The organism is Microbaculum marinisediminis (genome assembly GCF_025397915.1).
In the GTDB taxonomy this organism is placed as follows: domain Bacteria; phylum Pseudomonadota; class Alphaproteobacteria; order Rhizobiales; family Tepidamorphaceae; genus Microbaculum; species Microbaculum marinisediminis.
Window position 1 is genome coordinate 55,524 of record NZ_JALIDZ010000005.1, and the last position, 56,058, is coordinate 111,581.

The window sequence follows — 56,058 nt, forward strand, 5'->3', positions numbered from 1 at the left end:
GCCGGGGTCGCGCGGTTCTTAGTGAGCCGGATATATATCATGCGCTGCTGCGGCGGTTTCCGGCAGGCCGCCCTCCTAGCAGGGCGGATAGGGGTAGTAGCCGCAGCGCGGCGCGTAGGGCGCGGCCGCAGCGCCGGCCGCCGCCGCTCCCGCCGCCGCGCCGGCGTACCAGGCGCCGCGGTATGCGGTGCGCCGCGCCGCCCCGGCGAAGGACAGGGGCGTGCGCGGCAGGCCGATGATGTCGATGAAGACGGACGCCGGGCCGTCGCTGCCCTCCAGGCTGCCTTCGAGGATGTCGACCGCGAAGGTCAGCGTGTCGCCATCGAGCTTCGGCGACTTCAACACGACGACGGCATCCCAGATATTGTTCCCGTCCTTGCTGAAGGCCGAGACGGTCGCGTTCGGCGGATCGTTTGCGAAACCGTCGTCCAGCGACCATTCCTTGACGACATCGGTCGTCAGCGCGTGGCCGGCCGAGCGCACCGGACGGTCGGCGAAGACGATCGAATTCGGCGAGACGCCCGTCAGGGTCAGTGTGCCGCCTGCGAGGCTCGCGCCGCGCGAATTCAGGACGATCAGCGACGGCACGACGTCGGGTCGGGCCTGGCCGATCGTCTTCTCGAGCGGGCGGTGAGGAGGCGGTGCCGCCTGTGCGAGCGCCACCGCCGGTGCGGCGGCGATCAGAAGAGCGACCTGCAGTCGCGCGAGGAGGGCTGTGACTCTCATTTCGCCGCTTCCCTACTTGCCTACTTGCTCTGGAGGATCTGCAGGGCCTCGCTCAGCGGCTCGCTGCAGTCCGTGTCCGCTTGGGAGCTGTGTTCCATTCCCTGATCACGGAGCCGGTATACCTGTTCCTTCTCGGCATCCGTCAGCTCGACGGTCTTCAGCAGTTCGTCAATCTGGGCGACCATCGCGTTGCAGTCCTGCGCGTAGGAAGGAGTGGCGGGATGCGCGAGGACGACGAGAGTGAAGACCAGAAGGCTGGTCTGGCGGAGAATTCTCATGGTGCTCTCCCTTGTGGATCGTGTTGAGCAGCGTGCCCACGTCACGGCGCTTTCAGTTCGATACCGGCGTCTGGTCCGCCCCGATGGTTTGTCGATAGATCTTCGAGAGGGACGGCGGTCGACCCGCACTCGCATCCCTTTCGCCATTTGCTCCTCTCGCGTCAGGCGAAGCAGGCACGCGTGCGCCCCGCCCGGGAGCGAGGCCAGATCATCTTGGACTCTTTTCGATCGAATAAATAATATCAACTGAGAAGCCGCCTTTCTTGCCATTTGGTGCCAATGGACGGTTGATCGATGTCGAACGACGATTTCGCGCACAATCCCATTACCTTGCTGCATATTGCTTCGGAACTTCGAAAGCGGGGTATTTCGCCCGTCGAGATTTTCAGGCGTGCAGGCCTTTCGCCTGCGAGGCTTCTGGACGGGGATCGTTGGATTCCGCGCGCGCTCTGCTTTGCGCTCGGTCAGGAGGTCGCCGCGGTTTCCGGCGATCCGTTCTTCGCTTCCAGGATAGGCAAATCGTTCCAGCTCGCCGAATTCGGTGTCTGGGGGCAGACCATCGAAAGTGCGGAAACCGTCGCGGACGCCTTCTCCGTTGCGATCAAGGGCGTGGGGCTTTTGCACCGGGGCTCCAGCCTTCAAGTGCTAGTGTCTCGTGATGAAGCGCAGCTCAAGTTCGCCTATCGCGGACGCCTCGGGGCCGATCCGCGCCAACACCTGATGGGAACGCTCGCGGTTCTCCGGAAAATCGCGCTACTGGCGAACGTGCCCGAAGCGGTCGGGGTGCATTTCTCGATACCGTACTCGATCGGGGCGGATTGCCTGGAAGAAACGCATGGGGAGCGTCTGACGTTCGGCTGCGACACCGATGCCATCGTCGTCGATCGGGAATTGCTCGGCATGCGCCTCGACGTCCCGGCCGAACCGAATGGTCGGGGGGCGGACGAGCCCCCGGAAACCGCCGAACAGGTGGGGGCGCTCATCCGAAAGCTTCTGCCATACGAGCGCGCCAATCTCCCGACGGTTGCGGCGAAGCTGAATGTCAGCAAGCGGACCCTGCAGAGAAGACTGCGGAACTGGGGGTTTGCTTTCGAGGAAATCCTCGATGACACGCGCCGCACAGAGGCCTTGAAACTCGTCCGCTCTCGTGAACACAGCGCGATCGAGATCGCTTTCCTGCTCGGCTACTCGGATGCGGCGCACTTTACGCGGGCGTTCCGCCGATGGACCGGAATGTCACCGCGAGAGTATTCCCGCGCCGTGACACGATCCCTGTCGTAGCGAAGGGCGGGGCATCCGATCGCTCGGATGCCGCATCGGCCCGTAACGCGCACACGGCCGAGCCGGTGCTTGCCGCCTGTCCTCGGCTCGCAGGCCCGCCGCGCAGATACTTGCCCCGCCTGCGATAATCGTCGAGACTTCGCGCTCCGGGGCCTTCAAGTTCGGTCGCAATGCCGTCGTCCTCACCGCCACTGCGCCTCCCGTTCTTCTATGGCTGGGTGGTCGTCGCCGTCGCCTTCGTGACGATGGCGGTATCGGTCAACGCCCGCACAGCATTCTCGCTGCTCTATCCGCCGATCCTCGACGAGTTCGGCTGGCAGCGCGGCGAGACGGCGGGCGCCTTCACCATCGGCTTTCTGGCCGCGACCGGGTTCGCCCCGCTGTTCGGCGTGTTGATGGACCGGGCCGGACCGCGCGTGGTCATCCCTATGGGGGCGACGATCGTGGCCGCCGGTTTCGTCGCGGCGACGTGGATCGCAACGCCGGTCATGCTCTATCTCAGCCTCGGGCTGATGGTGGTCGGGGCCTCGGTCGGCATGAGCTATATCGGCCACTCGATGTTCCTGCCCAACTGGTTCGTGCGCAGACGGGGCCTTGCGATCGGCATCGCCTTTGCCGGCGTCGGCGTGGGGGCGATCGTGTTGCTGCCGGCGACGCAGGGCTACATCGAAACGGCGGGTTGGCGCGCGGCATGCCTGGCCATCGCCATCGCGATCGCCGTCGTCGTCATTCCGCTGAACGCATTTTTACAGCGCCGTGCCCCGGCCGATGTCGGCCTGGAGCCGGACGGTGGTGCGCAGCGGCTGAAGGACGGGACCACCGCGAAACCGGTCGACACGGTGGTGGACCGGGCCTGGGCCGAGACCGAGTGGACACTGCCCAAGGCGCTCGCCACGGGGCGGTTCTGGTGGATTTCGGCTGGCTATTTCGCCGGCCTGTTCGCCTGGTATTCGGTACAGGTGCACCAGACCCGCTATCTGCTGGACATCGGTTTCGGGGCGACCGAGGCGGCCTTCGCGCTCGGCCTTGTCGGCCTGTTCGGCATCGGCGGACAGATCGGCGTCGGCGCGCTGTCGGACCGGATCGGGCGGGAGTGGGGCTGGACGATCGCCTGTCTCGGCTTCGCCGTGTCCTACCTCGCGCTGATCGCGCTCGGCGACAGCCCGACGCACTGGCTCGTCTATGTGATGGTCGTGGGGCAGGGGCTCGCGGGCTACGGGCTGGCGTCTCTGTTCGGCGCGGTGCCGGCGGAGATCTTCGCCGGCAGGCGGTTCGCCACGATCTTCTCGATGATGACCGTGTGCGGAAACATCGGCGCGGGCGTCGGCCCATGGATCACCGGCGTGATCTACGATGCGACCGGGTCCTACAATCCGGCCTTCCTGCTGTGCCTGGCGATGAGCCTGGTCTCGGCCGCCTGCATCTGGGCGGCCGCCCCGCGCAGGGTTCGCCTCGTCGCCGGCCAGGCGGCAAGGCGTGCGCGGGCCGCCGGATCGGCGGCCTAGCCGCGCTCACCGAGGCCATCTTCGTTCATCGCTAGGGCCTATGGGCGTTTTGTCGCCTTAAGCCGCGGAAGGCTGCGTGGTAGCGTCCGGCCATGCTCACCGTCCTCGCCGATCGCACCTACCGCCACCTCTTCTCCGCCCAGGTCATAGCCCTCATCGGCACCGGCCTGCTCACCGTCGCGCTGGCGCTGCTCGCATACGATCTGGCGGGCGAAGAGGCCGGGGCGGTGCTGGGGACGGCGCTGGCCATCAAGATGATCGCCTATGTCGGCGTCTCGCCGATCGTCGGTGCCTATGCCAGCCGGCTGCCGCGCCGCGCCTTCCTGGTCGTGATGAGCCTGGCGCGCGCCGGCGTGGCGTTGCTGCTGCCCTTCGTTTCCGAGATCTGGCACATCTATGTGCTGATCTTCCTGCTCCAGTCGGCGTCCGCGGCCTTCACACCGACCTTCCAGGCGACGATCCCCGACGTTTTGCCGGCGGAGAAGGACTATACGCGGGCGCTGTCGCTGTCGCGCCTCGCCTATGACCTGGAAAACCTGCTGAGCCCGATGCTCGCGGCCGTACTCCTGACCGTGATCGACTTTCACTGGCTGTTCGGCGGAACGGTCTTCGGGTTCCTCGCGGCGGCGGTGCTGGTGGTCTCGGTGCGGCTGCCGCAGCCGCTTCCGACAGAGAGCGGCAAGGGACTCTACGACAACATCACGCGCGGTATCCGGATCTATCTCGCGACGCCGCGGCTGCGGGGGCTTCTCGCCCTCAACTTGTCGGCGGCGGCCGCCGGCGCCATGGTGATCGTCAACACGGTCGTGCTGGTGCGCGGCTGGCTGGGCCGCACGGACGACGACGTGGCATTGGCGATGGCGTGTTTCGGCGGCGGCTCGATGATCGCGGCCCTGGCCTTGCCGAGGGTTCTCGACCGGACGCCGGACCGGGCCGTGATGGTGCCGGCGGCGGTGCTTCTGGGCGCGCTCCTGCTCGGGTTCGCGTGGATCATGACGACCGTCGATGTCGGCATGTGGCCGGTTCTTCTGGTGGTGTGGGCGCTGGCCGGGCTCGCCTATTCCGCGGTTCTGACGCCGACGGGGCGCCTGTTGCGCCGATCGGCGCAACCCGCCGACAGGCCGGCGGTGTTCGCCGCCCAGTTCGCGCTGTCGCATGCCTGCTGGCTCGTGACCTATCCGATCGCCGGCTGGCTGGGCGTGATTGCCGGCGCGCCCGTCACCCTGACCGTACTCGGCGTCCTGACGCTTCTCGGCGCCGGTCTTTCGGTCGTGCTATGGCCGGCGCACGACCCCGACGAGATCGAGCACACGCATGCCGAGCTCGATCCGGATCATCCGCATCTGCGCGAATATCAGGGAAGCGGGCGCCGCCACGCGCATCCCTACGTGATCGACGATCTGCACACGTCCTGGCCGGTTACGCGCTGACGTCCGGGCGCATGGGGCGTCTTTCTTGCCAAACGCGCTGGCGGTGCGCCGGGCCTCAGCTCGCGACCTTTTCGATCTTCAGAATCCGCCCGGAGGGATCGACGAAGAAGATCTGGATCAGCGGACGATCGCCCGGTCCGCCTACCGTCATGATCCGCGTCACGAGCCGGCTGTCGCCGCAGCCCTTGGGATTCGGGCCGATAACGATGGTGACGGGAATCGTGAACGTCTCGACGGCCTGGCCGGCCGGCGCGCCGCGCCGGGCGGACAGGGCCGCCTGACAGGTGTCGCGTGCCACATAGTTCGCGGTCAGCTGGATGGCCCCGCCGTAGGGACCGGTGCGGCGGGCGTAGCTGCCAGGCCCCTGCGCCAAGGCAAGGTCGGGAAGCACGAGGGCCAGGGCGAGCGCCGCGAGTGCGAAATATTTCATGGATCCTCTCCTCGTAACAACAGCGTGTCAGACAGTTTTCGGTCCGGAATCCGGCTCCCCGTATAGGGCGCGGACAGGGCGACGCAAGTCGACGTATTGGACAGATCCGAACAAATAAAACCCCTTTGCGAGTTGAAGCTGTCCGTCGGTCGATGTCTAATAAGTGTAGTCGGCGAATTTGAAGAAAAACTATTTTGGCGTTGGAGCGACCCCACTAAGGGAGGAGATCACCATGAAGCGCCACGTTGTCTTCAGCACGTTGATCGCATTGGGCTTTGCCGTTCCGGCGACGGCCCAGATCATCCCTTCCGAAGAGTCCCTGTCCGGTCTCTATCCCGGAAAGGCCTATTCTCCTTACGCGGAACGCAGCTTCCCGGATCAGGTTTTCTGGGGCGACACGCACCTGCACACGCGGCTGTCCGCGGATGCGGGGCTGTTCGGCAACATCCTCGGCCTGGACGAGGCCTACCGGTTCGCCCGCGGCGAACAGGTGACGGCCTCCTCCGGCCAGCCGGCGAAACTGTCGCGACCGCTCGACTGGCTGGTGATCGCCGATCATTCCGACGCGATGGGCTTTGCCGAGGACCTCGCCGAGGGCGCGCCGAATATTCTCGCCTACGACAAGGGCAAGGAGTGGTACGAGGCCCTGCAGGTCGGTGGACAGACCGCCGCCGCGGCCGCGGTCGACCTGATCACCAATTTTTCGCAGGGAACCATGCCGGAAGGCATGCTCGATCACTATTCGCCGGGCGCGAAGACCTATGCGTCCGTCTGGGAGCGGGTAGTGGATACCGCCGAACGCTACAACGAGCCGGGCCGGTTCACGACGATCATCGGCTTCGAGTGGACGTCACTGGTGGCCGGCAACAACCTGCACCGCAACGTGCTGCTGCGCGACAATGCCAATCGCGCGCTGCAGGTCGTGCCCATGGTCACGCAGCCGCCGGTCGGCTCGACCGACCCGCTTGATCTCTACAAGTGGCTGGAGACCTACGAGCAGAAGACCGGGGGATCGGCGCTGGCGATCGCGCATAACGGCAACCTGTCGAACGGCCTGATGTTCCCGGTCGACGCCCAGTACACCGGCCGGGCCATCGACGCGGCCTATGTCGAGGCGCGCGGCAAGTGGGAGCCGCTCTACGAATGGACCCAGATCAAGGGCGATGGCGAGGCGCATCCGTTCCTGTCGCCCGACGACTCCTTCGCCGACTACGAGACCTGGGACGTCGGCAACCTAGATCTGACCCAGGCCAAGACCGACGACATGCTGCAGTTCGAGTATGCCCGCGAAGCGCTCAAGAACGGCCTGGCGCTGAAGCAGACGCTCGGCACCAATCCCTACAAGTTCGGGGCGGTCGGCTCGACCGATGCCCATACATCGCTGACCGCGATCGAGGAGGACAACTTCTTCGGCAAGGCGACCAACGTGGAGCCGTCGCCGCAGCGCATGGAGCATGCGTTCATCGAGACCGACCTCGGCGTCTACGAGGACTATCAGCTCGTCGCTTCGGGCTATACCGGTGTGTGGGCGACGGAGAACACGCGTACCGCGATCTGGGACGCGATGGCGCGCAAGGAGGTCTACGCGACGACGGGACCGCGCATGATCGTGCGCTTCTTCGGCGGGTGGGGCTTCGAGGACGCCGACATGAACAGCCGCCAGCCGGCCTTCCGCGGCTACGAGAAGGGCGTGCCGATGGGCGAGGACCTTCGCCCGCGCGACGGCGATGGCGCACCGACCTTCATGGTCTATGCGCTGCGTGATCCCATCGGGGCCAATCTCGACCGTATCCAGATCGTCAAGGGCTGGATCGACGCCGACGGCGAGACCCACGAGCAGGTCTATGACGTCGCCTGGTCGCCGGGGCGCGAGCCCGACGCGAACGGCGTATTGCCGGCGGTAGGCAACACGGTCGATATCGCGGCGGCGAACTGGACCAACACGATTGGTGCCTCAGAATTGGGAACGGTGTGGACCGACCCCGATTTCGATCCGGCGCAATCGGCCTTCTACTACGCGCGGGTTCTCGAGATCCCGACGCCGCGCTGGGTGGTCTACGATGCGTTCCGCTTCGGGGTAGAGATCCCCGAGGGGGCCGAAACGACCGGTCAAGAGCGAGCCTACACCTCGCCGATCTGGTACACTCCGTAGAACCGGCTTCGACGAGGGGACAGTTTCGCGAGGGGGCATGAGCGGTCTCGACATCTTTGCCTGGATCGTGCTGGGCGTGCTGTTGATCGCGGCTCTCGTGATCTGGTTCGTGCTGGCCATGCTGCCCGGGCGGATCGCGCGGGCGCGCCAGCATCCGCAGGCTGATGCGGTGAACGTGGCCGGCTGGCTGGGGGCGTTGTTCGGCGGCATCTTCTGGCCGCTGGCCCTCGTCTGGGCGTTCTACAAGTCCGAAGCGGCGCAGGTTGGCGGCGTGCCGGAAGCCGACAACACGGCGGTGGCCAAGCCACCAGCAAGCAAGACGTCGACAGGCAAGACGGCGGCAGCCAAGACGCCAGCAGGCAAGGCGCCAGCAGGCAAACCCGCGGCGGAAAAGACATCGGCAGGCAAACCATCCGCGGGCAAGACAACGGCACGAAAGAAAGCGGCGGGTAAGCCGCCAACGGGCAAGACGGCGGAGGCCGACCAATGATCGCCTTTCTCACGCTCGTCTATGTCGCGCTGCTTGCCATTCTGGTGAAGCTGAAGGTCCTGCCGAACAAGCCCGGCACCTGGCTTTCGACGATCGTCTGGATCGTTCTGCTGTTCGTCGTCCTGTTCATTCCCATGCAATGGGGGGCGCCGGCCGGCCCGGCGCGGACGATGACCTACTCGGTGCAGATCATCCCGAACGTGAGCGGCGTGGTGACGGAGGTGCCGGTCGAGCCGAACGTGCCGCTCAAGCAAGGGGACGTGCTGTTCCAGCTCGACCCGACGGTCTTTCAGGCCACCACCGACGCAAAACGGGCACAACTGTCGTTCGAGACCTTGCGGCTGCAGCAATACCGCCAGCTCGCCTCCCGCGACGCGGGCACGCGGTTCCAGGTCGAGCAGACCCAGGCCGAGGTCGACCTGCTCAGGGCCGAATTGCAGGCGGCGGAGTGGAACCTCGACGAAACGACGGTCCGCGCGCCGTCCGACGGCTACGTGACCTTCCTGGCGCTGCGCCCGGGACAAAGGGTCACGAGCGCGCCGTTCCAGCCGGCCATGGTGTTCATCGACACCACGACGAAGCGCGTCGTGACGCAGATCAACCAGATCTACCTTCGGCACGTCAAGGTCGGGCAGCCGGTCGAGATCGCGTTCAAGACGCTGCCCGGCGAGATCGTCACCGGCACGGTGGACGCGATCATCGAGGTGGCGTCGCAGGGCCAGGCCGTCATCGGCGGAACGATCCCGACGCCCGCGCAGGTTTCGGCCGAGCCGTTCTATGTCCGTATCGCCTTCGACGATCCCGAGGCGCTGGCGCGGCTGCGTCCCGGCGCGGTCGGGACGGCGGCGATCTACACCAACAGCGCCAACGCCACCCATGTCATCCGCAAGGTGATGCTGCGGATGCAGGCGATCCTGAACTACCTGAACCCGGTGCTTTGAGGGCCGCGCGGTCGGCTCATCCGAACCCGGCGACGCGCTTCGCCGTCTCGGGATCGAGGAAGCCGCGAACCGTCGCCTCCGTCTCCGCCTTCAGGGCCTGACGCAGGCCGGCGCCATCCGGGCGCGCGAGGCTGCGGCGCAGGTCGCGGACGGGCCCGGCGGGCAGGGCCGCGATCCGTCTGGCCAGGTCCACCGCGCGCGGCATCAACTCGTCGTCCGGAACGACGTCGTGCAGCATGCCCCAGGCCTTTGCCTGGGTCGCGTCGAACTTCTCGCCGAACAGGATCATCTCGCGCGCCCTCTGCAGGCCGACCATGCGCGGCAGGATGTCGGTGATGCCGCCGGTAACGAAGACGCCCCAGGAGATCTCCGGGAAGAAGAAGCGCGTGCCCTCCGCGGCAATGGCGAAATCGCAGTTGATGACCCATTCGAGGCCGCCGCCGACGGCCCAGCCGCGGATCGCGCCGACGACCGGTGTGTTTCCCAGAACCATCGCGCGCGTCACGTCCTGGATGCGCTCGATATAGGCGGTCGTGCCGGGCACGTCGGAGACCTGGGCCTCGAAATCCTTGAGGTCGTCGCCGGAGCAGAAGGCACGGCCTTCGCCGGTCAGCACGATGGCGCGGACGGCGTCATCCGCGTCGGCGGCGGTTACGGCCTCGACCAGATCGTCGAGCAAGTCCGGCACGATGGCGTTGAGCCGGTCCGGCCTGTTGAGTGATATCCGGCGAACGCCGTCGCCAATATCCTCGGCAAGCACGGTGCCGTTCGCGGTGGCGAGGCTCATGGCGTGTCCTTTCGAATGACGCGGCGTGTCTTGCCCTCGGTGCGGGGCAGGGCATGGAAGGGGAGAAGGTCGACCCTGGCGGTGATGCCGAGCGACTGCTTGATGCGCTGTTCGAGCGATAAGGCCAGCGCGGCCTCGATCGTGCCGCCGTCCGCGACCTCGGCTTCCACCGGCAGCACGTCGTAGGGACCGGGGCCGTCGAGGACGATCCGGTATTCGCCCGACAGGTCGGCGAACTGGTTGATGACGGCGGCGACCTGGGTGGGGAAGGCGTTGATGCCGCGCACCACCACCATGTCATCCGACCGGCCGACGACGCGGAAGCGCGGCGCGGTGCGCCCGCAGGCGGCCGTGTCCGTTCCCGTCAGCACGACGATGTCGCCGGTGCGGAAGCGCACCAGCGGCTGGCACTGCCGGCTCACGTGGGTGAGCACCAGTTCGCCCCGCGTACCCTCGGCCCAGGGGAGAGGATCGCCGGTCGCTGGCTCCACAAGCTCGGGGTGGAGGATGTCGAGCGCCATGAAATGCAGGTCGGTGTCGCGCTCGGTCTGGCCGGCGAAATTGCAGAACACGTCGGAGACGCCGTAATTGGCGTTGCGTACCTTGAAGCCCCAGGTCTCCTGCAGCCGGGCGCGGAAATCGGCGTTGTCGAGGCCGGCTTCGCCGCCGAACAGGCCGAGCTTGAGCCCGAGGTTGCGGGGGCTGATCTCCGGGAAGTGGTCGGCGATGACCCGTTCGAGCACGGCCGGGTAGGAGGGCGTGCACGAGATCGCGGTGATGCCCAGGTCCCGGATCGTGCGGATCAGCAGCTGCGTCTCGCCGACGCCGAAGGGGACGACGGTGGCGCCGGTCTCCTCCAGCGTGGTGTGGTCGGTGAAGCCACCCATCCAGAGCCGGTAGTTCAGGCAGTGGACGACGCGGTGGCCCGGCCCCAGGCCGCTTGCCGCCTGCGCGCGGCCGCCGACCACGGCGGTTTCGTGCGCGTCGCGCCGGGACAAAGCGAGGTTCATCGCCGTGCCCGTGGTGCCGGAGGTGCGGTGGACGCGGGCGATGGTCGTCTCGTCGCTCGCGAGGTAGTCGCCGAAGGGGGGATGATCGCGTTGGCTGGCGCGCAGCATCTCCTTGGTCGTGAACGGCAGGTCGGCCAGGCCGTCGAGCGATTTCGGCGGGGATGCCTTGCCCCAGGCACGCCGATGCAGCGACGATTTCGTCGCGACGTAATCGCGCTGGGCGTCCCACAACCGCTGGCGGTGAGCGGCGAGATCGGAGAGATCGGCGAAGTCCGCGCGGTCGACCAGCATTGATTTTCGCCTCAATTAGCGATAGTGATATCACTGTCATTTTTTATCGATTGAGGGCTGGAGTCAATGGCGGATATTTCGAGGATTCCGGGATGAAGGCGCCCTCTGCCCCGGCCTATTCCCAGGGGGACACGGACGACGAGGCTGTTCAGGACTTCACCGCGGTCCTGCTGGCCAGGGCGCAGGCCGAGGATCTGCGCAAGCCAGAGCGGACGCGGTTGAAGCTCCTGGCGAGCGTGGCGGCCGAGCTGCAGTCGGGCGTCGCGCGCAGTGCGCTGAAGGTCGCGGTCGTCACCGCCAAGGCCGGCGTCGCGCACGGCACCTTCTATCGCTACTTCGCCGACATACGAGCCGCGACCGAAGCGCTGATCGAGGCCTTCGCCGCGTTCGTGCGAGACCGGCTGGAAGGCGCGCGGGAGGGTGACCCGGGGTCGCGGGAACGGGTGCGCGGGGCGACACTGATCTATACCCGCGTGTTCCGTGCCAACGCCCCGCTGATGCGCTGCCTGTTCGATCTGGGGGGCGAGGAAACCGCGGTCAGCAAATCGCTGCAGGAGTTGAACTGGCAGTGGAACATGCGCATGGCCGCCTCGATCGCCAAGCGCCGGGCGGGCGGCTCCGGCGGAGGCCCGAAGCCCCCGGCGGAGCTGCTGCCCGTCGCCTATGCGTTGGGCGGCATGATCGACGAATTCCTGACCCAGCTGTACCTGCGCAAGGACCCGGCGCTGGACGACCTCGCCGACGACGAGGCGGCCGTCGCCGATCTGCTGACCGAGCTCTGGTGTCTGGGCGCTTACGGGGAGGTCAGGGCGTAGCGGGCGCCGCGGCCCGCGCCCGGTATTCCACAGCGCAGCATTCGAGGAAGGCCTGGAGCAGGGGCTGCTTCTCGTGGCCCTTGCGGCTGATGACGACGATGTTGGCGTCATAGCTCAGCCGTTCCGGGAGCAGGCGCCGCAGGGCGCCACGCTGCTCGAACGGCTCGGCGAGATGATTGGGCAGGAACCCGACGAAGCCGCCGGTCAGGATCAGCGCCAGCGCCGCTTCCATCGTATTCGCCATGGCGCCGAACTCGTGCATCTCCAGCCGCTCCAGGTCGGCAAGCTGCCAGTAGGAGCGGCTGATAACCGGGGCGGCGCGGATCTCCTCGATGGTGACGGCCTCGGGCCTGTCGAAGAACGGATGGCCCTCGCCGCAATAGAATCCCTGCGGTTCGTCATAGAAGGGCTGACGCGTGAGCGAGGCGATCGGGCTGGGGAACACGCCGATCGCGACGTCGAGCCCGTCGCGGGCCACTTCCATCCCCAGGCTCGGCGGATCGGAGATGGTCAGGTACGGCCGGATATCGGGGCCCAGCGCGACGAAGCGCGACAGGGTCCTGACAATCGGCGACGACTGGTCGCCGATCGTGCTGTCGACGATGCCGATGCGGATCTCGCCTGCCAACTCGCCCTTGAGGGCGAGGGCTTCGGTGCGGAACGCCTCGATCGAATGCAGAAGCCGTTCGGCCGCCTCGAAGATCCGGCGCCCCTCGCGGGTCAGCCGGAAGCCGGTGCGGCCGCGGTCGCACAGGCGGACACCGAGACGCGCCTCCAGCGACTTTACGTGGTTGGAAATCGTCGACTGGCTGAGGTTCAGAACCGCCTGGGCCTGCGTAAAGCCGCCGGACCGGACGATGGTCATGAACACGCGCAACAGGCGCAGATCGACATCGGCGATATTCACGCTCGTCTAGTCCAATGTAAGTGAAGTCACATTTGCCTTTTTGAAAGTAACATTTTTCACGCCGCTATGGATAGAGCACAGCCGTCTCAGCAGTCTTTCCGCATAAGGAGAAACGCATGGGCGAAACCACCACTACCAAGCAGCATCATCAGCCGTTGAGCGGCAACGACATGCCGCGTTTCGGCGGCATTACCACGATGATGCGTCTGCCGTTGATCCCCGATCCGTCGGAGTTGGACGCCGGCTTCATCGGCGTGCCGCTCGATATCGGCACGTCGAACCGGTCGGGAACCCGGTTCGGTCCGCGGCAGATCCGCAACGAAAGCGTGATGGTTCGCCCCTATAACCTGGCCACACGGGCGGCACCCTTCGATTCCCTGACGGTCGCGGACCTCGGCGACGTCGCCACCAACCCCTACAGCCTCGAGCGCGCGGTCGACAGCATCGAGGCGCATTTCGACCGCATAGCCCAGGCCGATTGTCGGCCGGTGGCGATGGGCGGCGACCATACGCTGACGCTGCCGATCCTCAGGGCGATGGCGAAACGCTACGGGCCGGTCGCGTTCGTCCATGTGGACGCCCACGCCGACATGAACGACCTGATGTTCGGCGAGCGCATCTCGCATGGCTCGCAGTTCCGCCGCGCCACCGAGGAGGGGCTGTTCGACAACCGCAGCGTCGTGCAGATCGGGCTGCGCGGCAGCGGCTATCACGCCGACGACCTCGACTGGGCGCGCAAGCAGGGCTTTTGGGTGGTTCCAGCCGAGCGCTGCTGGCACCGCTCGCTGGAACCGCTGATGGAGGAAATCCGCAAGCGGCTCGCCGGCAAGCCGGTCTACCTGTCCTTCGATATCGACAGCCTCGACCCCGCGTTCGGTCCCGGTACCGGCGCGGTGGAGCCGGGCGGGCTCAGCCTGATCCAGGCGCTGGAGATTATTCGCGGTCTGCGCGGTCTCGACATCGTCGGGTGCGATCTCGTAGAGGTCGCGCCGATGTACGATACCTCCGGCAACACGGCGCTGATCGCGGCCAACCTCCTGTTCGAGATGCTGTGCGTCCTGCCCGGCGTCGCGTATCGCGAGGCGCCGGCCCCTTCCACATTCCGCTCCGACCTTCCGGAGGAGTGGACCTGACCGTCTCCAAACCGCATCCATAACAACGATCCAGAGGTTGGTAACATGCGCAGGAATGGACTGAATATCCTCACCGGACTTGTGGCACTGTCCGCGTTCGCAATGGCGGCGCCGGCGGAAACGAAGGCGGAAACGGCGCCGAGCTTCGTCTCGGGCGGAAAACTGCTCGTCTGTCTAGATCCGACGTTTCCGCCCATGGAATACATGGAGAACGCCGACGCCAGGCAGCCGATCGGCTTCGACGTCGACGTGATCACCGCGCTCGCCGAGACGTGGAAGGTGGAGCCGCAGATCGTCACCCTGGATTTCTCGGGCCTGCTGCCGGCGCTGGACGCCAAGCGCTGCGACATGATGATCAGCGGCGCGACGCTGAAGCCGGAACGGCTTGAGAGCTTCAACGGCGTGCCGTACCTGAAGACTGGTAGCGTCGTCGTCGGCCGGTCGGACGCGGACGGCACGTACTCCAGCTACGAGGACTTCAGCGGCAAGACGCTGTCCTACCAGTCCGGCTCGATCTACGAGAAGATCGTCGCCGACGTGAACGCGGCGCTGAAAAAGGCCGGCAAGCCGGAGATCGACGTGCAGGCCTATCCCAAGGGCACCGACGTGGTCCAGCAGGTGCTGCTCGGACGCGTGGCGGGCGGCATCACCCTTGACTCCGAGTTCGCCTTCCGCGACCTGCAGAAGCCGGGCGAGCTGAAGGTCATCTTCTCCGATCCCAACAAGGAGCAGTACGCAGCCTATTTCCGCAAGGAGCCGGCGAGCGATCAGGCGGCCGTTGAGGCGGCGGTGGCCGAGCTTGTATCTTCGGGCCGTCTGAAGGCGATCGCGGAGAAGTGGCGGATTCCCGCCGACGCCCTGGACGGTATCGGCCAGTAGCCGGTCCGGACGAGTGTCCCGAAGCGCCGGGAGCGGAATAAATGGCTTTCGATTGGTCCGTCTTCGTCTCGGCGCTTTTTTCGGCCTCGCTGTTCAAGGGGGCGGTCATCGCGCTCGCCCTCACGGTCCTGGCCCATGCGCTCGCCATCGCGCTGTCCCTGCCGATGGCGATCGCGTTGCGCGGCACGAACACGACGCTCAAGGCCGCCATCAAGGTCTATGTGACCCTGTTCCGCGCCGTGCCGATCCTGCTTCTGCTGCTGATCATCTGGAACGGGCTGCCGCAGCTGAGCCCCATCTTCCGCGAACAGTGGTTCACGCCGTTCCTGGCCGCGCTGATCGGCCTCGCGCTCACCGAGGCGGCCTATCAGGTGGAGATCAACCGTGCCGCGCTCGGCGCCATCCACCACGGCCAGGTCGACGCCGGCAACGCACTCGGATTCAACCGGCTGCAGATCTTCTTCCTGATCCAGGTTCCGCAGGCGATGCGCGTCGCCCTGCCTCCGACCGTCAACGAGTTCATCACGCTGCTGAAGGCGACTTCGATCGCTTCGGTGATCTCGCTGCGCGAGCTGATGACGGTGACGCAGCAGGCGGTCGCCTTCACCTACAAGTACGCCGAGTACTACCTCGCCGCGCTGATCTACTATGTCGCGATGGTGCTGTTGCTCATGGTGGTGCAGGCGTTCTACGAGCGCCGGATGTCCTGGATCGGCCGGTAGCCGGACCTATAGCCGCTGCCGTGACCTTCTGCCGCGTTCCCTGACGCGGCGCGCGCCTATCTATGTACGGCAATGCGACGGGGCCCAAGTCAACGGCCCGCAACGAGGCCATCCCGTCGCGACGGCGCAAGAGGAAGGCTACGACGCGATGCTGCTTCGAATGATCTACGCGATTCCGCTTTTGGGCTGGATGCTCCGCGACGCGGTGCAGGGCACCGACGAGTCGCGCGTCTGGTTCATGCTCAACATGATCATGCTGTGGATCTTCGCCGGCGTCATCTTCGGCTATCCGGGCATCATCATCCCGGCCATCGCCGCGGCGTTCATGGTCTTGACCACCCTGGTCTGGATGACGGCGGGCAGCCTGTTCCCGAGGCGCTAGGACGCCAGTGTTATCGGGGCTGCGAAGGCGAGGGCCGCGAGGCCGCACCGCGGCGCCGCGCCACCAGGCCGTCGTCCGGCACGCTCAATCCGCGGATTTGCCATAGCCCCCGCCGCTCGGCGTCTTGATGATGATCGCCTCGCCGGGCTCGCAGACGGTCTGGTCGCAGCCTTCCAGCGTCTCCATCGTGCCGTCGAGGCGGCGCACCAGGTTCTCGCCGCACTCGCCGGGCGCGCCGCCCTCCAGGCCGAAGGGCGGCACCCGGCGGTGGCCGGTTAGGAGCGAGACGTCCATCGTCTCCAGGAAGCGGATCGTGCGCAGGGTGCCGTCGCCGCCGGTCCACTTGCCCCGGCCGCCCGAGCCGCGGCGGACGTGGAAGTCCTCCAGGATCACGGGATAGCGGAACTCGAGGATCTCCGGGTCGGTAAGGCGGGTGTTTGTCATGTGGGTGTGGACGGCCGAGGTGCCGTCGAAGCCGGGGCCGGCGCCCGAGCCGCCGCAGATCGTCTCGTAGTACTGGTACGTCGCGTTGCCGAAGTTGAAGTTGTTCATCGTTCCCTGCGCGGCCGCCTGCGCCCCGAGCGCGCCGAACAGCGTGTCGGTGACGGCCTGGCTCACCTCGACATTGCCGGCGACGACGGCGGCGGGAAACTTCGGCGCCAGCATGCAATCGTCGGGGATGACGATGTTGATCGGCTTGAGGCAGCCCGCGTTCATCGGGATCTCGTCGTCGACCATGCAGCGGAAGACGTAGAGCACCGCGGCGCGCGTCACCGGGTGCGGCGCGTTGAAATTGGTGGGCTGCTGCGGCGAGGTCCCGGTGAAATCGACGGTCGCCTCGCGTTTCGCCTTGTCGACGGTGATCGCGACCCTGATCACCGTGCCCTGGTCCATCTCGTAGGCGAATTCGCAGTCGTGCAGGGCGTCGATCACCCGGCGCACGCTTTCCTCGGCATTGTCCTGGACGTGCTGCATGTAGGCGTGCACCACGTCGAGGCCGAAATGGGCGACCATCTTCCGAAGCTCGGCGACGCCCTTCTCGTTGGCGGCGATCTGGGCGCGCAGGTCGGCGACGTTCTGGTCCGGGTTGCGGCACGGCCACGGGCCGGAGGTCAGAAGCGCGCGCAGCGCGTCTTCCCGGAAGGTGCCGCGGTCGACCAGCTTGAAATTGTCGATGACGACGCCTTCCTCCTCGATCGAGGTGGCGCGCGGGGTCATCGAGCCGGGCGCCTTGCCGCCGACATCGGCATGATGGCCGCGCGAGGCGATCCAGAAGAGGATTTCGCCTCCCCCGCGTTCGTCCGTCCGGGACGACGAGGCAGAGGTTTCCCCGACATCGAACACGGGCGTGACAACCGTGATGTCGGGCAGGTGCGTGCCGCCGTTGTAGGGCGCGTTGAGCACGAAGACGTCGCCGGGCGCGATGTCGGGGTTCTGCTCGATCACCGCCATCACCGAGCGATCCATCGAGCCCAGATGCACCGGCATGTGCGGCGCGTTGGCGATCAGCGACCCGTCGGCGGCGAAGACCGCGCAGGAAAAGTCGAGGCGTTCCTTGATGTTGACCGAATAGGCGGTCTTCTCCAGCGTCACGCCCATCTGCTCGGCGATCGACATGAACAGGTTGTTGAATACCTCGAGCATCACCGGATCGGCGTCGGTGCCGATGGCAACGCGCCGGGGCAGGGCCACGACGCGGCGCATGACCAGATGCAGCTTCGGCGTGATCTCGGCCTGCCAGCCGGGCTCGAGGACGGTGGTGTTGTGGGCCTCGACGATCAGGGCCGGGCCGTCGACGGTCTGTCCGGGCTGCAGGGTTTCACGACGGTAGGCGGGGGCGTCGTGCCACTCGCCGTGCGAGAAAAACCGGGTCCCGGCGATCGGCGCGGGCGTCGTTTCGGGCGTCGTCTCGGTCGGGGGATGGTCGGGTTCGTCGCGACGAGCGCCGCCGCCGGCGGTCTCCACCTCCACCGCCTCGACCATGATCGCCTTTTGCGGCGTCACGAAACCGAACTGCTGGCGATGGGCGGCCTCGAAGGCGGCGGTCATCGCGGCCGGTAACTCGAGATCGACGACGAGCGGCGTGTCGGTGCCGGCATAGCGCAGATGGGCGCGGGCGAAGGTCCTGGTCTCGGGCTCTGGGATGCCCTGGGACTCCAGTTCCGCGACGTTCTCCGCCGTCAGGCGGTCGGCGACGGCGCGCACCTCGGCCATGGCCTCGTCCGCCAGCGGCCGCTCGATCGCCTGCTGGCGGTTGGCGCGGATGTCGGCGAGCCCCATGCCGTAGGCCGACAGGATGCCGGCGAGGGGATGGATCAGCACCGTCTTCATGCCCAGCGTGTCGGCGATCAGGCAGGCGTGCTGGCCGCCGGCGCCGCCGAAGCAGGTCAGCGCGTATTCGGTGACGTCGTATCCGCGCTCGACCGAGATCTTCTTGATGGCGTTCGCCATGTTCTCGACGGCGATGCGCAGGAAGCCCTCGGCCACCTCCTCGGGCGCGCGGCCGTCGCCGATCGTAGCGGCAAGCTCGGCGAAGGCCGCGCGCACCGCCTCGACGTCGAGCGGCCGGTCGCGGCCGGGGCCGAAGATCGCCGGGAAGAAGTCCGGGCTGATCTTGCCGAGCATCACGTTGGCGTCGGTCACCGCCAGCGGGCCGCCGCGCCGGTAGCACTTGGGGCCGGGATTGGCGCCGGCGGAATCCGGGCCGACGCGGAAGCGCGATCCGTCGTAGTGGAGGATCGATCCGCCGCCGGCGGCCACCGTATGGATGCGCATCATCGGCGCGCGCATCCGCACGCCCGCCACCTCGGTCTCGAAGGTGCGCTCGAACGCGCCGTCATAATGCGAGACGTCCGTCGAGGTGCCGCCCATGTCGAAGCCGATGATCCGGTCGAAGCCGGCCATACGGCTCGTCTCGACGGCCCCGACCACGCCGCCGGCGGGGCCCGACAGGATCGCGTCCTTGCCCTGGAACAGGTCGGCGGCGGTGAGGCCGCCATGGGACTGCATGAACATCAGGCGCGGGGCGTGCGGGTGGCCTTCCTTCGAGACGGCGCTTGACGCCTCCTCAGGATGAGGGGTGAGGGTCCCGGCCTCGACGCCGTCCCGGGGAGCGGCCGACGCGCCGTCGGCCCCGGACAGCTCCCCCGCCACCTGGTTCACATACCGGCGCAGGATCGGCGAGAGATAGGCGTCGACGACGGTGGTGTCGCCGCGGCCGACGAGCTTCATCAGCGGCGAGACTTCGTGCGACACCGACACCTGGGTGAAGCCGATCTCGCGGGCCAGTGCGGCCACCTGCCGCTCGTGCTCGTGGTAGCGGTAACCGTGCATCAGCACGATGGCGCAGGCGCGGATTCCGTCCTGATAAACCGATTCAAGTGCTTGCCGGGCCGATTCAAGGTCGAGCGGCAAGAGCTTGTCGCCATTGACGGAAATCCGCTCGTCCAGTTCCACGACCGCTTCATAAAGCAGTTCAGGTTTGACGATGTGCCGGTCGAACAGCCGGGGCCGGGCCTGGTAGCCGATCTCCAGCGCGTCGCGGAAGCCGCGGGTGATGACCAGCACCGTGCGGTCGCCCTTGCGCTCGAGCAGCGCGTTGGTCGCGACCGTCGTTCCCATCTTCACCGCGTTGATCCGATCGGACGGGATCGGGGCGCCCGCATCGACGGCAAGCAGGTCGCGGATGCCCTGGATCGCGGCGTCGCGATAGGCCTCCGGATTTTCCGACAGGAGCTTGTGGGCCACGATCGCGCCATCCGGGGCGCGGGCGACGATGTCGGTGAAGGTGCCGCCGCGGTCGATCCAGAAATCCCACTTGCCCGACATCGTTCGTTGTCTCGCTTGGCGTTGCTCGGTCGCTAACAATTACTAGCGTCGCGTTCTTGTCAACGTCAACGATTTGTCGATAAATTGTCGATGAAATTCACGGTGCGAGGGGATGGCCATGGCCGGACACGGCAAATCCAGAACGGTGACGCAGGCGCCCGCCCGGGAACCCGCGCAAGAGTCCCCGCCTAAGTCCGGGCCCGAATCCCCGCCAAAATCGCCAACGAAATCCGGCCTGAAATCTGACTTGAAATCCGGGCAGGAATCCACCCGAGGGCCCGGGCCGATTGTCTCATCGGCGCATCTGGCCGCCGGGGGGATGGCGAGCCTGTCGGAGTTCGAATTCGGCCTCATCCTCGCCTCCCATGCCTTCCATCGGTGGATGGTGCGCTGCATCGAGGCGGCCGGCATCAGCGGGCTGTCGCCGCTCGACGTGATGGTGCTGCATTCGGTCGCCCATCGCGCCCGGTCGAAGAAGCTCGCCGACATCTGCCTCGTGCTCAATGTCGAGGATACCCATCTCGTCACCTACGCGGTGCGCAAGCTCGAGGCGCAGGGGCTGGTCAAGAGCGGACGGGCGGGCAAGGAGAAGACGGTCGAGATCACCGCCAGGGGCGAGGACGCGGTGCAGCGCTATCACGAGATCCGCGAGGCGCTGCTGGTGCGGGCGGTGAAGGGGATCGGCTTCGCGCCCGACCTCCTGAGCGACAATGCCGCGGTCCTGCGCGCCTTGTCGGGCCACTACGATCAGGCGGCACGTTCGGCGGCTTCGCTATAGGATTTGCGGACAGGATCCAGGGTAAGAACAGCGCCGCCGCGAGGGGAGGGCGGCGGCGCAGTGCCGTGGTATCGGTCGTGCCGACCCGCGGCGAGGCCTCAGGCGCGTTCAGGCGCCGGAGGGATGGGACGTGGCGGTTCCGTGGCCCTCGGGGCCGTGACCTTCGGGGGCAAAGCGTCCGGTCGCCACGAAATTGTACACCCAGGCGATGACGACGCCGGCGATGAAGCCGTCGACGAACGCCCAGATCGCCCCGATGATCGCACCCGCGAACGACGGGCCGTAGCCGATATACAGCGACGCCAGAACCCCGACCAGGACATCGCCCCAGCCGTATATCGCCGTTATGCCGACCACGAAGACATAGAGAGCCCACAGCACGCCTATCGCTATGCCGAGGGCCAGGGGATGCGAATTTTTCATGGCAGTATCCCCGCTCCTGTTGTTGCGGTGGGACACGCAGGAGACGTAGGGTCCCGCACCCGAAATTAAAGGGGGTGTGACAGTATGCTTGGGCCCGGCATGCCTGGCCCGGCATGCCGGGCAATGCACCGGGCCGTCAGGCCGTGCCGGTTTCGTTGCGCATGCCGACCCGCGCGCGCCCTCCCATGGCCACGACCGCGACGACGGCCACGGCGAACAGGATCGTGGCGAGGTCGATGTGCTCGCCGAGCAGGAGCGCGGCGATGATCAGCGTGACGAAGGTCTGCAGCAACTGCACCTGGCCGACCCGGGAAATGCCGCCGATCGCCAGCCCGACGTTCCAGGCGAAGAAGCCCAGGAACTGGCTGAAGGCGGCGAGATAGCCCAGGGCGACCCAGGCATCGATCGGCACGGCGGCGGTGTGTGCCGGCCACAGCCACCAGGTCGCGACGATCGTGACCGGCAGCGACAGCACGACGACCCAGGAGATCACCTCCCAGCCCGGCATGATGCGGGCAAGGCGCGCGGACACCGTGTAGCCGATGGCGGCGCAGACGGTGGCGGCGAGCAGCAGCAGGTCGCCGATTTCGAACGTCAGGCCGCTGTCGCGCAGGGCGAAGACGACGACGATGGCCGCGCCGATCGCGCTCCACATCCAGAAGGCGGGGGAGGGGCGTTCGCCGGCAATCAGGGTGGCCGAAGCGGCGGTCGCCAGCGGCAGGATGCCGAGGACGACGCCGCCATGCGCCGCGGGAACCAGTTGCATGGCGAGCGCCATCGTCAGCGGAAAGCCGAAGACGACGAACACGGCGATCATCAGCAGGGTGCCCAGATGGCGGGCGGGAAAGCGGCGGCGCAGCACGAGCAGGATCGCCGCGGCGAGCAGGCCGGCGAACATGGCCCGGGCGGCGGTCACGAACCACGGGTCGAGCCATTCGACCGCCAGCCGCGTCACCGGCAGGGTCGCGCCGAAGATGACGACGCCGACAAAACCGAGGGCGTAGCCCAGCAATGCCCGGGAATACGGCATGACCCGTCGCTCCGCGAAAGGCTTGGGTGATCGGAACCCTGGACGGGTCCGGTGCGAGAGGGGCGTATCACAGCGTCGAAACGCGGTTCTGGCGAATCAATAATTCTGATTCCGCCCGTCTTGGAGGCTGATCCCGCGCCGTCGCCGGCGGTAATCGGGATTGATTTTCAAGCGATTTTCGCCTCGAAACAGTTTGCCGTCGAATTTAATCCTGTCCGGACGTATTATCGATTCGTGGCTTCTCGGGGCTGGGCCGTGGAGCGGAAACGTATGGAAAGTCAGCACAGGGCCGTATTGTCCGCCGTCTCGGCGCTGGTCGATTCCGAATCGGTCGCACGGCGCGACCGGGCAGAGTTGATCAGAACATGCCGGACACTGGCCGACTGGCTGCGCCAGTATGTTGAGATCGCCGCCGAACAGAGCGTGGAGATCCAGCGGCTGAAGCAGCTCATCGACGCGGCGGAGACCGGCGAGGACGCGTCGCAAGACCCTCCCCGATGTGAGCCCGTTCGGAGCGAATCCGTTCCGGGCAACCCCGTTCGGCGTGAACGGCTTGGGGGCGAACGGCTTGGGGCGAACGGGTCGGGGGCGATCCCGCTCAGGGATTGAACAGCAGCACCGCGTAGACGATGAACATCACCAGATGGACGGCGCCCTGCAGGATATTGGTGCGCGGGCCGTTGAAGGTGAGCGAGGCGACGACCAGCGTCAGCGTCAGCAACACCATCTCTTCCGCCGGCAGGCCGAACACGATGTGCCGGTCCGACAGGGTGCCGATCAGCAGCACCGCCGGCACCGTCAGGCCGATGGTCGCCAGCGCCGAGCCGAGCGCGATGTTGACCGCGCGCTGCAGCTGGTTGGAGACGGCGGAGCGCAAGGCGCCCATGGCTTCCGGCGACAGCACCAGGATGGCGACGAGCACGCCCGCGACGGCGGCCGGCAGGCCGGCGGCGGCGATGCCGTCTTCGACGAGGTGGGCCAGTTCCTCGGTCAGCAGGACGACGGGCAGCAGCGCGACGAGCAACAGCACGGCGTGATAGAGCGCCGAGGTCTGCTCACCGTGGGGCTGTTCCTCGACCTCCGGCACGAAGGCCGGTTCGTCCACGGTTTCGGAGTCGGCGACCGCCTTGGGCGCAAAGGTCGTGGCGGGCTGATCGGTGAAGTAGCCGACATGGCGAACGGTCTGGATCGCCAGGAAGATACCGTAGAGCAGCAGCGTCAGGGAACCGAAGATGATCGCCTGCACGGTCGAGAGCGTCGGGCCGCTTGTCGAGGTCGTGAAGTTGGGCAGGATCAGGACGATCACCGACAACGGCATGATGACCGAGAGGAATGCGCGGGCACCGTTGAGGTTGTAGGACTGCTCGTTGTGGCGCAGACCGCCGAGCAGGATGCACAGGCCGGCTATGCCGTTCAGGGTGATCATGACGACGGCGAAGATCGTGTCGCGGGCCAGCGTCGAATCCGCGTCGCTGGACAGCATAACCACGACGATGAACGAGACCTCGATGATGGTGACCGACATGGTCAGCACCAGCGTGCCATAGGGTTCCCCGACCCTGTGGGCGAGTTCCTCGGCGTGGCGGACGACGGTGAACGCGCCCCACATGATCACGCCGAACAGCCAGGCGAACAGGCCGGCGCGGACCGCCAACGCCTCCTGCGCCATCAGGGTGCTGCCGAACATCAGGATCAGAACGACCGACGCCCAGCCGACGACGAGCTGGATTTCCTTCCTCAGCGTACCCAGCATACGGTTCGCGTCCCTTCGGTTTTGCTCGTATCGATGATCGTCCCCCGGCGGGAGCCCGCCCGGTATGGCATGCGTTGCGCGCGGGGCTCAAGACCGAGTTGCCCGAAAACCGGGCATCGCTTCGGCGTGCCGACTGCCTTACAGTCATGGCTATGAGCATATGGGGGAAAATCGGCGGTGCGGCCGCGGGGCTGGCGCTGGGGGGACCCCTCGGCGCGCTGATCGGGGCGGTGGCCGGACACATGATGTTCGATCGCGGCCGGTCGGCGCCGTCGCCGCAGCAGGCGCAGCTCGCCTTCACGATCGGGGTCATCGCGCTCGCCGCCAAGATGGCCAAGGCCGACGGCGTGGTCACCGAGGAAGAGGTGCGCGCCTTCCGGCAGGTCTTCGACGTGCCGGAGGATGAAGCCGGCAACGTCGCCCGCATCTTCGACCTGGCGAACCGCTCGGTGGACGGATACCAGGCCTATGCCCGCCAGCTCGCCGGCCTGTTCGCCAACGAGCCGGACATCCTGGAGGACGTGGTCGACGGCCTGTTCCACGTCGCCACGGCGGATGGGGCGGTGCACGAGCGCGAGCTGGAGTATCTGCAGAACGTCGCGGCGATCTTCGGCTTCAGCGAGGCCGACTTCGCCCGCATCAGCGCCCGCCACATCCGCCCGGACGGCGAGGACCCCTATGTCGTCCTCGGCCTCGATCGCTCGGCCAGCGACGCGGCGGTGAAGGCGGCCTATCGCAAGCTCGTCGCCGAGCACCATCCCGACCGGGCGATCTCGCGCGGCCTGCCCGAGGAATTCGTCAGGATCGCCACCGACAAGCTGGCCAAGATCAACGGCGCCTACGAGACGATCCAGCGGGAGCGCGGCCGGTGACGACCGATGCCGGGCACCGCGACAGCGTCGCCGCGCCCGCCCCCGGCCTGTCGATGGTCGACGTCCTCGTGCTGCTGGCGATGCAGCTCGCGTGGGGCGGCAGCTTCGTCATCAGCAAGGTCGCGGTGACTGATTTCCCGCCACTGCTGTTCATGGGGCTGCGGTTCCTGATCGTCTCGATCCTGCTGATCCGGTTTCTGCGCTGGCACAAGGGCCAGATGTTGAACGTCCTGCTGATCTCGCTGTTCACCGGGTCGCTGAATTTCGGGTTCATGATCCAGGGGCTGTCGATGGCCGCCGACGTCGCCCCGGTCGCGATCGCCGTCCAGCTCGGCGTGCCGTTCGCGACGCTGCTGTCGGTCCTGGTCCTGCACGAGCGGCTTGGCGTCTGGCGCATCGCGGCGCTCGCCATCTCGTTCGCCGGTGTGCTCGTCGTCGGGCTCGACCCGGCCGTGTTCCAGTACGGCGACGCGCTGATGCTGGTCGTCTTCGCCGCCTTCATGATGGCGGTCGGCACGATCTTCATGCGGCGCGTGCGCGGGGTACCCGTCTATTCGATGCAGGCCTGGATCGCGCTGTTCGCCTGGCCGCCGCTGATGGCCGCCTCGTTCTTCCTCGAAGGCGCGCCGGTCGACATCATCGCGACCATCGAACTGAGCTGGGGCGTGATCGCCGGCCTTGCCTGGGTCGTGTTCGGCACCAGCCTGATCGGCCATGCCGCCTACTACTGGATCATGCAGCGGCACGAGGTGGGACTGACCGCGCCGTTCATGCTGCTCGCGCCGATCCTCGGCGCGGCGGGCGGCGCCTACTTCCTCGGCGACGTCATCACCTGGCGGATGGTGGTCGGCGGCGCGATGACGCTCGCGGGCGTGCTGATCATCACCGTGCGCGAGGGCCGCGGGCGACGCGCCCCGGAACTGGCCGAGCGGGGCCTGTGAGCCGTAGGATCCGGCGATGACCGTGGCGTTCGACACCCGCGAGAGCCCCAATCACGACGCCCGCCCGGCGGGGGTGCCGGTCGATATCCTGCTGCTGCACTACACCGGCATGCGGACCGCCGAGGGGGCGCTGGAGCGGCTGTGCGATCGCGACGCGAAGGTGAGCTGCCACTGGGTGGTCGACGAGGACGGGCGGATCGTGCGGCTGGTGCCCGAGGCGCGGCGGGCCTGGCATGCCGGCGTGGCGTCCTGGGCGGGCGCGCGCGACATCAACGCCCGCTCGGTCGGCATCGAGATTGTCAATCCCGGGCACGAGTTCGGCTACCGCGACTTTCCCGACGTCCAGATCGCTTCAGTGATCGCGCTGTGCGCAGACATCCTGTCGCGCCACCCGATCCCGTCGCACCGCGTGCTCGGCCATTCCGACGTGGCGCCGGATCGCAAGACCGATCCCGGCGAGCGCTTTCCGTGGCGGCGCCTACATGCCGCCGGCATTGGCCACTGGGTCGAGCCGGCGCCCGTGACATCCGGGCCGGCGCTTGGGCCATCGCTCGGGCCGGGGGATGCGGGGGCTGCCGTCGCGGCGCTGCGGCACGACCTGGCGGCCTATGGCTACGGGCTCGCACCGGGGGAGGCCTATGACGGCGAGACGGAAACCGTCGTTGCGGCGTTCCAGCGCCATTTCCGGCCGGCCCTGGTCGACGGCGTCGCCGATCCCTCGACGCGCGAGACGCTGGCCAAATTGCGTGCCGCGCTGCCGAACGGCTGATCCGAAGCGACGTTTGAATGTGCTGGCGGCTTCGGTTTTCGTGTAGAATTGGCGCTATATTATTGCCGAATCGGATGAGCATCCCTAAGCAACTTGTTGGCAATCCGATTCCTGTTAAGCAGTTTATTCTTGATCGTCATTCGATTTGGTTATGCCCCTTCGGGTGTGTCCGCTTGATGTAACCTTTTGTAATAATCCGTGATCAGCCTTTTGGTCATTAATGTAAATAAGTGTAAGATCGTAAAAACTCCCCGTAATTGCCGTATTTGACGCCGGTTCTTGCCGTATTCGCCCTTTAGCGGCGTCTGCGGCGCTGGGGCGTTGAACATTGAAACAAGTGCGGGGATTACACGCATGACAAAATATATCCGTTTGGCAAGCGGACTGGCTGGACTTGGCATCGCGGTGAGCGTGGGCATGGCCCCGGGGCTCGCCGGCGCCGAGTCGTTCGCCGGGCACGACGATGCCACCGAGATTCGTGCCGGCAAGGTCGCGGGCACGACGACGAAGAAAACCACCGCGATGGGCTTCACCGGTTCGACCGGAACGAAGACCTTCCGGCTGTCGACGAATGCGGCCGGCGCGCGCTATGGCCGTGCCGACGCGGCGTCGACGCCGGTCGGGGCCGGCTCGCCGTCCGCCGGCAAGACGGAACCGGAAGCGAAAGCGGCCGCCGCCACGTCGGCGCGTCCCTATCACGCGCAGATCGCGAAGCATGCGAAGGCCAACGGCGTGCCCGTGGCGCTGGCGCTGGCGGTCGTGCGGGTGGAATCCAACTACAGGCCGGGCGCACGCGGCCGTGCCGGCGAGGTCGGCCTGATGCAGATCAAGCCGCAGACCGCGCGCGGCATGGGCTTCTCCGGCTCCACCAAGGCGCTCTACGATCCCGAGACCAATCTGCGCTGGGGCATGAAGTACCTGGCCGGCGCCTACAAGCGTGCCGGCGGCGACACCTGCGGCACGATCATGCGCTACCAGGGCGGCCACTACGCCAAGCGCATGTCGCGGGTCGCGGTCGGCTACTGCGCCAAGGTGAAGCGTCACATGGCCGGCAAGTGGGCCTGACGCCCACGGCCACGTCGTTTCACCGATGGTGACGACCGGAACGGGGCCTTTGGGCCCCGTTTTTCATTTGTCTTGCTGCGTCCGGTGCTATGCGCCGTCGTCGCCGGGATAGTCGGTATATCCCCTGGCGCCGCCGCCGTAGATCGTCGCCTTGTCGGCCTCGGCGAACGGCCGGCCCGCGGCGATGCGGGCGGGCAGGTCGGGATTGGCGATGAAGGGCTTGGCGAAGGCCACCGCGTCCGCGTCGCCCGATCCGACAGCTACGGCCGCCGTCTCCCCATCGTACCCGCCGTTGACGATCAGCTTCGTTGCCGCCGCATCGGCGATCCTGCGGCCGATCGACGGGGCTGTGCCGACCGGCTCGACCACATGGACATAGGCGAGGCCGAACGGTGCGACCGACTTGGCGGCGATCGGGAACAGCCGCTCGGGCGCGCTGTCGGCCATGTCGTTGTAGCCGTTCCAGGGCGAGAAGCGGACGCCCAGGCGGGCCCCGCCGACACGGTCCGCGATGGCCTCCACCACCTCGGCCAGGAACCGCGCACGCCGCTCCGGCGGGCCGCCATAGGCGTCGTCGCGGCGGTTCGAACCGTCGCGCAGGAACTGGTCGACCAGATAGCCGTTGCCGGCGTGGATCTCGATGCCGTCGAAGCCGGCCGCGCGCGCGTTCGCAGCGGCCGTGGCGAAGTCGCGCACGATCGCCTCGATGCCGACGCGGTCGAGCGCCACCGGAACCTCGTAGGCGCGCTTGCTCCAGTCCGGTCCGTAGATGTGTCCGGCCGGCGCGATGGCCGACGGGGCGACCGGGCGGGCGCCGCCCGGCTGGAAGGTGGGGTGCGAGATGCGTCCGCCATGGCAGAGCTGCGCGACGATCCGGCCGCCGGCCGCGTGCACGGCGTCGACCACGGCGCGCCAGCCCTCGACCTGGTCTTGGCCGTGCAGGCCGGGCGTCGCCGGATAGCTCTGGCCCTGCGGGCTCACCTGCGTCGCCTCGGTGACGATGAGGCCGGCGGAGGCGCGCTGGGCGTAGTAGGTCGCGGTCAGCGGGCCAGGCACGTTGTCCGGGCCGGCGCGATTGCGGGTCATCGGCGCCATGACGATGCGGTTCGGCAGGGGCAGGTCGCCGAACGCGACCGGCTCGAACAGGCGGCGGGTATCGTCGGTCATGCGAGGATATCGGTCACGGCGTAGCTGCCATTGCGGTAGACGAGCCCGCCACAGTCGGCCCCGTCGCCGGGGCCCACGGCAACGCCGTCGACCCGGCCGACGACGATCGAATGGGTGTGCCAGTCGACGATCCGTTCGATGGTGCAGCGCAGCGCGAAGGCCGCGTCGGACAGTGTCGGCGCCCCCTCGTGGAGACCGCGCCAGTCGCCGGCGGCAAAGCGCTGGGGCCCGCTCAGCCCGTGCCGTCCGGCGAAGCGGTCGGCAAGGTCGCGGTGGGCGTGGGTCAGGCCGCTGACGCCGAAATGGCTGCCCTCGCCAAGCAGGGCATGCAGCGAGGCGGTCTTGGCGATCGAGACGGTGACGGCGGGCGGCGTGACCGAGAGCGAGGCGACCGAGGTTACCGTCATGCCGGTGAGCGTGTCGCCGGCGCCGGCCGCGACGATCGCGACATGGCCGGCGAGCCGGCGCATGGCAAGGCGGAAATCCTCGGCGAGAGGATCGGACAGATCCGCCGCGCGGGGCAGGACGGCATGCATGGGCACCTCCGTCATCTTGGAATGGGCGGGGCGGCGGGATATCCGACCGCCCCGGTTCTCAGGCGTTAGCGGATGCCCTTTTCCTTCAGGATCGGCAAGACCGTGTCGCGGAAGTAGGGGAACTCCTCGACATAGTCGACGAAGGACAACGTGGTGCCGCCGAAGCCCGCGTCGACGAGCTGCAGGATGCCGTTGGCGACCTGCTCCGGCGTGCCGATCAGCGGGAATCCGCCGTGGCCCATCGCCATGCGGTCGCGGATCAGCGCCAGCAGATCGTGCGGGAAGGAGTGGGCGTGGGCGAACTGGAGGTTCACCAGGTTGTCGACGGCATCCCAGTCGGCGTTCTCGCGGGCGAAGTACTCGGCGTAGGACTTCGCCTCTTCCTCGGTCGGGCGGCAGACGACGTGCGAGAAGGTCAGCACGTCGACCTCGCGTCCCTTCGCTTCCGCCTGGGTCTTGAGTTCGCCGATCTCCTCCTTCGAGCGGTCGAGATCGATCGCCGGCGTGAACAGGAAGTTGGCGTTCTTGGTGGCGAAGTCGCGGCCCTGCGGCGAGCCGGCGGCGTTGATGATCGGCGGGCGGCCGTCGACCGGGCGGGGATCGCCCTTGACGCCCTTCAGCTTGAAGTAGTCGCCGTTCCAGTCGAAGCGCTCGGTCGAGGTCCACAGCTTCTGGACGACGTCGAACCATTCCTGGGCATAGCCGTAACGGGTCTCGTGGTCGTCGGGCAGGGTGAGGCCGAGGGCGTCGTATTCCGGCTTGTTCCAGCCGGCGACGATGTTCAGGCCGGCGCGGCCGTGGCTGAGCTGGTCGATGGTGGCGATCTGCTTGGCGACGACGACGGGATTGTTGGCGGCGGTGTGGATGGTGGCGAAGACGGCGATGTTCTCGGTCTTGGCGAGCAGGCCGGCGGCCCAGGTCATGGTCTCGAGCACGCTGCCGTGGAAATCGGTCTCGCCGCCATAGCCGATCCAGCGGGCGATCGGCAGCATGAAGTCGATGCCGGCGTCGTCGAGCAGCTTGGCGAGCTTGATGTTGTTGTCGAAGGAATTGTCCCAGCGCTCCGGCACCTTGGTGACGCTCATGCCGCTCGAGCAGTTGGAGGAAAAGGTGCCGAGCTTGAAGCGTTTCTCGGCGAACATCGGATTGGTTCTGGTCGACATGGGTTTCCTCGATTTATTCAGTTTAAGTTTCAAATAAAAAGTCTATTTAAAAATCGATTTGGTGACAAGCGTCCCGATCGCTATCGTCTTGCGACACGATCGGGGGAGGCGGCAGACCATGGCGCGCAAGCGCGACACGTCCGGTAAGAGCGAGACGGGCAGCAAGCGCGAGGCATCAGGCAAACGCGAGATGACGGGCAAGCAGGCCGCGGCGGAGCAGGCGGGCTTCGACCGGCGCTGGCACCTCGCCGAGACGCCGGCCGAGGTGGATATGACCGAGCTCGAGTTCGCGGTGATGCGGACCTTCGAGTCCTTCGGGCGCTGGCAGTCTGAGTGCCTGGCCGGCTGCATCGATTTTGCCGCGAGCGGCCCGGAAAACGCGCTTCTGCACGTCATCCGCATGAACGACCGGCCGAAGAGCGTGAAGGAGCTGGCGCGGCTGATGAACCGCGACGACATCCCCAATATCCAGTACAGCCTGCGCAAGCTGATCGCCGCCGGCCTCGTCGAGCGATCCGGCACGGCGCGCACCGGGGTCAGCTATTCGGTGACGCCGCTCGGCCACGAGGTGACCGAGACGTTCGCCGAGATCCGCCGGGCGCTGCTGATCGCCGCGATCGAGAGCGTGCCCGGTTTCGCGGATCGGCTGGCGGATGCGACGCGGACCCTGAACCTGCTCACCGGCATCTACGAGGAGGTCTCGCGCGTCGCGGCCACGCACCGGCGGCCGCGCGACGGCTGGGCGACCTGACGCCGTAACGGCGCTCGCCACGGTTTCGCGTCATAAAGGTCATAAAACTGTCATCGGCTTCGGCGAGGACTCCGGAGCGTGGCCCCTTGAACCGACCCGCTGGTGACAGCCATCCGCGGCGGTGACCTGATAACCCGGACCTTTGAGATGATCGATCCTTTTTACGACTTTCCGCGCGACGTCGCCGCGCGTCTTGATGCCGTGTGCCGCTGGCGCCGCGTCGAGGCCGACACGTTGGTGATCGACGCGGCGTGCGGGGCACTGCACGGGGTATTCGTGCTGGCGGAAGGGGAGGTCGACGTGCATCGGCGCGACGGCTCGGGCGAGATCATCCATCTGCGGCGGCTCGAGGCCGTCTCCTGCTTCGGCGAATTCGCGGCGCTTCACGGCGCGCCGGGGGCCGCGAGCGTGCGCACGCTGACGCCCTGCGTGATCGCGGAGATCGATCCGGCGACGTTCGTCGCCCTGCTCAACGAATTTCCGATGCTGTCGATCAGGCTCCTGCGCCGGGCGGAGTCGCGTCTCAAATCCCTCGACGAGGACATGGTTTGCCTGCGGCTCGCCCGCAAACGGATCGATGAGGCCTATCGCAACGCCGTCTTGCGGACGTTGTGAACGCGAGGGGCGGCGGAAGGCCCGCCGCGACCCGGATTAGGGGGGGGCGCCGCCCGTTTCCGCAAACCGTTTGCGCCGCCTCAAATCGTTTGCGCCTGGCGGGCGACTCCGGCGAAAGTGCGCCCGAGCGTGGAGCGCGACGGAGAAACGGCGAAATGTCCTGGTTCAATCGATCTTTTGTTCGCCTGTCGTCCCTGGTGTCGTCATTGCTACTGGCCGCATTCCTGACAGGGGGCACGGCGGTCGCGCAGGAGGCGACGTCGACCGGGCAGACCGTCTACGTGCCGGTCTATTCGGCGATCGGCTTCGTCTCGACCGAGCGGTTCGACGTCGCGGTGACGCTGAGCTTCCGCAACCTCGATCAGGCGGCGCCGATCACGATCAGGTCGTCCGTCTACTACGACAGCGACGGCAAGGAGATCCGGGACCTGCTCAACGGCCCGACGACGCTGGGGCCGTTCGGCTCGGCGCAGATCCTCATCCGGCAGCAGGATTTCAGCGGTGACGTCGGCGCCAACGTCGTCGTCGAATGGTCGTCCGAGACGGCGGTGACGCCGCCGCTGTTCGAGGCCGTTATGGTCGGCGCTCGCGGGACGCAGGCCTTCGCCTTCACCAGCCGCGGCGTGGTGCTGGACTAGGGCGGCGTTCGTTTCGTCCGGCTGATGGCCGATGGCCGGCTGTTGTCGTCATCGCCCTTGACCTTTTGCCCCGCAACCCCCTTATCTTGCTCATTGCCAGCTGGCCGGACGGCCGCTCCCGTGAGGGGGAGGAAAGTCCGGGCTCCATGGAGAAACGGTGCCGGGTAACGCCCGGCGGGGGCGACCCTAGGGAAAGTGCCACAGAGAGCAGACCGCCGCTGATCCGCCCGGAGACGGGCGAGCGGTAAGGGTGAAAGGGTGCGGTAAGAGCGCACCGCGCGGCCGGCAACGGAAGCGGCACGGCAAACCCCACCGGGAGCAAAACCGAATAGGGATGGCACGGCACGTGTCTTCGGGCATGGGCCAGGCGTTCTCCGCGCCGCCGTCCGGGTTGGTTGCACGAGGCGTCCGGCAACGGGCGTCCCAGATGAATGGTCGTCACACGGGCCCAGGTCCGTCGTACAGAACCCGGCTTACAGGCCAGCTGGCAAATTTCCCTTCTCCGGAGACGGTGTGTTTTCGGGCAGATGCGTTTTCGGGCCGGTACCGATCCGACCGTGTCCAAAGACTGGGACCGCGCATCGCGCGGGCGACACGCTCGCCTGTCATGCCCGGACGTGTTCCGGGCATCCATATCCCCGGCCGCTGCTCGCGTCGCACGGGCGGTGGCCATCGATTGCCGGACCGGGTCCGGCAAGGGCCGTCCCGGTGAGAGGCGCGGTTTCCGCGTCGTTCCCCGGTTCCTGTTAGCCAAGAATTCCCTTCATATTCAAACGGTTAATAAATTATCCGGCTGAATCAACCGGTTCTTAAGGCGTGTCGGTAACACTCCGGCAAGGTTAACGAATCGATCACCCTCGAACCGGGTTTGTGAATTGACCCCCATGTCTGCCCATGGTATCCCAAATCATCCCAAGCCAGTGGTTCGGGATACCCAGGCCGCAGGGGCGCGGCACGGCTCACGGAACAGGCTCCAGCAAGTCCTTCCGACTTGTGGCGTGGCGGCGCCGCGGGGTGGTTCTCCGGCAGTGTCGGCTTCCGCCCCGGCAGCGGTTTCAGGCCCGGGTCGGTGCCCAATGTCGGGCGGGTCTTTTTTGCGTAAAGCCGGGAGGCGGGAAGCTCCATGGACCGGTTCGTGTCATCCTTCACGAACAGGATCGACTCCAAGGGGCGCGTCTCGGTTCCGGCGACCTTCCGGGCGACACTCGCGCGGGACGGTTTCGACGGTGTCTATGTCTATCCGGCTCTCGGACTGTCGGCGCTCGACGCCGGGGGGAGCCGGCTGGTGGAGGAGATCAACGGGCTGCTCGACAGCATGCCCCGGTACTCCGACGAGCACGACCTCTTGTCGACGTCTCTGTACGGCGACAGCGAGACCCTCAAGCTCGACGCGGAAGGCCGTATCGTTCTCTCCGAACGCCTCAAGGACTGGGCACAGATCGAGGACCGTGTCGCGTTCGTGGGGCTCGGGCACAAGTTCCAGCTCTGGGAGCCGGAACGCTTCGCCGCGCGCCAGGAAGAGGCCAGGTCCAAAGTGCGCGAGTTGAAGCAATTGCTGAGTGGCATGCCCCCGAGAGGCACAATGTCGGGGAGCGGCCCGAGTGGAGTGACGGAATGATGGCGGGTCGCGGTGGACCTTCTGAGGATGCCGCTGGCGGACCGGCCCGCCACATTCCGGTTCTCCTGTCCGATGTCCTCGATGTCATCGCCCCGAAGGCGGGCGGCATCTATATCGACGGCACCTTCGGCGCCGGCGGCTATACGCGCGGCATCCTCGATGCCGCCGACTGCCGCGTCATCGCCATCGACCGCGATCCGACGGCCATCCGGGCCGGGCAGGCGATGGTCGCCGACTATCGCGGCCGGCTCGGCCTCGTCGAGGGGCGGTTCTCCGAGCTCGACCGGCTCGCGGCAGGCGAGGGCGTGGAGGCCGCGGACGGGGTCGCGCTCGATGTCGGCGTCTCCTCGATGCAGATCGACACGGCCGAGCGCGGCTTCTCGTTCATGCAGGACGGCCCGCTCGACATGCGCATGGGCGGCGATGGCCCAAGCGCGGCGGATATCGTCAACACGATGGCGGAGGTCGATCTCGCCCGGCTGATCTTCACGCTCGGGGAAGAGCGCAAGTCGCGGGCGGTGGCGCGGGCCATCGGCCGGGCGCGGGCCGACAGTCCGATCGCGACGACCGGTCAGCTGGCCGAAATCGTCGCCCGCGCGGTTGGGCCGTTGCGCGACGGCAAGCATCCGGCCACGCGCACCTTCCAGGCTTTGCGGATTTACGTGAACGGCGAACTCTCCGAACTGGCCGAAGGGCTTGCCGCCGCCGAGCGGATCCTCAAGGAGGGCGGGCGCCTGGCGGTGGTCAGCTTCCATTCGCTGGAAGACCGCATCGTCAAGCGGTTCCTGGCCGAGCGCAGCCAGATCCGGCGCGGCTCGCGGCATATGCCGGAGGTTCGCGCCGAGGCACCGACGTTCAAGCTGATCACGCGCCATCCGGTGGGCGCGTCGGAAGACGAGATCGCCGCCAATCCGCGGGCGCGATCGGCGCGGCTGCGCGGGGCGGAGCGCACCGGCGCGCCGGCGCGGCCGATCGATCCGGCCGCCCTCGGCGTGCCGCGCCTGGCGGACCCGTCGCGGGACCATCGACATGGAGGAAGAGCATCATGACCCGGTTGGTCAGCCTGTTGGCCGTCGTGCTGATCGTCGCCGCCGCGGTCGGACTCTATCGCTTCAAGGGCGAGTCCCAGCAGCTTGCCCGCCAGATCGCCGAGCTGCGCGCTGAGATCGACGACGAGCGCGAGATGATCTCGGTGCTTCGGGCGGAGTGGAACTATCTCGACCAGCCGAGCCGGATCCAGGAGCTGGCGGACCGCTATCTCGATCTCAACCGGCTCGACGTCGAGCAGATTTCCATGGTCGAGCACCTGCCGATGCGGCCGCTCGACATCGATCCCTCGGGTGCCAACACCACGATCGGCGGCTTCGCCGGCGGTGACGACAGGACGGTCCAGTAATGCGTATGCCGCGTCTTTTCCGGTCCAGATCCGCGGAGCGGCGCTTCGACGCGGGCAAGCCCGCCGGGCGTGACAGGCAGGCGGGCGACAGGCAGATGCGCAACCGCCTGATGCTGGCCATGGTCGCTTTCTCCGCGATCTATCTGGTCATCGGCGGCCGGCTGATGATGCTCGCCACGATGACGCCGGACACGCCGGTGGTCTATCTCGATCCCGGCCAGCAGGTGAGCCACGCCCGGCCCGACATTCTCGACCGCGCCGGCAACGTCCTTGCGACCGACATCAACGTGCCGTCGGTCTATGCCGAACCGACGAAGATCATCGACGTCGACGAGACGATCGAGGACATCACCTCGGTGTTCCCGGAGCTCGACGCCGGCGACCTGCGCGCCAAGCTGACCAGCGGCAAGCAGTTCGTCTGGGTTAAGCGCGAGATCACCCCGACGCAGAAATCCCAGCTGTTCGGCCTCGGCGTCCCCGGCGTCGGGTTCCTGGAGGAGAACAAGCGCGTCTATCCGGCCGGCGCCATCACCTCGCACGTGCTCGGCTACGTCAACATCGACAACCAGGGCATCGCCGGCTTCGAGAAGTATCTCGATTCCAGCTGGCTCGGCGCGCTGCACGAGGCGGGGCTGGCCCGCAACGCCGCGCTGGAGCCGGTGAAGCTGACGATCGACCTGCGCGCCCAGCACGCCATGCGCGACGAGCTGCTCGCATCGATGGACAAGTTCAAGGCCACGGCGGCCGCCGGGGCGATCATGGACGTGCACACCGGCGAGCTGGTGGCGATGGTGTCGGTGCCGGATTTCGATCCGGAGCGGCCGTCCGAGGCGCTGCAGCCCGACCGTATCAACCGCATGACCACCGGCGTCTACGAGCTGGGCTCGGCGTTCAAGGCGTTCACCACCGCGATGGCGCTCGATACCGGCCGGATCGGCGTCGACACGACCTTCGACGCGCGCTCGCCGATCCGGGTCGGCCGGAACACCATCGGCGACTACCACGCCCAGAACCGGATCATGACCGTGGAGGACATCTATATCCATTCCTCCAATATCGGCACGGCGCGGATGGCGCTCGCCGTCGGCGTGCCCGGCCACCAGGCATTCCTGAAGAAACTCGGCTTTTTCGATCGTCTGACCACCGAACTGCCCGAATCCGGCGCTCCCATCATTCCGCAACGCTGGAAAGAGGTGAACACGATGACGATCGCCTTCGGGCACGGCATGTCGATCGCGCCGCTGCAGGCGGTCGAGGCGGGCGCCGCGCTGGTCAACGGCGGGCAGCTGATCCCGCCGACCTTCCTGCCGCGTTCGGCGGCGGACGCGCGCAAGCTGGCGCGCCGGGTGATCGAGCCGCAGACCAGCGACAAGATGCGCTACCTGATGCGGCTCAACGTGGTAGAAGGCACGGCGAAGAAGGCGGACGTGCCCGGCTATCACGTCGGCGGCAAGACCGGGACGGCGGAAAAGGTCGTCAACGGACGCTATTCGGGCAACAAGGTTTTGACGACTTTCCTCAGCACCTTCCCGACGACCGATCCGAAATACCTTGTCTTCGTCATGCTGGACGAACCGCAAGGCATCAAGGAAACCCACGGCTACCGTACCTCGGGCTGGAACGTCGCGCCGACGGCGCGAAACATCATCGCCCGGATCGCCCCCATCCTCGGCGTCGTCCCGGACATGGCGCCGGCCGACCCGAACGAACTGCTCAGCGTGTCCTATTGAGAAGACGCGCATCAACAATGAAAACGACTACGCACACGACTTCGCACATGACCAGAAACCGGCCGATTTCATGGAGCTTCATGCCCTTCTAGCCGACGTCGACAGTTACCCGGACGCCTGGCGCGCCATCGAGACAACCGGGCTCACCGCCGACAGCCGGACGGTGCGGCCCGGCTATGTGTTCGCGGCGCTTTCGGGCAGCCGGACGGACGGCGCGCGCTTCGCCCGCGACGCCGCGGCGGCCGGTGCCGTCGCGGTCGTGGCCGCGCGCGACGCCGTGCTCGACGTCGATATTCCCGTGATCCGCGCGGCCGATCCGCGCCGGGCGCTGGCGCTTGCCGCCGCGCGCCTGTCCGGCGCCCAGCCGGAGACGGTGGTCGCGGTGACCGGCACCAGCGGCAAGACCTCGGTCGCCTCGTTCACGCGGCAGATCTTCGCTGCCGCCGGCCGGCAGGCGGCGAGCCTGGGAACCATCGGCGTCGTCTCGCCGAAGAAGACCGAATACGGCTCGCTGACGACACCGGACCCGGTGGCGCTGCATGCGCTGCTGGCCGAGCTCGCGCGCGACGGCGTCACCCACCTGGCGCTCGAAGCCTCCAGCCACGGCCTCGATCAGCGCCGCCTCGACGGCGTGCGCTTCGCCGCCGGCGCCTTCACCAATCTCGGCCGCGACCACATGGACTATCACCCAACGGTCGAGGCGTATTTCGCCGCCAAGCTGCGGCTGTTCGACGAGCTGCTGCCGGACGGCGCGGCGGCGGTGGTCGATTCCGACCGGCCGGAATCGGCGCGCGTCGTCGCGGTCGCCAGGCGGCGCGGGCTCGACGTGCTCGGCGTCGGTGCGGCGGGCGATGCGATCCGGCTGCTCTCGGCGACGCCCGAGGGTTTCCGCCAGCGGCTCAGGCTCGACGCGGGAAGCGGCGAGCGCGAGGTGCTGCTGCCGCTCGTCGGCGGGTTCCAGGTCTCCAACGCGCTCGTCTCGGCGGGACTGGCGATCGCGACCGGCACGCCGGCCGATACGGCGTTCGGCGCGCTGGAAACGCTGGAGGGCGCCAAGGGGCGGCTCGAACTCGCCGGGCAGACCCGCGCCGGAGCGCTGATCTTCATCGACTACGCCCACAAGCCCGACGCCATCGTCAACGCGCTGCAGGCGTTGCGGCCCTTCGCCACGGGCAGGCTCGCGATCGTCGTGGGCGCCGGCGGCGACCGCGACGCCGGCAAGAGGCCGCTGATGGGCCAGGCTTCGGTCGAGAACGCAGACACCGTCTACGTCACCGACGACAATCCGCGTTCGGAAGACCCCGCGGCGATCCGCGCTGCGATCCTGGCGCAGGCGCCGGGCGCGATCGAGATCGGCGACCGCCGCAAGGCCATCGAGACCGCCGTGGACGCGCTGGAGCCGGGCGACATCCTGCTCGTCGCCGGCAAGGGGCACGAGACCGGCCAGACCGTCGGGGCGACGGTCCTGCCGTTCTCCGATCATGAAGTGGTGGCGAGCGCGCTCGCCCGGGAGACGGTGGCATGAGCGTTCTTTGGACCGCGGACGATTTCCTCGCCGGCACCGGCGGACGCCTCGCCGATTGCACCGCCGGCGCCGGTCTGGGGGCCGTTACCGGCATCTCCATCGACAGCCGCACGCTGGAGCCGGGCGATGCGTTCTTCGCCATTCTCGGCGACAGCCGCGACGGTCACGATTTCGTAGCCGGCGCGCTGGCGAAGGGGGCCGCCGTCGCGGTGATCGACGAGGCGCACGCGGCGCAGTTCGATCCGGCGGCGGGACCGCTGGTGATCGTGCCGGACGTGCTGGAGGCGCTGCGCAATCTCGGCCAGGCGGCGCGGGCGCGCTCCACCGCCAGGATCATCGCCATCACCGGCAGCGTCGGCAAGACCGGCACCAAGGAGGCGCTCCGGCTGTCGCTGTCGCGCTCGGGCCGCACGCACGCCTCGGCTGCGTCCTACAACAACCACTGGGGCGTGCCGCTGACGCTCGCGCGGATGCCGGCGGACACCGAATTCGGCGTCTTCGAGCTGGGCATGAACGCGCCGGGCGAGATCGCCGCGCTGGTGCGTCAGGTGCGTCCGCAGATCGCCATCGTCACCACGGTCGAGCCGGTGCATCTGGAATTCTTCGGCGCGATCGAGAAGATCGCCGACGCCAAGGGCGAGATCGTCGAAGGCATCGAGCCCGGCGGCTGCGTCCTGCTCAACGCCGACAATGCCCAGTTCGACCGGCTCGCCGGGAAGGCGCGGGCGGCGGGCATCCGCATCGTCTCCTTCGGCGAGACGGCGGGCAGCGACGTGCATCTCGAGCGTGTCGCGCTGCATGCCGAGTGCTCCTGCGTGTCCGCCAACGTGCTCGGCTCCGAGATCACCTACAAGTTCGGCGCGCCGGGCCGGCATCTCGTCGGCAACAGCCTGGCGGTGCTTGGCGCGGTGAAGCTCGCCGGCGGCGACCTGGCGCTCGCCGCGATGGCGCTGGCCGACATGCGGGCGCCGAAGGGGCGCGGTGCGCGCTTTAAGCTTCACGGCAAGGGCGGCGACATCACGGTGATCGACGAAAGCTACAACGCCAATCCGGCGTCGATGCGGGCCGCGCTGGGGCTGCTGGCGCAGACCGAGCCGGGGCTCCGCGGCCGCCGCATAGCCGTGCTCGGCGACATGCTGGAGCTGGGAGAGGCGTCCGAAACGCTGCATCGGGAGCTTGCCGGGCCTCTGGCGGAGGCTTCGGTCGACCTGCTGTTTGCCTCCGGACCGCACATGAAGGCGCTGTACGAGGCGGTGCCGGACCTGCGGCGCGGCCGCTACGCACCGGAGTCAACGGGATTGGTTGCCGCGCTCGGAGACGAGGTCCGGGCCGGCGACGTGGTGATGGTGAAGGGGTCCTTGGGCAGCCGGATGGGACCGGTGGTCGAAGCCCTGCGCGAGCAGTTCGCGCCCGCCGAAGCGGCGGACGCGTGACGCGCACGAGGGGGACTGGCTGACAGATGTTCGAGCTTCTGGCCAACTACGGCGACACGGTGCCGCTGTTCAATGTGTTCCGCTACATCACGTTCCGCACCGGGGCGGCGATGATGACGGCGCTGATCTTCGTGTTCCTGTTCGGGCCGGCGATCATCCGCTCCCTGCGCGTGCGCCAGGGGCGGGGCCAGCCGATCCGCGAGGACGGGCCGCAATCGCACCTGATCGCCAAGCAGGGCACGCCGACCATGGGCGGCCTGATGATCATGACCGGGTTCCTGGTGGCGACGCTGTTGTGGGGCAGCCTCACCAACCCCTATGTCTGGACGGTGCTGTTCGTCACCGTCTGCTTTGGCCTGATCGGGCTCTACGACGACTATCTCAAGGTGACGCGGTCGTCTGCCTCCGGCTTCGGCGGGCGGCAGCGGCTGGTGCTCGAATTCATCATCGCGGGGCTGGCCGTCTACGCGGTGTCGCGCATCGGCGAGCAGCCGTTCTCGACCTCGCTCGCCTTCCCGTTCTTCAAGGACTTCATCATCAATCTCGGCTGGTTCTTCGTTCCCTTCGGCGCCTTCATCATCGTCGGCGCCGGCAACGCGGTGAACCTGACCGACGGCCTCGACGGGCTCGCCATCGTGCCGGTGATGATCGCCGCGGGCACCTTCGGCGTCTTCTCCTATCTCATTGGTAACGCTGTCTTTTCCGATTACCTGCAGATTCATTTCGTGCCCGGCACCGGCGAGCTGGCGGTGCTGTGCGGCGCGCTGATCGGCGCCGGTCTGGGCTTCCTGTGGTTCAATGCGCCGCCGGCCTCGATCTTCATGGGCGATACCGGATCGCTGGCGCTCGGCGGCATGCTGGGCTCGGTGTCGGTCGCCATCAAGCACGAGATCGTGCTGGCGATCGTCGGCGGCCTGTTCGTGCTCGAGGCGGTGTCGGTCATCGTCCAGGTGGTCTCGTTCAAGCTCACCGGGCGGCGCGTCTTCCGCATGGCGCCGATCCATCACCATTTCGAGCAACTCGGCTGGAAGGAGCCGCAGGTCGTCGTGCGCTTCTGGATCATCGCCTTCGTGCTGGCCCTGATCGGCCTGTCGACGCTCAAGCTGAGGTAGGCGGCATGATACCGGTCACCACATTCGAGGGTCGCAGCGTCGCCGTCTTCGGACTGGCGCGGTCGGGTCTCGACGCCGTGCGCGCGCTGATGGCGGGCGGGGCGCGGGTGGCGGCGTGGGACGATTCCGCGCCGCGCGTCGACCAGGCGCGCGAGCAGGGGTTCCCGGTGCGCGACCTAAGAGAGATGGACTGGGACGGACTCGATGCGCTGGTGCTGTCGCCCGGCGTGCCGCTGACCCATCCCGCGCCGCACTGGACGGTGGAGAAGGCGACTGCGGCCGGCGTCGAGATCATCGGCGACACCGAGCTGTTCTTCCGCGAACGGGCCGCCCGCGATCCCGCCTGCGCGGTCATCGCGATCACCGGCACAAACGGCAAGTCGACGACGACGGCGCTGATCGGGCACCTGATCCGCAGCGCGGGGCGCGCGGTCTCGGTCGGCGGCAATATCGGCACCGCCGTGCTCGGGCTCGAGCCGTTCGGCGACGATCGCGCCTATGTGCTGGAACTGTCGTCCTATCAGATCGACCTGACGCCGACGCTGGCGCCGACCGTCGGCATCCTCCTGAACGTGACGCCCGATCATCTCGACCGGCACGGAACGCTTGAACACTACGCCGCCGTGAAGGCGCGGATCGCCGAGAAGGCGGAGACGGTCGTCATCGCGGTCGACGACGACTGGACGCGCGGCATCGCCGATGCGGCGGAGGCCCGCGGCGACCGCGTGGTGCGGGTTTCGGCGCGCGAGAAGCTCGGCGTCGGCGTCTTCGTGCGCGGCACGACCATCGTGTCCGCCTCGGGCAGCGCGGAAACCGAAATCGCCGACCTTTCGGGCATCGGCGCGTTGCGCGGCGAGCACAATGCGCAGAACGCGGTCGCCGCCGTCGCCGCCGCGCTCGCCGTCGGGCTCGACCCGGCGCAGATCGCCGAGGGGCTCGAGAGTTTCCCCGGTCTCGTCCACCGCATGGAGGAGATCGGCCGGCGCGGCAAGGTGCTGTTCGTCAACGATTCCAAGGCGACGAACGCGGATGCCGCCGCGCGCGCGCTGGCGAGCTTCGAGACGGTCTACTGGATCGCCGGCGGGCGGGCCAAATCAGGCGGCATCGCGCCGCTGAAGGGCCTGTTCCCGCGCGTGCGGCGCGCCTTCCTGATCGGCGAGGCGGCCGAAGACTTCGCAATGACGCTCGGCAACCAGGTGCCGCACGAGCTGAGCGGCGATCTTGCGACCGCCGTCGCCGCCGCCGCCGAGGCCGCTGCTAACGACCCGTCCAACGCCGCCGAGCCGGTGGTGCTGCTTGCGCCCGCCTGTGCCTCGTTCGACCAGTTCGCCGACTTCGAGGCGCGCGGCGACGCGTTCCGCAGGCTCGTCGCCGACATCGACGGGGTGACGCTGAAATCCAGGGAGGCCGCCTGATGTTCTCGCGTACCGACGAGCGCCTGATTGCGCGCTGGTGGTGGACCGTCGACCGGGTGCTGCTCGGCGCGATCCTGGCGCTGATCCTCGGCGGCCTTGTGCTGTCGCTGGCGGCGAGCCCGCCGGTGGCCCAGAGGCTCGGCCTCGACTATTTCCACTTCGTCAAGCGCCACGCCCTGTTCGTGCTGCCGGCGATCGCGCTGATGATCGGCGTATCGATGATGAGCCCGCGCGGGATCCGGCGCTCGGCGCTCGTCGTCTTCGCGGTCGGCATCGTCCTGATGGCGCTGACGCTGTGGATCGGGCCGGAGGTGAAGGGCGCGCGGCGCTGGATCTCGATCGGCGGCATCGCCCTGCAACCGTCCGAATTCGTCAAGCCGGCCTTCGTCGTGCTGGTCGCCTGGGCGTTCTCCGAGCGGATGAAGCGGCCCGACATGCCCGGCAACCTGATGGCCATATTGCTGCTTGCGGCCTTCGTCGGCCTACTGGTGCCGCAGCCCGACTTCGGCCAGACCATGCTCGCGGTGCTGGTCTGGGGCGCGCTGTTCTTCGCCGCCGGCATGTCGTGGCTGTGGATCGTGACGCTGGGCGGCCTCGGCGTCGGCGGCCTTGTCACCGCCTATACCTTCGTGCCGCACGTGCGCGGACGCATCGACCGGTTCCTCGATCCCGAATCCGGCGACACCTTCCAGGTCGACACGGCGATCGAGTCCTTCGTGCGCGGCGGCTGGCTGGGGCGCGGGCCGGGCGAGGGCACCGTGAAGCAGAGCCTGCCGGACTCCCATACCGACTTCATCTTCGCTGTGACGGCGGAGGAATTCGGTATCCTCGTCTGCCTGATCATCGTCGCCGCCTTCGCCTTCATCGTGCTGCGCGGGCTGACGCAGGCGCTCAAGGAGAGCGATCCCTTCGTGAAGCTCGCGGTCACCGGCCTGATCGTGCTGTTCGGGCTGCAGTCGGTGATCAACATGGCGGTCAACCTGCAACTGATGCCGGCCAAGGGCATGACGCTGCCGTTCGTCTCCTACGGCGGCTCCTCGATCCTGTCGCTGGCCTACGGCATGGGCATGGTGCTCGGGCTGACGCGCCGGCGGCCGCAGACCGAGCCGGTGCTCTACGACCTGCCGGCGCCGCATCAGCGGCATCCCGGCATGCATGCGGGGGCGCGGCCGGCATGAGTGGCGAGAAGGGCCTCATCCTGCTTTCGGCCGGCGGCACCGGCGGCCACCTGTTCCCGGCGCAGGCGCTGGCGGAAGTGCTGATTTCGCGCGGCTGGCGGGTCGATCTCGTCACCGACGAGCGCGGCGATCGCTATGGCGGCAAGTTCCCGGCGCAGGAGATGCACATCATCCCCGCCACCACCGTGCGCGGCGGCAATATCCTGAGCTACGCCAAGACCGCGTTCGTGCTCGGCATCGGCGTGATGCGGGCGTGGTTCCTGATCAGCCGGCTCAAGCCCCGCGTCGTCGTCGGCTTCGGCGGCTATCCGACGGTGAGCCCGGTGATCGCGGCTTCGCTGCGCGGGGTGCGGACCATCATCCACGACCAGAACGCGGTGATGGGCCGGGCCAACCGGATGCTCGCCGACCGGGTCGACGCTGTCGCGACCAGCTTCCCGAAGGTGCACATGCTGGGCGAGAAGAACGCGCACAAGGCGGTCCGCACCGGTGCGCCCGTCCGCGCGGCCGTGGTCGAGGCGGCGACGCCCTACGATCCGCCCGAGGCGGGCGGCGAGTTCCGCCTGCTCGTGTTCGGTGGCAGCCAGGGCGCGCGCATCTTCTCCGACGTGGTGCCCGGCGCCATCGCCCGCCTCGACGAGGCGCATCGCAACCGGCTCAGGCTGGTCCAGCAGTGCCGCGAGGAGGACATGGAACGGGTGCGCTTCGGCTACGAGGCGATCGGCGTCAACGCGGAGCTGGCGCCGTTCTTTCCCGATCTGCCCAAACGTATCGCCGATGCCCATCTCGTCGTGTCGCGCTCCGGCGCCAGCACGGTGGCCGAGCTCGCCGTCATCGGCCGGCCGGGCATGCTGGTGCCGCTGCCGCACGCGATCGACAACGACCAGCTTCTCAACGCCACCGCGCTGGCGCAGGCCAAGGGCGGCTGGCTGATGCCGCAGCCGGCGTTCACGCCGCACCGGTTCGCCGAGGAACTGACGAGCCGCATGGACCATCCGGAGATGCTCTCCGTCGCCGCCGAGGCCGCCAGGAAGGTCGGCAATCCGCACGCCGCCGACACGCTGGCCGACGTCGTCGAGGCGCTGGCGGAGGGCCGGGAAATCCCGCCGGAGCTCAAGGGAGCGACCGCATGAGACCGCCGCGCGACACCGGCCCCATCCATTTCGTCGGCATCGGCGGCATCGGCATGAGCGGCATCGCCGAGTTGCTGGCCGATCTCGGCTACACGGTGCAGGGCAGCGACCAGGCCGAGTCCGCCAATGTCGAACGGCTGCGCGCCAGGGGCGTCACCGTCACGGTCGGCCATGCGGCCGAGAACGTGGGCACGGCGGCGGTCGTGGTGATCTCGACGGCGGTGAAGCCGGACAATCCGGAGCTGGTCGCGGCGCGGTCGCGGCATATCCCGGTGATCCGCCGGGCCGAGATGTTGGCCGAGCTGATGCGCGGCAAACGCGGCATCTCGCTCGCCGGCACGCACGGCAAGACCACGACGACGACGATCATGGCGACGCTGCTCGAGGGCGCCGGCTACGATCCGACCGTCGTCAACGGCGGCATCATCAACGCCTGGGGCACCAACGCCAGGCTGGGCCAGAGCGACTGGTTCGTCATCGAGGCGGACGAGTCCGACGGGACGTTCCTGAAGTACCCGAACGAGATCGCGCTCGTCTCCAACATTGACGCCGAGCACTTGGACCACTGGCACAGCTTCGACGCGCTGAAGCAGGGCTTCCGCGACTTCGTGATGAACCTGCCGTTCTACGGCTTCGCGGCGCTGTGCATCGACCACCCGACCGTGCGCGCGGTCGCCGACGGCATTACCGACCGCACCGTCGTTACCTATGGCGAGAGCGCGGACGCCGACGCGCGGCTGGTCGATTTCAGCCATGACAGCGGCGGGACGCGGTTCTCGGTCGAGATAACGGACCGGGTTTCCGGCGCGGTCGACCGGATCCGCGATATCCGCCTGCCGATGCCCGGCCATCACAATGCGCTCAACGCCACCGGGGCCATCGCCATCGCGCGGCGCATCGGCATCACCGGCGAGGCGATCGTCGCGGCGCTCGCCGGCTTCGAGGGCGTGAAGCGCCGCTTCACCTTCACCGGCGAATGGAACGGCGTGCGCATCTACGACGACTACGGCCATCATCCCGTCGAGATCGCGGCGGTGCTGAAGGCCGCGCGCGGGGCCGTCGAGGACGCGACCGGGCCGGAATCCAGAAAATCTGGCCGTGTCATCGCGATCATGCAGCCGCACCGCTACACGCGGCTGTCCGACCTGTTCGACCAGTTCGCCGGCTGCTTCGGCGAGGCCGACACCCTCTATGTCGCCGACGTCTACGCCGCTGGCGAGGACCCGATCGAAGGCGCGGACCGCGATGCGCTGGTCGCCGCGATCCGGGCATGCGGTCACACCGACGCGCGGGCACTCGCCGGGCCGGACGTGCTGGCGGCCGAGATCGCGGCGATCGCCCGGCCGGGCGATCTGGTGATCTTCCTCGGCGCCGGCTCGATCACCCAGTGGGCGCACGCGCTGCCGCAGCAACTCAAGACCAATCCCGAAGGAGTTTCCGCATGAGTTTCGCGGACATCACGGCCGATCTGCGCGCCCGTCTGCCGGAGCTGCGCGGCCGGCTGACCGCCAATGCGGAGCTTGCGCCGATCACGTGGTTTCGCGTCGGCGGGCCGGCGCAGGTGCTGTTCACGCCCGAGGACGAGGCGGATCTCGCCTATTTCCTGAAGAACATCGATCCCGACCTGCCGGTCACGGTGATCGGGTTGTGCTCCAACATGATCGTGCGCGACGGCGGCGTGCCGGGCGTCGTCATCCGGCTCGGCCGGGGCTTCTCCCGCGTCACCATCGAGGACGGGTTCCGCGTCCGTGCGGGAACCGCCGTGCCGGACGTGAAGGTCGCCCGCGCGGCCGCCGATGCCGGCATCGGCGGGCTCGCCTTCTTCCGTGGCATCCCGGGCTCGATCGGCGGTGCGTTGCGGATGAACGGCGGCGCCTATGGCGGCGAGACCGTCGACGTGCTGATCGAGGTTCGCGCCGTCGACCGGCAGGGCACCATTCACGTGGTGCCGGCCGGGGACCTCGGCATGACCTATCGCCATTCCGGCGCGCCCGCCGACTGGATCTTCACCGAAGCCCTGTTCCAGGGCCGCGACGGCGATCCGGAGGAGATCGCTGCCGAGATGAATGCGATCACCGAGCGGCGCGAGGCCTCGCAGCCGATCAAGAGCCGAACCGGCGGCTCGACCTTCAAGAACCCGCCCGGCGGCAAGTCGTGGGAGCTGATCGACGCGGCCGGCTGCCGCGGCCTCACGGTCGGCGGGGCGCAGGTTTCGGAGAAGCACTGCAACTTCCTGATCAACACCGGCGACGCCACCGCGGCCGACATCGAGACGCTGGGCGAGACGGTGCGCGCGCGGGTGAAGGAGACGAGCGGCGTCGAGCTCCAATGGGAAATCAAGCGGATCGGAGTGCCGGCGTGACCGACGGCTACGCACGTCTCTCCGCGCGCTCAGGGCAGTGCGGGATGGTGGTTTCGCTGCAACGGACCGGTCGGCCATCGAGGAACGAACCCGGAAGGAACGACGAATGACCAAGCATGTCGCGGTTCTGTTGGGGGGATGGTCGGCGGAGCGCGAGGTCAGCCTTGCCTCGGGCAAGGCGTGCGGCGCGGCGCTGGAGGGCGAGGGCTACAAGGTCACCTATGTCGACGTGGACCGCGATCTCGCGATCCGGCTCGGCGAGGTGAAGCCGGACGTCGTGTTCAACGCCCTGCACGGGCCCTACGGCGAGGACGGCACGGTGCAGGGGATGCTCGAGATCATGGGGCTGCCCTATACCCATTCCGGCGTGCTCGCCTCGGCCCTTGCCATGCGCAAGGCGCACTCGCGCACGATCTTCAAGGCGGCCGGCATCCCGATCGCCGACGGCAAGGTGGTGCATCGGCTGACGGCGGCCGAATCACATGTGTTCCCGCCGCCCTACGTGCTGAAACCGGAGGCCCAGGGCTCCAGCTTCGGCGTTTTCATCGTCCGCGAGGACCAGGCGCACCCGCCGCAGGAACTTTTTTCTTCCGACTGGAAATACGGCGACTACCTGCTCGCCGAACGCTACGTCGCGGGCAAGGAATTAACCTGCGCCGTCATGGGAAACGTGGCCCTCGGCGTCATCGACGTGGTGCCCACTCAGGGGTTCTACGACTACGCCGCGAAGTACGTTCCGGGCGGGTCGAAACATGTGCTGCCAGCCGAAATTAAACCGAATGTTTACCAAGAAGTGCAGAAGCTGGCGTTGAAGGCGCATAGGGCGCTCGGCTGTCGCGGCGTGAGTCGGGCGGACTTTCGTTACGACGACCGGGCCGAGGGTACGACGGGCCTCGTGTGTCTCGAGGTCAACACCCAGCCGGGCATGACCGAGACGTCCCTTGTGCCTGAAATGGCGGCCCATGCGGGCCACTCATTTGGAGATCTCGTGCGTTGGATGGTGGAGGACGCATCGTGCAATCGCTAGGCGACAGCCTGCGACATCTGATGGGAAGACAGTCACGCGGCGGCCCGGACGGCCGGCGGCGCGGCGTCGAGTCCCGCCTGCACGAGCCGGCGCCGCGCCGTCGCGCACGTACGGGTGCGTTCGCGCGCCTGATCGGCTCGTTCGACGACATCCGCATCCCCAACCGCGCCGGCCTCTACGGCGTCGCCGCCCTGTTCGCGGCGACCGGTGCCTTCGGCGCCGTCGCCGGCGACCATCTGGGCGATGTCCGCCGCAGCGTCTTCGTCGCCGCCGACTACGTGACCGCGAAGGCCGGCTTCGGCATCCAGTCCGTCGTCATCACCGGCCACAGGGAAGTCGGCGAGAGCGATGTCCTGCGGGCGCTGGAGATCGGCGACGCGACCTCGCTGCTCACGTTCAACGCCCATTGGGCGCGCAAGCGCCTGTCCGATATCGCCTGGGTGAAGAGCGCGACGGTGCAGAAGCTGTTCCCCGGCACGCTGCGCATCGACCTGGTCGAGCGCGAGCCCTATGCGCTGTGGCAGCTCACCGGCATCGTCTCGCTGATCGACCGAGACGGAGAGGTTATCGGCGAGCTTGCCGACGAGCGTTTCGCCAGCCTTCCGCTCGTCGTCGGCGCCGGCGCCAACAAGCGGGCCGGCGAGCTGATGGCGCTGGTCGCGCCCCATCCTTCCGTCGCCACGCGCCTGCGCGCCGCGGTGCGCGTCGCCGACCGGCGCTGGAACCTGATGCTCGACAACGGCGTCGAGATCCGCCTCCCGGAGAAGAATGCCGACGCGGCGCTGACAGAACTCGACACCCTGACCGCCAAGCAGGGGCTGATGGCGCGCGACATCGTGCTGATCGACCTGCGGCTCGCCGACCGCGTCGTCGTCAGGCTGTCCGACCAGGCGGCAATGCAGCGCAAGGCGGCCATGAAGTCGAAGGGTACCTCGCGGCAACGGAAAGGGCAGGACACGTGAGCGGACGTAGCAACCACTGGCTACCGCGCGCCCGTCCGTTGCCGCCGGGCCGCGGACAGACGATCGCCATCCTGGACATCGGCTCCAGCAAGATCTGCTGCCTGATCGCGCGGCTGCGGCCGCAGCGTCCCGAATCCGAACTCGCCTGCCGCACCCATTCGATCGAGGTGGTCGGGGTCGGCCACCAGCGCGCCACCGGGGTGAAGCGCGGCGCGATTACCGACATGGAGCAGGCCGAGCGCGCGGTGCGCCTCGCCGTCGATGCCGCCGAGCGCATGGCCGGCGTCACCGTCGAGAGCGTCCTCGTCAACGTGTCGTCCGGCCGGCTGGAAAGCGATCACTACGCCGCCCGCGTCACCGTCTCCGGCGACGCCGTCAGCGACAACGACATCCACCGCGTCCTCGAGGCGGGCCGGACCCACACCATTCAGCCCGACCGCGTCGTGCTGCATTCGCTGCCGATCGCCTTCTCGCTCGATCAGGCCGGGGGGATTTCCGACCCGCGCGGCATGGTCGGCCGCGAACTGGGCATCGACATGCATCTGGTCACCGCGCAGGCCGCCCCGGTGCGCAATCTCGTCCTGTGCGTGGAGCGCAGCCATCTGCACGTCGAGGCCGTCGTGGCGAGCCCCTACGCCGCGGGCCTGGCCGCGCTGACCGCCGACGAGCTGGAGCTGGGCTCCGCCTGCATCGACATGGGCGGCGGCACCACCACCTTCGGCGTGTTCGCCTATGGCCGTTTCGTCTGCGCCGACGCCATCGCCATCGGCGGCCATCACGTGACCATGGATCTGGCGCGCGGCCTGTCGACCTCGATCGAGGCGGCGGAGCGCATCAAGACGCTGTACGGCTCGGCCATCGGCTCCGGCCTCGACCATCGCGACATGATCTCGGTGCCGCTGGTGGGCGAGGGCGACTATCCCGGCGCCAACCAGGTGCCGCGGTCGGTCGTCACCGAAATCATCCGGCCGCGCGTCGAGGAGATCCTCGAGCTGGTGCGCGATCGGCTGCGGGCCACCCCGTTCAGCGCGCTCGCCGGCCAGCGCGCGGTGCTGACGGGCGGCGCCAGCCAGCTTCCCGGCGTCACCGACCTGGCCGAGCGGATCACCGGCCTGCAGGTGCGCATGGGCCGGCCGCTGGGGGCCTCGGGCCTGCCGGACTCGGGCCGCGGACCGGCCTTCGCCACGACCGTGGGCCTGCTGGTCTATCCGCAGCTTGCGGGAATCGAACGACACGACCGCTCGGGCGGGCGGCTCGGCGCGGCTGCGGCCGGCGACGGGTATTTCGCCCGGGTGGGAAACTGGATCAGGGAAAGTTTCTAGAGACGTACCTGGGGCCGCGGGGCGGCAGGCGTGGATTGAGTTGCCCGGGGGTCGGGCGCAACGGACACTAGTAAAGGACGCGAGGGTTCCATGACGATCAACCTCAAGATGCCGGATCTTACCGAACTGAAGCCGAAGATCACCGTTTTCGGTGTCGGAGGCGCCGGCGGCAACGCCGTCAACAACATGATCGAATCCGGCCTCAAGGGGGTCGAGTTCGTCGTCGCCAACACCGACTCGCAGGCGCTGACCATGTCGTCGGCCGAGCGCATCGTGCAGATGGGCGTGGCGATCACCGAGGGCCTCGGCGCGGGTTCGCAGCCGGAAGTCGGCCGCGCGGCGGCGGAAGAGACGATCGACGAGATCAACGACCATCTCGGCGGCTCGCACATGGTGTTCATCACCGCCGGCATGGGCGGCGGCACGGGCACGGGCGCGGCGCCGGTCATCGCCCAGGCGGCGCGTGACATGGGCATCCTCACCGTCGGCGTCGTCACCAAGCCGTTCGACTTCGAAGGCAAGCGCCGCATGGCGGTCGCCAATGCCGGCATCGAGTCGCTGCAGCAGCACGTCGACACCCTGATCGTCATCCCGAACCAGAACCTGTTCCGCATCGCCAACGAGCGGACGACGTTCTCGGAAGCCTTCGGCATGGCCGACGAGGTGCTGTATTCGGGCGTGGCCTGCATCACCGACCTGATGGTCAAGGAAGGCCTCATCAACCTCGACTTCGCCGACGTGCGCGCCGTCATGCGCGCCATGGGCAAGGCGATGATGGGCACGGGCGAGGCCTCCGGCGATCAGCGCGCGATCCAGGCAGCCGAAGCCGCCATCGCCAATCCGCTGCTCGACGAGAGCTCGATGCGCGGCGCGCGCGGCCTGCTGATCTCGATCACGGGCGGCAACGACCTGACCCTGTTCGAAGTGGACGAGGCGGCGACCCGCATCCGCGAGGAAGTCGATCCGGACGCCAACATCATCCTCGGCGCCACCTTCGACGAGAGCCTCGAGGGCATCATCCGGGTTTCGGTCGTCGCGACTGGCATCGATCAGGTCGGCACCGTCATGGAACGCACCGCCGAGGACACGATCACCGAGCTCACCGAGCGGCTGCGGGCCCGCAAGGCGAAGACCTCGGAGGCCGCGCCGGCCCAGATGCCGGCTCAGGCCCAGATCCCGGTTCAGGCGCCGGCCCCGACCTACGAGCAGGTCGCGGCGGCGACGGAAGTCGCCGAGGCCGCGGTGCAGGCGGCTCTGGCTCCCGAAGTGCCGGAGGCAGCGCCCCAGCCGGTTCCCGCTCCCGCACCGGCGCCCGCGCCGGCTCCGATGGCGGCGCGCGATCACGGTGTGCAGATCAGCCGCATGGAGCCGCCGGCCGCTCCGGCGATGCCGCCCGCCGAGGCGCCGATGGCCGAAGACACCCATGCCGGCTACGGCGATCCCTTCGTCCCGCCGGTCGCCTCGCATCCCGAGCGCCGTCAGGCGCGGATGCCGCGCATCGAGGACTTCCCGCTGATCGCCCAGAAGGAAATGCGGGCGAAGTCGGGTTCGGGCGATCACGGCGCACACGAGAGCCGTCGTCCCGGCCTGCTGCAGCGACTCGCCTCCGTCGGCCTCGGCCGTCGCGAAGAATCGGACGATTCCGCGCCGGTCCAGCCGCCGATGGTTGTGTCGCACGCGACCGAGGAGCCGGTTTCGGAATACGCCAGGCGGCCGCAGCGGCCGGCGCATCCCGAGCAGCCCAAGCACGCGCCGCAGGTCGCCAACGCGCCACGTCGGCCGTCTTCGATCGACGACGATCAGTATGAAATCCCTGCATTTCTGCGCCGTCAGGCCAACTGAGCGGGCCAGTTGAGCGGGATTGCATAGAGGCTAGGGGTGCCCGGCGGCGCAAGCTGCCGGGCACCTTTCGTTACAAAGCGAGCTATTCGCGTAACACACGGTAAAAAAGCGTGATTTGGCCCGCCGGGGGCGCGCCGGTACAAATGTCGCGGACAACGGGGGTTCAGCCAGCAGGACATCGCAATGCACGGCCCGTCGCCGAACGAGGATCTTCGTTCAGCCGGTGCCAGCGACACAAGCGATCCTGCCACGTTGGACGTAATGCCTGAATGACAGCAGTCGCGGGGGCGGCACATTCGGGCCAGTAAAGCGCGGGACTATGAAAGCTCAGTCGCAGACAACAATAAAAGAACGCGTATCGCTTAGTGGAGTCGGTGTGCACAGCGGAGCCGCCTCCACGGTAACCTTTCACCCCGCAGGCCCCGATACCGGAATCATCTTCCTCAAGAATTCCAGCGAAGGCACCGCCGATATCGAGGTGCCGGCGTCGCACCGTAACGTCGTCGCCACGTCGCTGAGCACGGTGCTCGGCAGCGAGTCGGCCGGTTCCATCGGCACCGTCGAGCATCTGCTGGCTTCGCTGAGCGGCCTGGGCATCGACAACGTGATCGTCGAGATCGACGGCGACGAAGTGCCGATCATGGACGGCAGCGCGGAAGCCTTCTGCGAAGCGATCCAGCAGGCCGGCCTGCGCAAGCAGTCGGCGCAGCGCCGCTACATCAAGGTTCTCAAGCCGGTGACGGTGCGGATGGGCGATGCCATCGCCGAGTTCCTGCCGAGCGACCGCCGCCGCGTCGAGGTCGAGATCGACTTCGCCGACACCGTGATCGGCCGTCAGGCCTATGTCTACGACGCCGATTCGGGCGACTTCGCCCGCGATCTGGCCCGCGCCCGCACCTTCGGCTTCATGTCGAGCGTCGAGCAGCTCTGGGCCAACGGCTATGCGCTGGGCGCCTCGCTGGAGAACACCGTGGTGATCGGCGACGATCAGGTGGTCAATCCGGAAGGCCTGCGCTTCGCCGACGAGTTCGTGCGCCACAAGGTGCTGGACGCCATCGGCGACCTGACGCTGGCCGGCGCGCCGATCCTCGGCCACTACCGCAGCTATCGCGGCGGCCACAAGCTGAACGCCGCCATGGTCGAGGCCCTGCTGTCCGACGACAGCGCCTGGGAATGGTCTACCGCCACCGTGCGCCGCGATGCCGGCCAGGCACAGGTGGGCGCCATGGTCCCCGCCGCCGCGTTCGGCCCGGACGTCTCCTGACGGCCCGATTTCCTGCCGGTTTACAGCACCATCGGAACTCGCCGATTTTTCCTAATCGGCGGGTAACGACGTTGCGCGAACATCGCATTCCCGCGCTTGCGGGGCCGGTGTCCCGCCCGCATAGTCCGCCGCCTGAGGTGAGACATGCTGTTTGTGTTCCGTATCGTGCTTGTGGCTGCGTTCGTCGCCAGCCTGACCGCCGTGCTCGAGGCACGGGCGCAGGACACGCGCCCGTGCGCCGCCGCCTGCACCGCGAATCACGGCCCGGCCCAGCCGGCGCGCTGAGGCCCGTTCGGGCTGTACACGTATACGGCCTGCCGCGACGGAATCGGACACGGCCATGCGGCGATAGCGCCGCGCCGGCGGCACCGCCACAAATTCGCTCAATTCGGAGGTCAGCCAAACTGGCCTGGGAAACGGCGTTGGGATAAAGTCCGCCGCCGAGTGCGTCGGGTGTCCGATGCGCATTGCGATGATCGAGCCTATGACGAGTAAGCGTTTGCCTGACATGACATTCCGCGCGACGCGCGCCACCGGGACTACGACGACGGGTTCGAGGGCGCTGCGGTTCGCTGCGCTGCTTTGCCTCGGACTGTCGCTGACGGCCTGCCAGAGCCTGTTCGGCAAGGACGATGACGAGTTCGCCGTCATCGAGGAGGAGCCGGCGGAGGCCCTCTACAACGAGGGGCTGGTGCTCTCCAATTCCGGGTCCTTCAAGGCGGCCGCGGAAAAGTTCTCGGAGGTCGAGCGGATCCATCCCTATTCGGAGTGGGCCCGCAAGTCGCTGATCATGTCGGCCTACACGAACTACGAAGCGCAGCGCTATACCGACGCCATCACCTCGGCGAAGCGGTACGTCACCCTCTATCCGGGCAGCGATGACGCGGCGTACGCCCAGTATCTGGTCGCCGAATCCTACTACAACCAGATCGTCGACGTCGGCCGCGACCAGGCGCGCTCGGAGAAGGCCGCCGTAGCCTATCGCGAGCTGATCGAGAAGTATCCCGAATCCGAATACGCGGTGGAGGCGCGCGGCAAGCTCGAGGTCGCGCGCGACCAACTGGCCGGCAAGGAGATGGACGTCGGCCGCTACTATCTGTCCAAGCGCCAGTACCTGGCCTCGATCAACCGTTTCAAGACGGTCGTATCCGACTACCAGACCACGCGGCACGTCGAAGAGGCGCTGCACCGGCTGACCGAATCCTACTACGCGCTCGGGCTGATCTCCGAGGCGCAGACGGCGGCGGCCATCCTCGGCCACAACTACCCGGACAGCCCCTGGTACAAGGATTCCTACGCCCTCCTGTCGAAGGGGGGCTACGAGCCGCAGGAGAACGAGGGGTCGTGGCTGAGCGAGGTGTTCCGCAAGGCCTCCGGTACGCTGTGAGCGGGCGATGCTCGTCGCCCTCTCGATCCGCGACATCGTCATCATCGACAAGCTCGACATCACGTTCGATTCGGGGTTGAGCGCGCTCACCGGCGAGACCGGTGCCGGAAAATCGATCCTTCTGGATTCCCTGTCCCTGGCGCTCGGCGGGCGCGGCGACGCCGCGCTGGTGCGTCGCGGCGCCGAACGGGGGCAGGTGACGGCGGTATTCGACGCGGGCCCCCGCCATCCCGCCCGCGCGCTCCTCGCCGAGTACGGCTTCGAGGCGGACGGCGACATCATATTGCGCCGCCAGCAGGCCGCCGACGGGCGCACCCGCGCCTTCATCAACGACCAGCCGGCGGGCGTTCAGCTTTTGAAATCGGTCGGCGCGAGCCTCGTCGAGATCCACGGCCAGCACGACGACCGAGCCCTGATCGACCCGTCGGTCCACCGGCAACTGCTCGACAGCTTCGGCGACCTGGACGCCGACGTGGCGGCCACGGCGAAGGCGCACGGCGCCTGGCGGGCGGCGGAGGCGGCGCTCAAGCAGGCCCGAGACGCGCTGGAGAAGGCCACGTCGGAGCGCGACTATCTCGCCCACGCGCTGGAAGAACTCGACATGCTGGCGCCGGAGGCTGGCGAGGAGGCGCATCTGGCCGAGCGCCGGCAGGTGATGATGCAGGCCGAGAAGCTCGCCGACGAACTGACCGAGGCAAGCGACGCGGTCGCCGGCCACGCGTCGCCGGTGCCGCTGATGTCGGCGGCGCTGCGGCGGCTCGAACGGCGCGCCGGCGACCTGCCGGACCTGCTCGATCCGGTGGTCGCGGCGCTGACGGCGGCGATCGAGTCGATCGAGGAGGCGCGGTCGTCGGTCGAGCGGGC

53 protein-coding genes and 1 other RNA gene (1 of these 54 cut by a window edge) are annotated in these 56,058 nt (G+C 67.7%); 41 read left to right on the forward strand and 13 right to left on the reverse strand.

The window, feature by feature from the left end; all coding sequences use genetic code 11:
* Positions 1–75: 75 nt before the first annotated feature.
* Complete coding sequence (locus MUB46_RS11785; RefSeq protein WP_261616119.1) at positions 76–726, reverse strand: hypothetical protein; 651 nt, start codon at positions 724–726, stop codon at positions 76–78.
* A 20-nt stretch (positions 727–746) separates the two neighbouring features.
* On the reverse strand, positions 747–1,004 hold the full coding sequence (locus tag MUB46_RS11790) for a hypothetical protein (protein WP_261616120.1): 258 nt from the start codon (positions 1,002–1,004) through the stop codon (positions 747–749).
* Between the two features lie 294 nt (positions 1,005–1,298).
* On the opposite strand from MUB46_RS11790, the gene MUB46_RS11795 reads away from it, so the two are divergent.
* From MUB46_RS11795 to MUB46_RS11805, 3 genes are all read left to right on the forward strand, one after another.
* The gene (locus tag MUB46_RS11795; protein ID WP_261616121.1) at positions 1,299–2,285 is read left to right on the forward strand and encodes a helix-turn-helix transcriptional regulator; all 987 of its coding nucleotides are present in this window, start codon (positions 1,299–1,301) and stop codon (positions 2,283–2,285) included.
* A gap of 170 nt (positions 2,286–2,455) precedes the next feature.
* The gene (locus tag MUB46_RS11800; protein ID WP_261616122.1) at positions 2,456–3,790 is read left to right on the forward strand and encodes an MFS transporter; all 1,335 of its coding nucleotides are present in this window, start codon (positions 2,456–2,458) and stop codon (positions 3,788–3,790) included.
* A gap of 92 nt (positions 3,791–3,882) precedes the next feature.
* Positions 3,883–5,220: an MFS transporter gene (locus tag MUB46_RS11805; protein WP_261616123.1), complete on the forward strand. Its 1,338-nt coding sequence runs from the start codon at positions 3,883–3,885 to the stop codon at positions 5,218–5,220.
* A gap of 55 nt (positions 5,221–5,275) precedes the next feature.
* Here the strand turns inward: MUB46_RS11805 and MUB46_RS11810 are convergent, their stop codons facing one another.
* The gene (locus tag MUB46_RS11810; protein ID WP_261616124.1) at positions 5,276–5,650 is read right to left on the reverse strand and encodes a hypothetical protein; all 375 of its coding nucleotides are present in this window, start codon (positions 5,648–5,650) and stop codon (positions 5,276–5,278) included.
* Between the two features lie 232 nt (positions 5,651–5,882).
* On the opposite strand from MUB46_RS11810, the gene MUB46_RS11815 reads away from it, so the two are divergent.
* Genes MUB46_RS11815 through MUB46_RS11825 form a run of 3 tightly spaced genes read left to right on the forward strand, consistent with a single transcriptional unit; the run spans position 5,883 to position 9,233 of the window.
* Complete coding sequence (locus tag MUB46_RS11815) at positions 5,883–7,802, forward strand: DUF3604 domain-containing protein (protein WP_261616125.1); 1,920 nt, start codon at positions 5,883–5,885, stop codon at positions 7,800–7,802.
* A 37-nt stretch (positions 7,803–7,839) separates the two neighbouring features.
* Positions 7,840–8,292, forward strand: coding sequence for a DUF3302 domain-containing protein (locus tag MUB46_RS11820; RefSeq protein WP_261616126.1), 453 nt, complete (start codon positions 7,840–7,842; stop codon positions 8,290–8,292).
* A complete protein-coding gene (locus tag MUB46_RS11825; protein ID WP_261616127.1) occupies positions 8,289–9,233 on the forward strand; it encodes an HlyD family secretion protein in 945 nt (314 codons plus the stop codon). Before MUB46_RS11820 ends, MUB46_RS11825 begins: the two co-directional genes overlap by 4 nt.
* A gap of 16 nt (positions 9,234–9,249) precedes the next feature.
* On the opposite strand, the gene MUB46_RS11830 is transcribed toward MUB46_RS11825, so the two are convergent.
* Together MUB46_RS11830 and MUB46_RS11835 are read right to left on the reverse strand one after the other, a co-directional pair.
* The gene (locus MUB46_RS11830; protein WP_261616128.1) at positions 9,250–10,020 is read right to left on the reverse strand and encodes an enoyl-CoA hydratase/isomerase family protein; all 771 of its coding nucleotides are present in this window, start codon (positions 10,018–10,020) and stop codon (positions 9,250–9,252) included.
* A complete protein-coding gene (locus tag MUB46_RS11835) occupies positions 10,017–11,321 on the reverse strand; it encodes a phenylacetate--CoA ligase family protein (RefSeq protein ID WP_261616129.1) in 1,305 nt (434 codons plus the stop codon). Before MUB46_RS11835 ends, MUB46_RS11830 begins: the two co-directional genes overlap by 4 nt.
* A gap of 92 nt (positions 11,322–11,413) precedes the next feature.
* Between MUB46_RS11835 and MUB46_RS11840 the strand changes: the two genes are divergently transcribed.
* A complete protein-coding gene (locus MUB46_RS11840) occupies positions 11,414–12,136 on the forward strand; it encodes a TetR/AcrR family transcriptional regulator (RefSeq protein WP_261616130.1) in 723 nt (240 codons plus the stop codon).
* Here the strand turns inward: MUB46_RS11840 and MUB46_RS11845 are convergent.
* Positions 12,126–13,043 carry a LysR family transcriptional regulator gene (locus MUB46_RS11845; RefSeq protein WP_261616131.1) on the reverse strand — a complete coding sequence of 306 codons (918 nt, stop codon included), beginning with the start codon at positions 13,041–13,043 and terminating at the stop codon, positions 12,126–12,128. The genes MUB46_RS11840 and MUB46_RS11845 overlap by 11 nt on opposite strands.
* Positions 13,044–13,159: 116 nt before the next feature.
* Between MUB46_RS11845 and speB the strand changes: the two genes are divergently transcribed.
* The 4 genes from speB (at position 13,160) to MUB46_RS11865 (ending at position 16,159) form a co-directional block, all read left to right on the forward strand.
* Positions 13,160–14,176, forward strand: coding sequence for an agmatinase (gene speB / locus MUB46_RS11850; protein WP_261616132.1), 1,017 nt, complete (start codon positions 13,160–13,162; stop codon positions 14,174–14,176).
* 45 nt (positions 14,177–14,221) lie between these two features.
* Positions 14,222–15,055, forward strand: a complete 834-nt coding sequence (locus MUB46_RS11855) for a transporter substrate-binding domain-containing protein (protein ID WP_261616133.1) — start codon at positions 14,222–14,224, stop codon at positions 15,053–15,055.
* Between the two features lie 41 nt (positions 15,056–15,096).
* On the forward strand, positions 15,097–15,777 hold the full coding sequence (locus tag MUB46_RS11860) for an amino acid ABC transporter permease (protein ID WP_261616134.1): 681 nt from the start codon (positions 15,097–15,099) through the stop codon (positions 15,775–15,777).
* 148 nt (positions 15,778–15,925) lie between these two features.
* Positions 15,926–16,159 (forward strand): hypothetical protein, encoded by a 234-nt coding sequence (locus MUB46_RS11865; protein ID WP_261616135.1) that lies wholly within the window; start codon positions 15,926–15,928, stop codon positions 16,157–16,159.
* 84 nt (positions 16,160–16,243) lie between these two features.
* Here the strand turns inward: MUB46_RS11865 and MUB46_RS11870 are convergent, their stop codons facing one another.
* Positions 16,244–19,987, reverse strand: coding sequence for a hydantoinase B/oxoprolinase family protein (locus tag MUB46_RS11870; RefSeq protein WP_261616136.1), 3,744 nt, complete (start codon positions 19,985–19,987; stop codon positions 16,244–16,246).
* A gap of 235 nt (positions 19,988–20,222) precedes the next feature.
* Between MUB46_RS11870 and MUB46_RS11875 the strand changes: the two genes are divergently transcribed.
* Positions 20,223–20,765: a winged helix DNA-binding protein gene (locus MUB46_RS11875; RefSeq protein ID WP_261616490.1), complete on the forward strand. Its 543-nt coding sequence runs from the start codon at positions 20,223–20,225 to the stop codon at positions 20,763–20,765.
* Positions 20,766–20,873: 108 nt separating this feature from the next.
* Here the strand turns inward: MUB46_RS11875 and MUB46_RS11880 are convergent, their stop codons facing one another.
* Both MUB46_RS11880 and MUB46_RS11885 read right to left on the reverse strand, forming a co-directional pair.
* On the reverse strand, positions 20,874–21,188 hold the full coding sequence (locus tag MUB46_RS11880) for a bacteriophage holin (RefSeq protein ID WP_261616137.1): 315 nt from the start codon (positions 21,186–21,188) through the stop codon (positions 20,874–20,876).
* Between the two features lie 136 nt (positions 21,189–21,324).
* Positions 21,325–22,218 carry a DMT family transporter gene (locus MUB46_RS11885; RefSeq protein ID WP_261616138.1) on the reverse strand — a complete coding sequence of 298 codons (894 nt, stop codon included), beginning with the start codon at positions 22,216–22,218 and terminating at the stop codon, positions 21,325–21,327.
* 120 nt (positions 22,219–22,338) lie between these two features.
* Between MUB46_RS11885 and MUB46_RS11890 the strand changes: the two genes are divergently transcribed.
* Complete coding sequence (locus MUB46_RS11890; RefSeq protein WP_261616139.1) at positions 22,339–22,827, forward strand: hypothetical protein; 489 nt, start codon at positions 22,339–22,341, stop codon at positions 22,825–22,827.
* Here MUB46_RS11890 and MUB46_RS11895 read toward each other — a convergent pair.
* Positions 22,817–23,971: a calcium:cation antiporter gene (locus tag MUB46_RS11895; protein ID WP_261616140.1), complete on the reverse strand. Its 1,155-nt coding sequence runs from the start codon at positions 23,969–23,971 to the stop codon at positions 22,817–22,819. The genes MUB46_RS11890 and MUB46_RS11895 overlap by 11 nt on opposite strands.
* A gap of 146 nt (positions 23,972–24,117) precedes the next feature.
* Here MUB46_RS11895 and MUB46_RS11900 point away from each other — a divergent pair, with 146 nt between their 5' ends.
* From MUB46_RS11900 to MUB46_RS11915, 4 genes are all read left to right on the forward strand, one after another.
* The gene (locus MUB46_RS11900; RefSeq protein WP_261616141.1) at positions 24,118–24,843 is read left to right on the forward strand and encodes a DnaJ family molecular chaperone; all 726 of its coding nucleotides are present in this window, start codon (positions 24,118–24,120) and stop codon (positions 24,841–24,843) included.
* On the forward strand, positions 24,840–25,784 hold the full coding sequence (locus MUB46_RS11905; RefSeq protein WP_261616142.1) for a DMT family transporter: 945 nt from the start codon (positions 24,840–24,842) through the stop codon (positions 25,782–25,784). Before MUB46_RS11900 ends, MUB46_RS11905 begins: the two co-directional genes overlap by 4 nt.
* A gap of 16 nt (positions 25,785–25,800) precedes the next feature.
* Positions 25,801–26,553, forward strand: a complete 753-nt coding sequence (locus MUB46_RS11910; protein WP_261616143.1) for an N-acetylmuramoyl-L-alanine amidase — start codon at positions 25,801–25,803, stop codon at positions 26,551–26,553.
* 354 nt (positions 26,554–26,907) lie between these two features.
* On the forward strand, positions 26,908–27,618 hold the full coding sequence (locus MUB46_RS11915; protein WP_261616144.1) for a lytic transglycosylase domain-containing protein: 711 nt from the start codon (positions 26,908–26,910) through the stop codon (positions 27,616–27,618).
* Between the two features lie 87 nt (positions 27,619–27,705).
* On the opposite strand, the gene MUB46_RS11920 is transcribed toward MUB46_RS11915, so the two are convergent.
* The 3 genes from MUB46_RS11920 to MUB46_RS11930 form a co-directional block, all read right to left on the reverse strand.
* Positions 27,706–28,785: an alkene reductase gene (locus tag MUB46_RS11920; RefSeq protein WP_261616145.1), complete on the reverse strand. Its 1,080-nt coding sequence runs from the start codon at positions 28,783–28,785 to the stop codon at positions 27,706–27,708.
* Positions 28,782–29,321, reverse strand: a complete 540-nt coding sequence (locus tag MUB46_RS11925; protein ID WP_261616146.1) for a flavin reductase family protein — start codon at positions 29,319–29,321, stop codon at positions 28,782–28,784. Before MUB46_RS11925 ends, MUB46_RS11920 begins: the two co-directional genes overlap by 4 nt.
* A 65-nt stretch (positions 29,322–29,386) precedes the next feature.
* Complete coding sequence (locus MUB46_RS11930; RefSeq protein WP_261616147.1) at positions 29,387–30,484, reverse strand: LLM class flavin-dependent oxidoreductase; 1,098 nt, start codon at positions 30,482–30,484, stop codon at positions 29,387–29,389.
* 118 nt (positions 30,485–30,602) lie between these two features.
* Here MUB46_RS11930 and MUB46_RS11935 point away from each other — a divergent pair, with 118 nt between their 5' ends.
* The 24 genes from MUB46_RS11935 to recN form a co-directional block, all read left to right on the forward strand.
* Positions 30,603–31,235: a winged helix DNA-binding protein gene (locus MUB46_RS11935; protein ID WP_261616148.1), complete on the forward strand. Its 633-nt coding sequence runs from the start codon at positions 30,603–30,605 to the stop codon at positions 31,233–31,235.
* Positions 31,236–31,382: 147 nt separating this feature from the next.
* Positions 31,383–31,850: a Crp/Fnr family transcriptional regulator gene (locus tag MUB46_RS11940; protein ID WP_261616149.1), complete on the forward strand. Its 468-nt coding sequence runs from the start codon at positions 31,383–31,385 to the stop codon at positions 31,848–31,850.
* A gap of 155 nt (positions 31,851–32,005) precedes the next feature.
* Positions 32,006–32,488, forward strand: coding sequence for a DUF3124 domain-containing protein (locus tag MUB46_RS11945; protein ID WP_261616150.1), 483 nt, complete (start codon positions 32,006–32,008; stop codon positions 32,486–32,488).
* Between the two features lie 96 nt (positions 32,489–32,584).
* Positions 32,585–32,980, forward strand: an RNA gene (gene rnpB / locus MUB46_RS11950) — RNase P RNA component class A.
* Between the two features lie 631 nt (positions 32,981–33,611).
* Positions 33,612–34,106 (forward strand): division/cell wall cluster transcriptional repressor MraZ, encoded by a 495-nt coding sequence (mraZ, locus tag MUB46_RS11955; RefSeq protein ID WP_261616151.1) that lies wholly within the window; start codon positions 33,612–33,614, stop codon positions 34,104–34,106.
* Positions 34,103–35,155, forward strand: coding sequence for a 16S rRNA (cytosine(1402)-N(4))-methyltransferase RsmH (gene rsmH / locus MUB46_RS11960; RefSeq protein WP_261616152.1), 1,053 nt, complete (start codon positions 34,103–34,105; stop codon positions 35,153–35,155). The genes mraZ and rsmH overlap by 4 nt, the downstream gene beginning before the upstream one ends.
* Positions 35,152–35,502: a cell division protein FtsL gene (gene ftsL, locus MUB46_RS11965; protein WP_261616153.1), complete on the forward strand. Its 351-nt coding sequence runs from the start codon at positions 35,152–35,154 to the stop codon at positions 35,500–35,502. The genes rsmH and ftsL overlap by 4 nt, the downstream gene beginning before the upstream one ends.
* Positions 35,502–37,232 (forward strand): peptidoglycan D,D-transpeptidase FtsI family protein, encoded by a 1,731-nt coding sequence (locus MUB46_RS11970; protein WP_261616154.1) that lies wholly within the window; start codon positions 35,502–35,504, stop codon positions 37,230–37,232. Before ftsL ends, MUB46_RS11970 begins: the two co-directional genes overlap by 1 nt.
* A 70-nt stretch (positions 37,233–37,302) precedes the next feature.
* Positions 37,303–38,757, forward strand: coding sequence for a UDP-N-acetylmuramoyl-L-alanyl-D-glutamate--2,6-diaminopimelate ligase (locus MUB46_RS11975; protein WP_261616155.1), 1,455 nt, complete (start codon positions 37,303–37,305; stop codon positions 38,755–38,757).
* Positions 38,754–40,190: a UDP-N-acetylmuramoylalanyl-D-glutamyl-2,6-diaminopimelate--D-alanyl-D-alanine ligase gene (locus tag MUB46_RS11980; RefSeq protein WP_261616156.1), complete on the forward strand. Its 1,437-nt coding sequence runs from the start codon at positions 38,754–38,756 to the stop codon at positions 40,188–40,190. Before MUB46_RS11975 ends, MUB46_RS11980 begins: the two co-directional genes overlap by 4 nt.
* A 26-nt stretch (positions 40,191–40,216) precedes the next feature.
* A complete protein-coding gene (mraY, locus tag MUB46_RS11985) occupies positions 40,217–41,302 on the forward strand; it encodes a phospho-N-acetylmuramoyl-pentapeptide-transferase (protein ID WP_261616157.1) in 1,086 nt (361 codons plus the stop codon).
* A 5-nt stretch (positions 41,303–41,307) separates the two neighbouring features.
* A complete protein-coding gene (gene murD / locus MUB46_RS11990) occupies positions 41,308–42,717 on the forward strand; it encodes a UDP-N-acetylmuramoyl-L-alanine--D-glutamate ligase (RefSeq protein WP_261616158.1) in 1,410 nt (469 codons plus the stop codon).
* Positions 42,717–43,895, forward strand: coding sequence for a putative lipid II flippase FtsW (gene ftsW / locus MUB46_RS11995; RefSeq protein ID WP_261616159.1), 1,179 nt, complete (start codon positions 42,717–42,719; stop codon positions 43,893–43,895). The genes murD and ftsW overlap by 1 nt, the downstream gene beginning before the upstream one ends.
* A complete protein-coding gene (gene murG / locus MUB46_RS12000; protein ID WP_261616160.1) occupies positions 43,892–45,028 on the forward strand; it encodes an undecaprenyldiphospho-muramoylpentapeptide beta-N-acetylglucosaminyltransferase in 1,137 nt (378 codons plus the stop codon). The genes ftsW and murG overlap by 4 nt, the downstream gene beginning before the upstream one ends.
* Positions 45,025–46,473 (forward strand): UDP-N-acetylmuramate--L-alanine ligase, encoded by a 1,449-nt coding sequence (murC, locus tag MUB46_RS12005; RefSeq protein ID WP_261616161.1) that lies wholly within the window; start codon positions 45,025–45,027, stop codon positions 46,471–46,473. The genes murG and murC overlap by 4 nt, the downstream gene beginning before the upstream one ends.
* The gene (gene murB, locus MUB46_RS12010; RefSeq protein WP_261616162.1) at positions 46,470–47,390 is read left to right on the forward strand and encodes a UDP-N-acetylmuramate dehydrogenase; all 921 of its coding nucleotides are present in this window, start codon (positions 46,470–46,472) and stop codon (positions 47,388–47,390) included. The genes murC and murB overlap by 4 nt, the downstream gene beginning before the upstream one ends.
* 106 nt (positions 47,391–47,496) lie before the next feature.
* Positions 47,497–48,417, forward strand: coding sequence for a D-alanine--D-alanine ligase (locus MUB46_RS12015; protein ID WP_261616163.1), 921 nt, complete (start codon positions 47,497–47,499; stop codon positions 48,415–48,417).
* A gap of 20 nt (positions 48,418–48,437) precedes the next feature.
* Positions 48,438–49,379, forward strand: coding sequence for a cell division protein FtsQ/DivIB (locus MUB46_RS12020; protein WP_261616164.1), 942 nt, complete (start codon positions 48,438–48,440; stop codon positions 49,377–49,379).
* A complete protein-coding gene (gene ftsA, locus MUB46_RS12025) occupies positions 49,376–50,701 on the forward strand; it encodes a cell division protein FtsA (RefSeq protein WP_261616165.1) in 1,326 nt (441 codons plus the stop codon). Before MUB46_RS12020 ends, ftsA begins: the two co-directional genes overlap by 4 nt.
* A gap of 90 nt (positions 50,702–50,791) precedes the next feature.
* Positions 50,792–52,543 (forward strand): cell division protein FtsZ, encoded by a 1,752-nt coding sequence (gene ftsZ / locus MUB46_RS12030; RefSeq protein ID WP_261616166.1) that lies wholly within the window; start codon positions 50,792–50,794, stop codon positions 52,541–52,543.
* A 319-nt stretch (positions 52,544–52,862) separates the two neighbouring features.
* Complete coding sequence (gene lpxC / locus MUB46_RS12035) at positions 52,863–53,807, forward strand: UDP-3-O-acyl-N-acetylglucosamine deacetylase (protein WP_261616167.1); 945 nt, start codon at positions 52,863–52,865, stop codon at positions 53,805–53,807.
* 144 nt (positions 53,808–53,951) lie between these two features.
* The gene (locus MUB46_RS12040; protein WP_261616168.1) at positions 53,952–54,092 is read left to right on the forward strand and encodes a hypothetical protein; all 141 of its coding nucleotides are present in this window, start codon (positions 53,952–53,954) and stop codon (positions 54,090–54,092) included.
* Positions 54,093–54,315: 223 nt separating this feature from the next.
* The gene (locus MUB46_RS12045; protein WP_261616491.1) at positions 54,316–55,194 is read left to right on the forward strand and encodes an outer membrane protein assembly factor BamD; all 879 of its coding nucleotides are present in this window, start codon (positions 54,316–54,318) and stop codon (positions 55,192–55,194) included.
* 7 nt (positions 55,195–55,201) lie between these two features.
* Positions 55,202–56,058, forward strand: partial view of a DNA repair protein RecN gene (gene recN / locus MUB46_RS12050; RefSeq protein ID WP_261616169.1) — the 5' portion only. The gene runs 814 nt beyond the window's last position; only the first 857 of its 1,671 coding nucleotides appear in the window; the start codon lies at positions 55,202–55,204; its stop codon lies off the right edge, out of view.

Coding starts and splice junctions, on each gene's coding strand:
- MUB46_RS11810 (WP_261616124.1), bottom strand. CDS start 5,650: ATGAAATATTTCGCACTCGCGGCGCTCGCCCTGGCCCTCGTGCTTCCC.
- MUB46_RS11925 (WP_261616146.1), bottom strand. CDS start 29,321: ATGCATGCCGTCCTGCCCCGCGCGGCGGATCTGTCCGATCCTCTCGCC.
- MUB46_RS11815 (WP_261616125.1), top strand. CDS start 5,883: ATGAAGCGCCACGTTGTCTTCAGCACGTTGATCGCATTGGGCTTTGCC.
- MUB46_RS11805 (WP_261616123.1), top strand. CDS start 3,883: ATGCTCACCGTCCTCGCCGATCGCACCTACCGCCACCTCTTCTCCGCC.
- MUB46_RS11945 (WP_261616150.1), top strand. CDS start 32,006: ATGTCCTGGTTCAATCGATCTTTTGTTCGCCTGTCGTCCCTGGTGTCG.
- MUB46_RS11980 (WP_261616156.1), top strand. CDS start 38,754: ATGAGCGTTCTTTGGACCGCGGACGATTTCCTCGCCGGCACCGGCGGA.
- MUB46_RS11800 (WP_261616122.1), top strand. CDS start 2,456: ATGCCGTCGTCCTCACCGCCACTGCGCCTCCCGTTCTTCTATGGCTGG.
- MUB46_RS11940 (WP_261616149.1), top strand. CDS start 31,383: ATGATCGATCCTTTTTACGACTTTCCGCGCGACGTCGCCGCGCGTCTT.
- MUB46_RS11825 (WP_261616127.1), top strand. CDS start 8,289: ATGATCGCCTTTCTCACGCTCGTCTATGTCGCGCTGCTTGCCATTCTG.
- mraZ (WP_261616151.1), top strand. CDS start 33,612: ATGGACCGGTTCGTGTCATCCTTCACGAACAGGATCGACTCCAAGGGG.
- MUB46_RS11835 (WP_261616129.1), bottom strand. CDS start 11,321: ATGCTGGTCGACCGCGCGGACTTCGCCGATCTCTCCGATCTCGCCGCT.
- MUB46_RS11865 (WP_261616135.1), top strand. CDS start 15,926: ATGCTGCTTCGAATGATCTACGCGATTCCGCTTTTGGGCTGGATGCTC.
- ftsZ (WP_261616166.1), top strand. CDS start 50,792: ATGACGATCAACCTCAAGATGCCGGATCTTACCGAACTGAAGCCGAAG.
- speB (WP_261616132.1), top strand. CDS start 13,160: ATGGGCGAAACCACCACTACCAAGCAGCATCATCAGCCGTTGAGCGGC.
- MUB46_RS11860 (WP_261616134.1), top strand. CDS start 15,097: ATGGCTTTCGATTGGTCCGTCTTCGTCTCGGCGCTTTTTTCGGCCTCG.
- MUB46_RS11970 (WP_261616154.1), top strand. CDS start 35,502: ATGCGTATGCCGCGTCTTTTCCGGTCCAGATCCGCGGAGCGGCGCTTC.
- ftsW (WP_261616159.1), top strand. CDS start 42,717: ATGTTCTCGCGTACCGACGAGCGCCTGATTGCGCGCTGGTGGTGGACC.
- MUB46_RS11930 (WP_261616147.1), bottom strand. CDS start 30,484: ATGTCGACCAGAACCAATCCGATGTTCGCCGAGAAACGCTTCAAGCTC.
- MUB46_RS12020 (WP_261616164.1), top strand. CDS start 48,438: ATGGGAAGACAGTCACGCGGCGGCCCGGACGGCCGGCGGCGCGGCGTC.
- MUB46_RS12045 (WP_261616491.1), top strand. CDS start 54,316: ATGACATTCCGCGCGACGCGCGCCACCGGGACTACGACGACGGGTTCG.
- MUB46_RS12015 (WP_261616163.1), top strand. CDS start 47,497: ATGACCAAGCATGTCGCGGTTCTGTTGGGGGGATGGTCGGCGGAGCGC.
- mraY (WP_261616157.1), top strand. CDS start 40,217: ATGTTCGAGCTTCTGGCCAACTACGGCGACACGGTGCCGCTGTTCAAT.
- MUB46_RS11870 (WP_261616136.1), bottom strand. CDS start 19,987: ATGTCGGGCAAGTGGGATTTCTGGATCGACCGCGGCGGCACCTTCACC.
- murB (WP_261616162.1), top strand. CDS start 46,470: ATGAGTTTCGCGGACATCACGGCCGATCTGCGCGCCCGTCTGCCGGAG.
- murC (WP_261616161.1), top strand. CDS start 45,025: ATGAGACCGCCGCGCGACACCGGCCCCATCCATTTCGTCGGCATCGGC.
- MUB46_RS11880 (WP_261616137.1), bottom strand. CDS start 21,188: ATGAAAAATTCGCATCCCCTGGCCCTCGGCATAGCGATAGGCGTGCTG.
- MUB46_RS11840 (WP_261616130.1), top strand. CDS start 11,414: ATGAAGGCGCCCTCTGCCCCGGCCTATTCCCAGGGGGACACGGACGAC.
- MUB46_RS11975 (WP_261616155.1), top strand. CDS start 37,303: ATGGAGCTTCATGCCCTTCTAGCCGACGTCGACAGTTACCCGGACGCC.
- MUB46_RS11855 (WP_261616133.1), top strand. CDS start 14,222: ATGCGCAGGAATGGACTGAATATCCTCACCGGACTTGTGGCACTGTCC.
- MUB46_RS11790 (WP_261616120.1), bottom strand. CDS start 1,004: ATGAGAATTCTCCGCCAGACCAGCCTTCTGGTCTTCACTCTCGTCGTC.
- rsmH (WP_261616152.1), top strand. CDS start 34,103: ATGATGGCGGGTCGCGGTGGACCTTCTGAGGATGCCGCTGGCGGACCG.
- MUB46_RS11895 (WP_261616140.1), bottom strand. CDS start 23,971: ATGCTGGGTACGCTGAGGAAGGAAATCCAGCTCGTCGTCGGCTGGGCG.
- MUB46_RS11900 (WP_261616141.1), top strand. CDS start 24,118: ATGGCTATGAGCATATGGGGGAAAATCGGCGGTGCGGCCGCGGGGCTG.
- MUB46_RS11785 (WP_261616119.1), bottom strand. CDS start 726: ATGAGAGTCACAGCCCTCCTCGCGCGACTGCAGGTCGCTCTTCTGATC.
- MUB46_RS11910 (WP_261616143.1), top strand. CDS start 25,801: ATGACCGTGGCGTTCGACACCCGCGAGAGCCCCAATCACGACGCCCGC.
- MUB46_RS11820 (WP_261616126.1), top strand. CDS start 7,840: ATGAGCGGTCTCGACATCTTTGCCTGGATCGTGCTGGGCGTGCTGTTG.
- lpxC (WP_261616167.1), top strand. CDS start 52,863: ATGAAAGCTCAGTCGCAGACAACAATAAAAGAACGCGTATCGCTTAGT.
- MUB46_RS11795 (WP_261616121.1), top strand. CDS start 1,299: ATGTCGAACGACGATTTCGCGCACAATCCCATTACCTTGCTGCATATT.
- ftsL (WP_261616153.1), top strand. CDS start 35,152: ATGACCCGGTTGGTCAGCCTGTTGGCCGTCGTGCTGATCGTCGCCGCC.
- murG (WP_261616160.1), top strand. CDS start 43,892: ATGAGTGGCGAGAAGGGCCTCATCCTGCTTTCGGCCGGCGGCACCGGC.
- MUB46_RS11830 (WP_261616128.1), bottom strand. CDS start 10,020: ATGAGCCTCGCCACCGCGAACGGCACCGTGCTTGCCGAGGATATTGGC.
- MUB46_RS11935 (WP_261616148.1), top strand. CDS start 30,603: ATGGCGCGCAAGCGCGACACGTCCGGTAAGAGCGAGACGGGCAGCAAG.
- murD (WP_261616158.1), top strand. CDS start 41,308: ATGATACCGGTCACCACATTCGAGGGTCGCAGCGTCGCCGTCTTCGGA.
- MUB46_RS11885 (WP_261616138.1), bottom strand. CDS start 22,218: ATGCCGTATTCCCGGGCATTGCTGGGCTACGCCCTCGGTTTTGTCGGC.
- MUB46_RS11915 (WP_261616144.1), top strand. CDS start 26,908: ATGACAAAATATATCCGTTTGGCAAGCGGACTGGCTGGACTTGGCATC.
- MUB46_RS12040 (WP_261616168.1), top strand. CDS start 53,952: ATGCTGTTTGTGTTCCGTATCGTGCTTGTGGCTGCGTTCGTCGCCAGC.
- MUB46_RS11920 (WP_261616145.1), bottom strand. CDS start 28,785: ATGACCGACGATACCCGCCGCCTGTTCGAGCCGGTCGCGTTCGGCGAC.